Raw genomic sequence first — 56,286 nt, 5'->3', positions numbered from 1 at the left:
GACACACGGAACGCTTGAACGAAATCGAACGGCATCTCGCCGCCCCGGGCGCTTGGGACCGGCCGGACACCCTCACCCCCATCTTGCGGGAAAAGGCCCAACTGGAAAGCACCGTCGCCTCCTGGGAGGCGTTGCGGGACGCCCATACCGCCATGGGAGAGTGGCTGGACTTGGCCACTGAAGAAGAAACCCCGGAAGTACTCGAAGCCCTGAACGAGGCCATCGAGACCCTGGCAGAAGCCTTGGAAAGCGTCCAGATGCGCACCCTCCTCGGAGAGCCTGAAGACGGGGCCGACGCCATCCTCGAGATCCATCCCGGCGCAGGCGGCACCGAATCCCAGGACTGGGCGGAAATGCTCCTGCGCATGTACCGCCGTTTTGCCGAGCGCAAAGGATTCCGCACCGAAATCATGGATTTTCTCCCGGGCGACGAGGCTGGTGTCAAAAGCGTCACCATGCAGGTGAGCGGGCCCTACGCCTATGGCCTCCTCAAGGCGGAAAAAGGCACCCATCGCCTCATCCGCATCTCGCCCTTCGATGCCAGCGGCCGGCGGCATACTTCTTTCGCCTCGGTGGACGTATACCCAGCCGCCAGTGACGACATCGAGATCGAGATCCGCGAGGAAGACCTGCGCATCGATATCTTCCGCTCTTCCGGCCCTGGCGGACAGTCGGTGAATACCACGGACTCCGCGGTGCGCATCACCCATCTGCCCACAGGCATCGCGGTCCAATGTCAGAATGAAAAGTCCCAGCACAAAAACAAAGAAACCGCCCTCAAGGTCTTGAAGGCCCGACTTTTGGAGCTGGAACTGGAAAAACGGGCCGCGGAGCGCCAAGCCGAATACGCCGCCAAGGGGGCCATCGCCTTTGGCTCGCAGATCCGCACGTATACCCTCCAGCCCTACCGGCTGGTGAAAGACCACCGCACCGGGACGGAAACCAGCAACGTGGACGCCGTGCTCGACGGCGCCTTGGATAGCTTCATCCATGCCTATCTCCTCCACCTCCACGCCCAACGCGCCGCTTGACCCTGCCCGCACCGAGGCGCTGACGGCCGAACTGCGACGCATCGACACGCTTGTGCGCCAACACGCCGCGGGTACGGGCGGCGTGGTGCTCGCCCGTTTGGCGCCCGGGCTGGACCACGAAACCTGGCGGCAGATAGCCCAGGCCCACGGCCTTGGCCATTGGCTGCGCATCATCCCTGGAGCCGAGACCGAGTCCCTGGCGGAGCTCACCCGCCATCTGGAAACCTTGCAGGCCGAACGCCACCGCGACCCCCTCACGGGGCTTCCCAACCGCGGCGCTTTTACCTCCGCCTTGGCCTTGGAGCTGGAGCGCACCCGGCGTACCGGCGCGCCGGTGAGCCTCGCCATCCTCGACGTGGATGATTTCAAACGCTTCAACGATACCTACGGGCATCCCTGCGGCGACGCGGTGCTGCGCGCCGTGGCGCACACGCTGCAAACCTCGGTGCGCCGTCTGGACACCGCCGCCCGCCTAGGTGGTGAAGAATTCGCCCTCATCCTGCCGGCCACCAGCCGCGCCCGCGCCGTGGGCATGGTGGAGCGCATCCTGAAGGCCATCCGACAGACCTCGGTCCTGTGGGAGGGGACCTCCCTCAGCGTGACCTGCTCCGCCGGCGTGGCCACTGTCCGAGGCAAAGGCGATGACGTCAGCCCGGACGCCCTCTACGCAGAAGCCGACCGCGCCCTCTACGCGGCCAAGGCAGCGGGCAAGAACCGAGTGGAGGCAGGCAAAGAACTGGGACGCGAGAAGGAAGAGGCCGCCCTGGTGCACCACGATGAAAAACGCTTTCTCTTTCGCAAATAAGGAGCCCCTATGCAGCCCAACCGCACCATGAGCATCGCCATCGTCAGCGGCAAAGGAGGGGTGGGCAAGACCAACATCGCCCTCAACACGGCCTTGGCCCTGGGAGGCCTCGGACACCGTGTCCTGCTTCTGGACGCCGACCTGGGCCTGGCCAACGTGGACGTGCTCCTCGGCATTGCCCCAGAGTACACCATCCATGACCTCACCCGGGGCGTACCCGCCCAAGAGGTGCTCGTCTCCCTGGGCGACCAGGTGGATCTGCTGCCTTCGGCCTCCGGGGTGGCGGACCTCGACGACATGGACGAGGACGCCCAGACCGCGCTTATGGGGCGCTTGCAGGAGCTCTTTGCCGGCTACGACTTTCTTCTTCTCGACCTGGGTGCGGGCATCAGCCCCACGGTCATCAACCTCGCCGCCATGCCGCAAGAACGGGCCGTGGTCATTACCCCGGAGCCCACGTCGCTGACCGATGGCTACGCCCTCATCAAGGTGCTGCTCACCCAGCGGGGCATCAAAAACTTCCATGTCATCGTGAACATGGCGGAAAATCACCAAGAAGGCCAGGCGGCCTTCGAGCGCCTCCAGCTCGCCTGCCGGCGATTCCTCGATTTGGGCATCCGGCTCATGGGCATCATCCCCCGGGATCCCAAGATCGCCGACGCGGTGCGCGAACAAACCCCCTTTCTCCGCATGGCCCCGGACTGCCCGGCCGCCCGTGCCACCCACGCCATGGCCGAAGACCTGTCCCGCAGACGTGAACGCCTGCAGGAGCTCATTGCCCGCTCTCCCATCCTCAAACCCTTTCCGAGCCAGCCATGATCACCCGCATCCTGCTTCTGCTCTCGGCCCTTGTCTGTCTGGGCTCTGCCGCCCACGGGGAGACCACCCTCCTCTACACCGCCGAGACCCGCGGCCAGGCCCTGCCCTGCCCGGTTTGAGGGGGACATACCCTCGGCGGGCTGGCCCGGCGGGCCACCATCTTTCACGAGCGTCCCGATGCCGTGCGCATCGCTGGAGCGCATGAATTCTTGGGTGAAAGCGCCCCAGAGCCAGCGCACCTGCACCGTCTCGCTCAGGCGTTTGCGCGCCTGAGCTACGACCTCGTGGCCGTCACCCCCACCGAAGACGAGGCCCTCCGCACCGCCAAGGTAAATCTCTCCCGCCAGGTGTTTGGGGCAGCGCCTGCGCTTTTCTTGCGCAAAACTCCCGAAGGCACGCTCGCCATCATCCTTTTTCCGGCAATGCCGGGAACTGACCGCCACGACGACGCCACCTTCCGCATGGCCCAAAGGGCACGCCACAAGGCCGGCGTGGTCATCGGGGTTTCCCCCTGGGGGGCGGACGCGGAAGAGGCCTGGCTCACGGCCCACCCCGAGGCCCTGGACATCCTGCTGGGCGCGGGGCCTGGCCCTGGCTCCGGTGGACTTTTCGTCGGCAACGGCGCCACCGTGTGGATGCGCCCCTACGCTGACGGCAAGACCATGGGAGAAATCCGCATCCAAAAGTTTCCGCCTGCAGGGACCAAAGCCACCTGGAGGCCCGGAGACAACATTTCCGCCACGGCCATCCCCCTCACCCACTTCGTGGCAGACGACCCAGAGATCACCGCCATTGTCACCGCGCCGTAATCAATCAGGGCGTCCCGTGCCGTCCCTTGTTTTTCTTTCCTTTTTCCTCTAACCCCTCGTGCCAGAGGCACTCATGAAGACGATTCCATTTTATAAGATGCATGGCAGCGGCAACGACTTCATCCTCCTGGACAACCGCGAACTGGCATTGCCCCCCGAAGTCATGCCCCTCTGGGCCAAGGCCCTGTGTCGGCGCGCCTTTTCCGTGGGCGCCGACGGGCTCATCGTCCTGGAGCCGGCAGACGCGGGCGCCGACGTACGCTGGCATTTCTTCAATGCCGACGGCTCCCGGGCGGAGATGTGCGGCAACGGTTCCCGCTGCGCCGCGGCCTTGGCCTACCGGCTGGGCATGGCACCGGCCACGTTGACCTTGGCCACCGACGCCGGTCCGGTGCGCGCCCAGGTCTTTGCCGAAACCGACGAAGTGCAGGTGCAGCTCACCGAACTCAAAGACCGGAAACTGGACATGGCGCTTGACGTGGACGGCACGACCGTAACGGTCCACTTTGCCAACACCGGCGTTCCCCACGCCGTGGTTTTGGTCCCCGATGTGGCGGCGGTGGACGTGGCCCACATGGGCCGAGCCCTGCGTTTCCACCCGGCATTCGCCCCGGCGGGCACCAACGCCAACTTCGCCCAAGTGATCGACCGAGGACGGCTGCTCCTCCGCACGTACGAGCGCGGCGTGGAGGCCGAGACCTATGCCTGCGGCACCGGCGCGGCAGCCACGGCCGCGGTGGCCCATGCCTTGGGGCTGACCGACGATACCGTGCGCCTCACCACCTCCGGAGGCGAGGAACTGGGGGTCACGGTGCGCGGAAACCAACTCCAACTGCGGGGCAAGGCGGTCTTTGTCTTTCGCGGGGAGCTGCCCGCACCGCCCACGCCATAACCCCAACCCCACGTGCCAAAGGGAGGCAGGAACATGGAATTCAAAGGAGCGTTCACCGCCCTGGTCACGCCGTTTTCCCAGGGCCGCGTCGACGAAGAGGCCTACCGTAATCTCATCGAATGGCAGATCGAGCAGGGCATCCATGGCGTGGTCCCCTGCGGCACCACCGGCGAGTCCGCCACCTTGAGTCACGAGGAACACAAGCGGGTCATCCGCATCTGCGTAGAGCAGGTGCGCGGCCGGGTGCCGGTGCTCGCCGGGGCGGGCTCCAACAACACCTCCGAAGCCGTGGAGCTGGCCCGCTTCGCCAAGGAAGCCGGGGCCGACGGGGCGCTGCTCATCACCCCGTACTACAACAAGCCCACCCAAGAAGGCCTCTACCAACACTTCCGACGCATCGCCCAGGAAGTGCCCATGCCCTACGTACTCTACAACGTGCCCGGCCGCACCGCTACCAATCTGCTGCCCGCCACCGTGGCCCGTCTGGCGAGAGACATCCCGGAGGTCATCGGCATCAAGGAGGCCACCGGCGACCTCAATCAGGTCTCCCAGGTGCTGGAGCTATGCGGACCGGACTTTCAGGTGCTCTCCGGGGATGATTTCACTGTGCTGCCGCTTCTTTCCATCGGCGGATGCGGCGTCATCTCCGTGGTGTCCAACATCGTGCCCGCCAAGATGAGTGGTCTGTGCGCCGCCTGGCAGCGGGGCGACATCGCTCAGGCCCGCAGCTACCACTTTGAGCTGGCGGCGTACGCCCGTATGATGTTCCTGGAGACCAACCCCATCCCGGTGAAGACCGCCCTCTCCATGATGGGCAAGATCCAATTGGAATTGCGCCTGCCCTTGGTGCCCATGAACGAGGTCCACACAGGCCAGATGCGCGACTTTCTGACTGAAAAAGGACTGCTATGAAACGCGCAGGAGCAAGCCCGGCGGCACTCCGCCTACGAGGCTTGCTCCAACAGCACCATGTCTTCGCCGTCACGCTCGGCCGTGAGCACGTTCACCTGCTCCCGCCGGGCGGTGTCCAGACGCTTGCCCACCCAATCGGCGTGGATGGGGAGTTCCCGGTGCCCCCGGTCCACCAACACCGCCAGCTTCACCGCCCGGGGGCGGCCGAAATCCAGCAGGGCCTCCAGGGCGGCGCGGGTGGTGCGGCCGGTAAAGAGCACGTCGTCCACCAGCACGACGATCTTGTCTTCCAAGGGAAAGTCGATGTGGGTGGCGTTGATGGACGGCGCTGCCTCGGTGGTGGTCCAGTCGTCCCGGTAGAGGTTGATGTCGAGCTCCCCGCAGGGCACTGGGACACCGCTTTTGGCCGACAGGATCCGGGCCAAGCGCGCAGCCAAGTCCACGCCGCGCCGCTGCACGCCCACCAGGGCCAAATCCCCAGGATCCACATGTTCCAGGATTTGGTAGGCCAAGCGCTCCACGGTGCGGGCCATCTCTTGAGCTGTCATCAAAATTTTTCGCATACCGCCTCCTGGAAAGGGGCTTAGAGGCAAGGCTCTCCCCTGACAAGAGGCAAATGCCACGGAGGATGCCATGGGAACCAACAATGTGGTGTTTCTGGAACTCATCGAATGGATGGACGACACGGGCCAGGACATCGCTCGTCGCTTTCCCCAGGAAGGCTCGGGGGAGATCAAGTTCGGCGCTCAGCTCATCGTGCGCGAATCCCAACGCGGCGTCTTTTTCTACAACGGCAAGGCGGTGCACGTCTTCGATCCCGGCCGCCATACCCTGAAGACCGCCAACATCCCCATCCTCAACAAGATCATGGGCATCCCCTGGGGTCTGACGAGCCCCTTACGCGCCGAGGCCTACATCGTCTCCACCCGCATCTTTCCCAACCTGCGCTGGGGCACCCGCGAGCCCGTGGCCTTCAAGGACACCGAATTCGGCCTCATCCGCCTGCGCGCCTACGGGGTATTCAACATCCAGGTGGTGCAGCCGCTGCTCTTCATCAACTCTCTGGTAGGCACCATGCCTTCTTTCGGCGTCACCGACGTGGCCGACTATCTCGGGCGGGTCATCGTCTCCCGTTTCAACGACTTCATGGGTGAGGAGCTCAAGACCATTCTGGAACTCCCCGGCCGCTACGACGAGTGGTCCGAAGGGCTCACCCAGCGCCTGCGCCAAGACTTCGCCCGCTTCGGCCTGGCCCTCGATCAGCTCTACATCAATGCCGTCACTCCGCCGCCCGAAGTACAAAAGGCCATGGACGACCGCACCAAGCTCGGCATGTTCGGCGACATGAACCGCTACATGCAGCTCAAGGCCGCAGCCGCCCTGGAAAAAGCAGCGCAAAACCAAGGCAGTGCGGGCGAATCCATGGGTATGGGCGTAGGCTTCATGATGCCGTCTCTCATGGCCCAGTTCATGGGCGCAGCCATGCAGCAGCCCCAAGGCGCCCCGCAAGCCTCCCCAAACACCCCGGGCCTCAGCTGCCCCGACTGCCACGCCCCCATCCGCCCGGAAGACCGCTTCTGCCCGGCCTGCGGACACCAATTGGTGGTGTTTACCCAATGCGCCCACTGCGGCAAAAACCTCACCCCGGGGGCCCGGTTCTGCCCGCGCTGCGGGGAAAAGGTGGAAGCCCAGGTCCCACAAAGCCGCCACTGCGGCCATTGTGGCGGCGAGAACCTGCCGGATGCCCGTTTCTGCAACCATTGCGGCGAACGCCTGCAGCCTTGATGGGAGGATCCAATGCAATACGCCGTTGGACACGTGGGCCGCGTGCTGGTGGCCCGATTCGAAGACCACGACGACATCCTCGCCGGCCTCACGGACATCGCCCGGCGGGAAAACATCCGCGCCGCAGTGATCCATCTGGTGGGCGGCGTGCGCCAAGGAGGTGTTGTGGTGGGGCCTCAAGACGACGCCCAGATGCCACCGGAACCCATCTGGCGGCAGGTGACCGAAAGCCACGAATGCGTGGGCACGGGCACCATATTCTGGGATAATGGCGAGCCCAAGGTGCATCTCCACATGGCATTGGGCAAAAAAGACACCGTCACCGTGGGCTGCCTGCGCAAGGACTCGGCCACGTTCGTGGTGCTGGAGGCCATTCTTCTGGAAATCGTGGGGACCCCTGCCCGGCGTGAGCTCGACCCCGCCACCGGCCTCGCCCTTTTGCGCGTGGATGCCGTCTCATGAATCCAGGGGCACTGGAGCATGCCTGCCCCCAATGCGGGGCGCCCGTGGAGCTTGCGGACACCGCTGCCCTCTTCGACTGCCCGTTTTGCCGGGCGCGGCTCGCCATCGTCCATGGCGGCGCCCCTGCGCTGTATCTTCCTGCACACACAGAGGCCGAGACCGCAGTCTACCTCCCTTACTGGCGGCTGCGCGGCATCGTACTCTCCGCGGACATCCCCGGGGTGCGCGGCCGCCTCTTCGACGCATCCTTGGCCGCGCATCAAATTCCCAATGCCCCCGCCACGTTGGGACTGCGGCCCCAGGCCATGACGCTGCGTTTCGTGGAGCCCCACACCCCAGGAGTCTTCCTGGCCCCCACGGCCAGCGCCTCGGCCCTGCGCCGCGCCCAGACCGCAGGGGAGGGGCGCATCAGCGCCTGCCTGGCGGAATCCACCTCGCTGGTGTTCTTACCGGTCACCGCCCAAAGCGGCCGGCTGGTGGACGGAATCTCCGGCGACGACCTGGGGCCTGCCCCCGAAGTTCTTGCATCTCCCGAGCAAAGCTACACCCCAACCCTCTCCTTCCAAGCCGCCCTCTGCCCCCAATGCGCCTTTGAGCTGGCTGGAGACGCCGCAAGCCGCGTGCAGCTCTGCCACCATTGCCAAACAGTATGGGAAGTGACGCCCCAGGGTATTGCCCCATGCACCGCACGTTTCGCCCCCCGCGCCGAAGACGCCGTGGATGTCTGGCTCCCCTTCTGGTCCATGGAGGTGCGCACCACGGGGTTCTCGCTCCAAACCTGGGCCGATCTGGTGGAGCTTGCCGGCCTTCCCCGGGTGGTGCAGCCGTGGATGCGCTCCCGCGCCTTCCAGTTCCGTATCCCGGCCTTCAAAATCCGTCCGGAGCTTTTCGTCCAGCTTACCCAACAGACGAGCCTCAGCCCTCTTGCGGCAGAGCCACCAGAAAAACTCCCTCCCGAGCCCCTCTTTCCAGTCACTCTCGCGCCGCAGGAAGCGGCGCGCATCCTGGCCGTGGCCCTGGTGGCCTTATCTCCCGCCCGCAAACGCCTCTTCGAGCATATCCGCGGCGGCCGTATCCAGCCGGTCGCCTACGCCGTGGAATACCTGCCCTTTGTGCGCACGCCCACCGAGCTCCTCCAGCTGGACCTCAACTTCGCCCTGCCCGTCTCGGCCCTCACCTGGGCGCGGAGTCTCTAGCGCTCCTTTCCCCCTCTTTTGGCCACGTTGCCTTGGAAGCGCAGGGCAAACGCGTCTGCCTTGCCGACACTGCCTGCTCAATGCATGGAATCCCCAGAACCATGCGTGGCTGATCCCGGATGGGCTTAGGAGGGGCCCACATCCCCGCGCCCCCCACTGACGGACGATTGTGGACGCGCCCTCGGCGCAGCAACCTGCCTGCCACAGCGAGGACATCGTTGGGCCTCACGCGGCAGCAGGGCGTCACAGGCAGGACAGCTGGTCCCCTTTTTGAGAAAAAGCCGGCGCAGCATCTCAATGAGAAGCATCGTCTCCTCCTGGGGAGCGGAAAAGCGGCAGCGCTTCGCTCACGGCATCAAGACTCCCCACCAAATACACCACATCCCCGACGGCAAACCGCCAATCCGCCCCAGGCGCCAGAATGTCCTCCTGCCCCCGACGCACCGCCGCCACGGTCACGCCGTGGCGCTGCCGCAAGGCACTCTCCGCCAGGGTGCTCCCCTCCACAAACGATCCAGGCTCCACGCGCACGGCCGTGACGTCCAGGGTGGAACACGCGCCCCCCGCAGGACATGAGGTGGCAACACGCTGCGGGGCGCGCAAATCGGCGTAGCCCTGGGCCCGAAATCGGCGCTCCAATCGGGCGATGTCGTCGAGAGGCACCATATAGGCGGCGAGCACCCGCACCAGGACCTCGATGGCCGACTCGTATTCCTCCACCACAACATCCTGGGCCCCTGCCGCCAAGAGCGGCTCGATCTCCGCCACGTAGCGCGTACGCACCACCAGATGAATCCCAGGGTGGAGCTGTCGGGCCACCATCACGGCCCGCTGTACTGCCGCCGGATCGGACACGAGGATGGCCATGGCTCGCGCCTCTTCGATGTTCCAATGGGAAAGCACCGCCGGCTGCGTGATATCCCCAAAGGCGATGGGCACTCCCTTGGCGCGCTCCCGGCGCACGGTCTCGGGGTTCATCTCCAAGACCACGTAGGGGATGCCGGATTCTTGGGCCACCTGGGCCACATACCGACCGCCGATGCCGTATCCCGCGATGACGAGGTGGTCGCGGAGCTTGGATTTGGGCCCCGAAGAACTGGAGGCCGCTCCGGAACTGTCCGTCAAACGCGCCCCCAAGCGGGGAAGCCAGGCAATAAGCGTGGGGGTGATGGCCATGGATAAGATGGCCACAGAAAGAAAGATTTGAAATTCAGTGACCCCCAAAAGCCCGTGCTGCATGCCGACGCCCGCGAGCACGAAGGAAAACTCCCCGATTTGAAAAAGGGCGAGGCCTGCCAGCAGGGCGGTCCGTAGCGGATAGCGCAAACAAAGGCCCGCCACACACCCCGCCGCCACCTTGAGGACAAGCAACGCCCCCAAAAGTCCCAAGATCAACGCCCACGAGGAGACAAACACCCGAGTGTCGAAAAGCATGCCCACGGACATGAAAAAGACGCTGGTAAAGACGTCCCGGAAGGGCACGATGGCATCCACCACCGAGTGGCTCACCTCGGAGTCGCTCACCACCAAACCTGCCAAAAACGCTCCTAGGGAAAGCGAGAGCCCCAAATACCCCGTGGCCCAGGCAATGCCCAAGCACAGGGCAAGCACACTCAAGAGCAAAAGCTCACGACTGCGCGCCGCCGCCACCCGCACCAAGAGCCAACGCACCACAAAACGGCCACCCACCAGGACCAAGCCCCCCACCGCAAGCGTCTTGACGCCCACGCCCAGCAAGGCCTGTCCCGGATCGCCGACAATACCGGCGAGGATAGGGATGGCAATCATCATCGGGGCCACAGCGATATCTTGAAAAAGCAAAATCCCCACCACGATGCGGCCGTGGGGGGCGCTCATCTGGGCGCAATCCCCCAATCCCTTGAGGACGATGGCCGTACTGGAAAGCGCCACCAGAAAGCCCGCCAGCAAGGCCGTATTCCACGGCACCGAAGCCCCCCAAAGGGGCGTGAACACCCCCAGCACGCACAAAAGCACATATACCGTCCCCCCCACGAAAATCAGGCGGGCAAAACGGCGTACCTCATCCAGGGAGAGCTCCAACCCAATGACAAAAAGAAGAAGGATAATGCCGAGTTCCGCAAACAGCTCCACCTCGTGGGTGTCCGCGATCCAGCCTAGACCATGGGGGCCCGCCAGCATCCCGGCCGCAAGCATAGCCACCACGGGAGGCACCCGCAGCCGGTGCCCCACCAGCAAAAAGCCGCATGCAAGGCCGAAAAGCCCCGCTTCATGAGAAAGGAAGCGCAGATGTTCCACAAACTCTCTCCCACCCAAAGAAGCAGAGCAGCCCTAGAGTCCTTTTTTTTCAAACCATCGAAAGAGAAACGCAACCGCCACGAGAAAAACGCCGATCACCACCCACGACGAGGCGCCCAGCGTCCCTGGCAGGCCGATCTTTCCATAATCCGCCCAGGAGAGCACCGAGTCCTTCAGCAACGGGTACAACTCCGCATAGAGAGCAGCGCCCGTCAGCATGCCGGCGATGGCGAAAAGCGCGTGCCAGCGCCCTTCCCCCAGCGCGCCCACCGCCGTGCCTGGGCAATAGCCCATCACAGCCCAGCCCACGCCAAAGAGCGCGCCACCCACCACCACGCCCCCTACGTTCATGGCCTTGTGGCTCAAAGTAATGAGCCCGGCAGATGACAGAGCCGCGATCCCCACCATCCCCACGGCAATGGCGGAGAGCATGAACTTGAGGATCGTCATGTCTTGAAGCAGCATGGCACTCACCTGCTTCTCAAAGCGCAGCACCCGGCCTTTCTGCAGCAAAAATCCAAAGACGAAACCAGTACCCAGGCCCAATATCTGATCGATGTTCATGCTACTTCCTCCGGTAGATCAGCGACGCCACAACCACACCCACGCCAAAAAACATGGCCAAGGCCACAAAGGCGCTCATCGAGAGCTGCATCATGCCGCTCAATCCATGGCCACTGGGGCACCCGCTGGCCATGCGCGCCCCGAACATGGCCACCACGCCCCCTACGAAGGCTCCCACGGCACGCTTGGCCGCGGACGGACCAAAGCGGTCTCTCCAGATGGGCGGCACCCATTCGTGACGAAAACTCCCGTCCAAACGAGAGGCCACGAGCGCGCCGAAAAAGATCCCGACCACCATCATGAACTGCCAGTCCACGCGCACCTTGGTCTTGGCAAAGTAGGCGTTCTGCTCCACGTGGGTTTCGTCGATCTGCTTTTCCAGAATGCCCGCGGCACGAACAAACGTGGTGGACGCCCCGAGATAGTGGGTTTTCTCCATCCACGCCGTGGTCGCGTACGCGGAAATGATGGCCAAAACACCTACCAATGCCCCGGCCAGATACGGACTCCACCCTCCGTCGCCATGTCTTCGTGCCATGCCGCTCCTCCTCTGCTGCAGGAATCTGAAAAAAACTTCTCCTCTGGACGCCGTGTGCCTTTCCGCAGCGAGGGCGTCTTGAACGGCATACGCCAATTGGGACAATAAAAGCAATGCCAAGCTGCCGCCCCCTTGTGCCCATCCAGGCCCCCAAGCAGCGCTGTTCAGCCATTTCTCCTTAACAAAGTATCCCACCGCGACCATATCCTAAATAAACTAGAGCTAGAGAAAAAAACGTGTAGTATGTTGTGGGGAAAAGAAGAGGGCACCCAAGGATGCACATTGATCACCCAAAGCGAACCATCTCTTTGGCGTTCAGAACGATCTTGGCCACCGACGTACTCTTCCGTGTTCCTGTGCCTGGCCAACCCGGCTGGAGCGGGCCTAGAAAGCGCTCTTATCCGCAACCTCAAAAAAAATACCCGCAAGCAGATCACCACCGCTCCAATCCCAAACTCATGGCATCCTGAGATGGATATTTTTCAACCATACTGACCGGAGCTTCTGAGAAATTTTTTTCCGCTGTGGCCAATACTACCGCGCAAACCCGCATTCCACGCCGCATACGTGTTGGCACGTTCCTTGGATATAAGCAAAGTATCCTCTTCCTCTCAACCATTCAACTCAAGGAGATTACAACATGAAACGGACAAACAAGACTATCGCAACGATCGCCCTGTGAGCCCTCTTCGCAACTCCGGTATTGGCTGCCAACCAGGCAGCCCCCGGACAAGGTCCAGGGCACGATAACGCCAATATGGGCCAACGCATGGGACGCGGTGGCATGATGGGCATGATGGGACAAACACAGATCCCGCCGGAAAAGCAGGAGGCTTTTAACGCCCTGCTGGAAGCCCACCAAGCGGAAATGACCCCTTTGCAGGACGCCATGTGGGCCAAACACACCGAGCTGCGTGCTTTGGCCGCCAACCCCAACACCAAGCCTGAAACCATCCAGTCCCTGATCAAGGAACTCACCAATCTGCGGGCCCAGATGCGTAGCAAGCAAGAGGCCTTTCGCGCCAAGGTCAAAAGCGAACTTGGCATCACCCTGCTGCATGGCATGATGGGCGGCGGCATGATGGGCGGCGGCATGATGATGGACAAGGACGACGTCCCCACCAACTAAACCTTCTTCCTTCCCTCCTCCCCACAAAGTCCCGGAACTCCCTCCGGGACTTTGTCTTTGGCGGACCTTCATCTCCCGCTCCAACACACGCTGCCCCGCACATTTCTACGCCCTCGCCCCTCCTTGCAGCCCAGATTGTTCTGGCAAGTCACCTGCCCATAGCGCAACCCCAGATATTCGCCGCCTCCCATACCGGGATCGCTCCGGCAAGCGCCCGCACAATCTCCAAAAGCCGCCGCGCCTCCTTCCTCTTCGTCTTCATGAATACCTCTTCCATGTCTTCATGGGAGGCATTTCCATCGTCCCATCCAACGGTGACAAATCATTATCCGGCAACACCCAAAAAGCACTGTTCTTGACAGAAGCGGCGATCCCCCCGCAAACGTCCTTCATGCCATTTATGGACTATCTGCGCGCAGCGCCCCTGCCACATCTCACGGCCCTCAAGACCGTGGCCCTGGGTCTGGGGATCGATGTTTGGCTCAGTGAAGCCAGCGCCCTGCTGCGCCCCCTGCTCGCGGCCGCAGCAGGGTGGGTGGTGCTCCTGTGCCAGGCCGACGCCCTGTGCCGCTACCACGAATATCTGCGCCTGCGCCGGATGCTGGAACGCTACGGCTTTCACCCCCGCATCTTCACCCCCATGCTGGGTTCCCGCTGCCAACGCGACGCGGCCCTGCTCGCAGCAAGAAAAACCGGACACCTGGAGGCAGCCTGGGCCATGCTGCGCGCCCACGGATACCGGGCCTACCACCTCATCCCGGACAGCGTCCGCCGCGATCCGCACACCCTGCTGCGCCCCGCCTTTTGGCGCACGACCCTGCTCCCCCGGCGACGCAGCCGGGGACGAAACTCCACCGTTTTTGACCTGCGTCAAAGGCAAAATACGTAGAAGCACGCATCATCCCCCCATGCAGGCCAACGCATCGTCTCTCTCCTCCATGGGGCTGCGCGCCCTGAGTCTTGTGCTCGCCCTCCTGGCCGCCGCCCATTTCCTGCGCTGGAACGCCCCCGGGCAGGCAGCGGCATGCGCCACCCTGGGCCTTGCCGCGGCCCTCGCGCCGCGCCTGCTGCCGCGCCCCTTGGCGCTCCTGCTTTTTGCCGCGGGAGGCATCTTCTGGGCCCACTTGGGCATGGAGCTCGCCTTCATGCGCGCTGCCCAACATCTCCCGTGGCTGCGGCTTATCCTCATCATGGGCGGCGTGGGCCTTGCCTTTACTGCGGCGGCGGTCACCACTGCCCGCACCCGCGCCGGCGATATCTTCGGCCCCCTGGACGGCCCGGCATGGGCGAAAACCCTCGCCTTTGTCCTGGTGTGGGGAACCCTTCGCGTCGCACAGGCCAAGGCCCCCATGCCGCTCCTTCTGGGAGAGCGATTCCTGCCAGGGTCCGCCCCCTGGTGGGAGATCGCCTTCGGCCTCTACGCAGCTTGGGTCACCGGCGGCCTGCTCGGACCACGAGGGTCCACGCTTCGTGCCCGCATTTGGGCCCTTTTCAGCCTGGTGTTCTTTGGACAACTCTTCTTGGGACTTGCGGGATGGGGCATCTTCCTCATGACCGGCAATTTGCACCTGCCCATCCCTGCGCTCATCCTCGCCGGCCCGCTCTATCGGGGCCACGGGATTTTCATGCTGCTTCTTTTTGGCGCAAGCCTCCTGCTCGTGGGGCCGGCCTGGTGCAGCCATCTCTGCTACATCGGCGCCTGGGACCACACCATGGCGCGCCTGGGGCCCCAACGGCCACGCAAACTTCCGGCCTGGGCGTCCAAAGTGCGGACGGGAATCTTGGCGCTCACGATACTCGTCCCGGCAGTGCTGCGCGCCAGCGGCGCCTCCACGGGCACCGCGCTTCTTGGGGCAGGTCTCTTCGGCGTCGGCGGCGTAGCGGTCATGGTGCTGGCCTCCCGGCGTCTCGGCACCATGGTGCATTGCACCCTCTGGTGCCCCATGGGACTGGTAGCCAATCTGATGGGACGCCTCCTTCCCTGGCGCCTGCGCATCACCGCCGCCTGCACCCGTTGCGGCCGCTGCCTTCCCACCTGCCGCTACAGCGCGCTGAGCATTCAGGACCTCAAAAAAGGCCGACCCGCACTCACGTGCAGCCTGTGCGGCGACTGCGTGCGCGCCTGCCCTCACGGGGCCATGGAATACGCCTATCTTGGTCTCGCCCCCAAGACAGCTCGCCTGGCCTTCACCTGCCTGGCGGCGAGCCTGCACGCCGTGTTCCTGGCAGTCGCACGCATCTAGCATCTAAGGCGCCATCAGCCGCCTACTGCCTCGACGTCTGGGATCGGCCAGGGCAGCGAGGTGGCGCCGCACGCATTTCGGGCATCAGCCCCCTACTGCGGCGAAGATGCGCCAGCGCTTTCCTGGGCGGCAATCCAGGCCATGGCTTCCGCGAGGTCAAGAGTGCCCGTATAGATGGCCTTGCCGGTGACCGCGCCCTGAAGCCCCTGGGCGCACAAGGGATACAACCGCTGGATATCAACCAATGTCGTCACCCCGCCGGCAGCGATGACCGGCAGATGCGTCAGGGAAAGCAGCCGCGCATAGCACGACGGATCCACACCGCTTCCCGTGCCGTCGCGACTGATATCGGTGTACACCACGAAGGCCGCCCCCGCCGCCTCGAGGCGGGGGAGCACATCCTCCACCGTGAGCCCGGCGTCCGCCACCCAGCCCTTGGTCTTGAGCCGACCGTCGCGGGCGTCCAAGGAGACCCCGATACGGCCGGGAAATGCCGCGCAAAGCGCGGCGAAAAGCTCCGGGTCCTCCAGGGCGATGGTACCGATGATGAGCCGCGTGACCCCGGCATCGAAATAGGCCTGGGCCACTTCCCGGCTGCGGATGCCGCCGCCGAGTTGCACAGGGATGGATACCGCCGCACACAACCGGGCGATGAGGTCCCGATTCCGGGGTTCGCCGCTGAACGCCCCGTCCAAATCCACCACATGGAGCCAACGCGCCCCCTGGTCTTGCCAATGGAGCGCCATGGCCACCGGATCTTCGCCAAACACCGTCACCTGATGGGCCTCTCCCTGGCGCAGACGCACGCAGCGGCCGTCCTTGATATCCACCGCAGGAAAAACAATCATGCCAACCTCTTACAGCCCCAATTCCCGAAATCCTTGTGCCACGGCCTCCCGCGCCAACTCCACGGCAGAGAGCCACCGGCCCTGGCGGCGGGCAAACCTCCCCGCCAAGAAAAGATTTTCCACAAGCCCGCGCTGCTCTTCCTCATAATGAAAGCGCCGCACTGCGCCCGAGGCAGTCTCCACCACGTAGAGATCCAGAATCACGTGCGCAGGCCGGTCCACCCCCCACTCTCCACCGATGCGATCTTCCCACAAGAGCACGAAAGGGACGAGTACGAAATCCGCCTCGGCGCAGCGCCCCACCTCCTGCCAGTAACGCACGGCGCTGACGTGCCGCCCGTCCGTGCTCTGGGCCAGGACGCGCTCGCCACACCCCGCCACCGCCTGCGGCGTAACCACCGGGCGAGGACGTTTGGCCGCCTCTTCCAGCAGGATCCGGGTCAGCGCGGCCCGGTCCTCAGGGCGCATGACCACTTTTTCCTCAGGCAATACCCCGGCCAAGAGCTCCCAATCCGCCTGGGGCAGCACCGGAGCAGCCACCGCCATACGGGCGTTTTCCGGCATGGGCGGCATGGTGACTCGGGGCGCGCAAGCGGCAAGAAGGACAACGCCCAACAGCGCCATGATCTTTTTCATACGTCCAATCCTCCCTTGGTGCTGAGCACACCGGAGCGCTCCCGCCGCACGGCCTGACGCATGGCAAGACCCATGGCCTTGAACGCGGCTTCCAGCAGATGATGGGCATTGGCCCCGTAACAAAGCTCCACATGCAAATTGCAGCCCGCCCGAAAGGCGAGGCTCTTCCAAAACTCCCGCCACAAGTCGGCCTCTTCGCCCGCGACCATGGGCGGGAGAAGTTCCATTCCCCGCGCCACCAGATACGGCCGGCCGGAAAAATCCACCACCACCCGCGCTAGAGCCTCGTCCATGGGCACCAGGGCCGCCCCTACCCGGGCAATGCCGACCCGATCCCCCAAGGCCTCACGCATGGCGTCCCCCAGGCAGAGCCCCAGGTCTTCCACCGTATGGTGGGCATCGATGACGAGATCGCCCTCGGCACGCACCGAGAGATCAAACCCCGCCCAATGGGCCCACAAGGTGAGCATATGGTCGGCAAAAGCATAACCAGTGGCAACCGTCGCTTGGCCCTGACCATCGAGGCGAAGTTCCACCTCGATAGCGGTTTCCGTGGTGCGACGGCGGATATTGGCATGACGGGTCATGCGGCCTCCTCCTCAGGGATCGGTTTCTTCGTGCTAAAGAGATACGCTACCCAAATGCCGATCTCATAGAGCAGCATCAAAGGAGCAGCCATCAGGAGCTGCGAGACCACATCGGGCGGAGTGAGGATGGCGGCCACAATAAATGTGATCAACATCGCATACTTTTGTTTTTTACGCAGCCATTTGCCCGTCACGATGCCAAGGCGGGCCAGGAAAAAGATCACGAGAGGCAGTTCAAAGATCACCCCAAAGGCAATGAGCATCTGCACCGCAAAGCTGAAATACTCACTGAGGGAAGGCATGGGCTTGACGATATCCGTGGCGTAGCCCACAAAAAACTGAAACCCATAGGGAAAGACTACGAAATACCCAAAACACGCCCCCACAACAAAGAATATGGCGGACAACAAGGCAATGGGGATCAAATACTTGCGCTCTGATTCATAGAGTCCTGGCGCAACAAAGAGCCACATCTGATAAAACACGTACGGGCTCGCCACGAAAAATCCCGCTAATGCCGCGGTTTTGACGTAGGTAAAAAAGGCCTCTGGAAGGGCGGTATAGATGAGAGTCCCACCAGTAGGCAAAAGAACGTCCAAAAGCGGCCGCATGAGGAGATGAAAGAGATCTTCGGCAAAGGCGTAGCAGCCAAGAAATCCAATACCGATGGCAATGAAGCTCCGCACGAGCCGGTCGCGCAACTCCTCCAAATGCTGGGTGAAGGTCATCTCCGCATACCCAGCGGAGGCACCGTCCGCGCCGTCCTCCCCCGCGGAACGCTCTTCTTGGAGACTGGGAGACGGCTGGAGCTCCTCTTGGGGCAAGGCCGGTTCGCGGTCCTCTGCAGAGCGGTGGACCTCGCTCATGCCGTTTTCTCCTCCGTGATTGACGCCGCTGTGGCGGGCGCCGCTGCTTCGGGTGTCGCAGGGGCTGCGGTCGCGACAGGGGCTGAAGCCTCTGCCTCCGGGGCCCCTTGCTGCGGCGCCTTGCCATCCCCGAAAAGCTCTTTGCGGGCGGCCTCGGCCTTGGCCTTTTGCTCTGCGGCCTCGGCCTCCATCTCGATGGTGCGCTTGACGTCGGTGGTCACCCGCCGAAACTCACCCAAGGCCTTCCCGATGGACTTGGCCACATCCGGCAGTTTGGACGGCCCAAGGACAATGAGCGCCACCAACAGAATGACCAGAATCTCTGTGGAACCGATGCCAAACATACACGCTCCCCGTTATTCCCACTCAATGGTGCTCGGCGGTTTGGACGAGATGTCGTAGACTACACGATTGACGCCCTTGACCTCGTTGATGATGCGCGTGGACATACGTGCCAAAATTTCGCTGGGCAGCCGCGTCCAGTCCGCAGTCATGGCATCGAGAGAATCCACGATGCGCAAGGCCACCACATGCTCGTAGGTGCGTTCGTCCCCCATGACCCCGACGGTCTTCAAAGGCAGCAGCACGGCAAAGCCCTGCCATACCTTGGAATACCAACCGGATGCCGCAAGCTCGTGCTGCACGATACGATCCGCCTGACGCAGGATCTCCAAGCGTTCATGGGTGACTTCGCCGATGATGCGAATGGCCAGTCCAGGCCCCGGGAAGGGATGCCGCCAAATGATAAAATCCGGCAATCCCAGCTCCTGAGCCACCTTGCGCACCTCATCCTTGAAGAGCTCGCGCAGCGGCTCCACGAGCTCCAACGCCATGGTTTCCGGAAGTCCGCCCACGTTGTGATGACTCTTGATGACCGCCGAGGGGCCCTTGAAGCTCACGGACTCGATGACATCAGGATAGAGAGTGCCTTGTGCCAAGAAGCGCACGCCTTCGATCTTACGCGCCTCGGCCTCGAACACCTCGATAAAGGTATGGCCGATGATCTTGCGTTTGCGCTCCGGATCTTCCACGCCCGCCAGGCGGGAAAGAAACGTCTCCTGCGCCTGCACGTAGTGGAGATTCAAGTCGAAATGGCGCTGCAAATAGCCGATGACTTCATCCCCTTCCCCGGCACGCAAAAGCCCGTTGTCCACAAAGATGCAATGCAGGCGCTTGCCGATGGCGCGGGACAGCAGCACCGCCGCCACCGTGGAGTCGATGCCGCCGGACAGACCGCAGACCACCTGGGCGTCGCCAATGCGCTCTTTGGCCGCACGGATGGCCTCCTCCACGAACGAGGCCATGGTCCAGGAGGCGGAGAGTCCTGCCACCTCGAAGAGGAAGTTGCGCAGGATATCGCTCCCCCGCTCGGAGTGGGCCACCTCGGGATGGAACTGCAAGGCGTACAGACGGCGCTCCATGCACGCCATGGAGGCGACCGCCACCGCCGGCGTGCTGGCGGCCACGACAAACCCCGGCGGCACCTGAAGCACGGTATCGCCATGGGACATCCACACCGTAAGCGGCTGTTCTTCGATGCCGGCCCACAGCGGACACGAGGCCGCGAAAGAGAGCTCGCTGCGGCCGTACTCCCGGTCCGTGGCAGGGGTCACCTGTCCACCCAAGAGTTTGGCCATGAGCTGCATGCCGTAGCAGATGCCGAGCACCGGCACGCCCATCTCGAACACGTGCGGGTCGATGGTCGGCGCATCCGGCGCATGGACCGAGGCCGGCCCGCCGGAAAGGATGATGGCCGCGGGGTGCATGGCGGCGATCTCCGCCAAAGAAACCGTGCACGGATGAATCTCCGAATACACCCCGGCTTCACGCACCCGCCGGGCAATGAGCTGGGTATATTGGGAGCCAAAATCAATGATGACAACTTTCTGCATATCCATGCCACGCTCCCGTCAGTACGATTCCACCCGGTAATTGGGGGCCTCTTTGGTGATGATCACATCGTGCACGTGGCTTTCCCGCAGACCCGCAACGGAGATCTCCACGAAACGGGCCTTTTCTTGCAAGGAGGGGATGTCTGCGGCGCCCACATAGCCCATGCCCGAGCGCACGCCGCCCACCAGTTGATCGATGGTGTCCATGACCGAGCCCTTGTACGGCACGCGCCCCACGATGCCCTCGGGCACCAGCTTCTTGGATCCTTCCTGGAAGTAGCGGTCGCTGCTGCCTTCCTTCATGGCGTCAATAGAGCCCATGCCACGATAAATCTTGTAGGTGCGGCCTTGATAGAGAATGGTCTCGCCAGGGCTCTCGTCCGTACCGGCGAACATGGAACCCATCATCACCGTATCCGCCCCAGCCACCAAGGCCTTGACCACGTCGCCCGAAAACTTGATGCCGCCGTCGGCGATGCAGTGGCGGCCAAATTCCCGGCAGGCCCGTGAGCACTCCATGATGGCGGTGATCTGCGGGACTCCAACTCCGGCGACGATGCGGGTGGTGCAGATGGACCCCGGACCAATGCCGACTTTCACCGCGTCCGCACCGGCCTCGAGCAAGGCCCGAGCCCCGGCGTAGGTGGCGACATTGCCGGCGACGAGCTGCACCTGCGGCCAAGCGGCCTTGATGGCCCGCACTCCTTCGAGGATGTTGCGGGAGTGGCCGTGGGCGGAATCCAGCACCAGCACGTCCACTCCGGCCTTGATGAGCGCCTCGGCCCGCGCAAGCCCCGCCTGCCCCACGCCGATGGCCGCACCCACCCGCAGCCGACCATGGGAATCTTTGCAGGCATTGGGATATTTGCGAATCTTATCAATGTCCTTAATGGTCAGAAGGCCGCGTAGCTTGTTGGTCTCGTCCACCACCAGCAGCTTTTCGATACGATTTTCATGCAGGTGCCGCTTGGCTTCGTCCAGCGAGATACCCATGGGCACAGTGACCAGATTCTGGCTCGTCATCACCGCATGCACCGGGGTGGTCAAATCCGTGACAAAACGCACGTCACGGTTGGTGATGATGCCCACCAATCGGTCCTCCTCCACCACCGGCAGGCCGGAGATGCGATACTCGCGCATGAGCTCCAGCACATGCTCCACCGTATCGTTGGGAGCCACGGTGATGGGGTCGAGGATCATACCGGACTCCGACTTCTTGACCTTCAAGACCTCCAAGACCTGCCGCTCCACCGGCATGTTTTTGTGGATGATGCCAATGCCGCCAGCCCGCGCCAGGGAGATGGCCATGCGCGACTCCGTCACCGTATCCATGGCCGCGCTGAGAAACGGAATGTTCAAACGGATCTCCCGAGTCAGCCACGTGCCGATGTCCACGGCATCGGGCAGCACCTCGGAGTAATCCGGCACCAACAGTACATCATCAAAGGTGAGCGCCTTGCCCAATATTTTTTCCGACATAGATTTCGCTTCCATGGTTCAAATACCGAGATATGCCTTGCGCACCTCTTCGTTGGTGAGCAGGGCGTGCGCCGAATCTTCCATCGTGATCCGGCCGTTTTCCATCACATAGCCCCGATGCGCGATCTTCAGGGCCTGGTGGGCATTTTGCTCCACCAAAAATACCGTGGTTCCGCTTTCATTGACCTTGCGGATAATGGCAAAAATCTGCTGGATCACGATGGGGGCAAGTCCCAAAGACGGCTCATCGAGAAGCAGCAGCCGCGGCCGCGCCATAAGCGCGCGGGAGATGGCAAGCATCTGCTGCTCACCGCCGGACAGGGTGCCCCCGAGCTGCCGCCGCCGTTCGGCCAAGATGGGGAAGAGTTCAAAGACGTAATCGAGGTCTTGGGCAATGCCGGCCGTGTCGCTGCGCAAAAACGCCCCCAGCTCCAAATTCTCCATGACCGTCATCTCCGGGAAGATGAGCCGGCCTTCAGGCACCTGCGAAATCCCCAACGCTACGATGCGATCCGGCCGCAGGGTATGGATAGGACGGCCCTCGAAGAGCACTTCTCCGCGCCGCGGCGGGGTGGCGCCGCAAATGGACATCAGCGTCGTCGTCTTGCCCGCGCCATTGGCACCGATAAGCGTGACAATCTCCCCTTTGCGAATGGAAAGGGAAACGTCATGCAGGGCTTGGATATTGCCGTAAAACGTGCACACCCCTTTGAGTTCAAGCATGCTCCACCTCCCCAAGATAGGCCTTGATGACCCGGGGGTCGTGGCTCACTGCTTCCGGTGTGCCTTCGGCAATGAGGCAACCATATTCCATGACGTAAATACGTTCCGAAATGGACATCACCATACTCATGTCGTGCTCGATGAGCAAAATCGTCAGGCCAAATTGATCGCGGATCTGAAGCACCAAGTCCTTGAGGGCGGCGGTCTCCTGGGGATTCATGCCCGCCGCCGGCTCATCGAGCAAAAGCAGGCGGGGCTCCGTGGCCAGGGCGCGGGCGATTTCCAAACGGCGCTGCTGGCCATACGGGAGGTTGGCCGCCAGCTCGTTGTACCAACGGTGCAGCCCCAATGCCTTGAGAAGCGCATAGCTCTTCTCGACGATTTCCGCCTCCTCCCGGCGCACCCAACCCGGCCGAAACACCGCGCCAAAGATGCCGGCCTTGGTGCGGCAATGGCGGGCCACCATGACGTTTTCCAAAACACTCATGTTCTGGAACAGGCGGATATTCTGAAAGGTGCGGGCCATGCCCAGGGCGGTGACGGCGTTGGGTTTCATACCGCTGATGCGCACCGGCGCGCTTGCCCTGGGGGTGAAATACACCTCCCCTTCCGTGGGGGTGTAGATACTCGTCACACAATTGAAAAACGTGGTCTTCCCCGCGCCATTGGGACCGATGAGAGAAACGATCTCCCCGTCGCGCACCACGACGGTCACGTCGTTCAAGGCGCGCAGCCCTCCAAAGTTCATGGACACGGAACGGACATCCAAAACCGATTCCATCGACTATTCTCCACTAAGCTCAAGTTCCCGGTCCACGATGCGGTACTGCTTGCTTCGCGCAGGGATCATGCCTTGAGGACGAAAGACCATCATAAGGACCATGGCTGCCGCAAAGAGGATCATCCGATATTCCGAGAAGGCGCGCATATACTCAGGCAGCAGCACCAAGAACGCGGCGCCGAGAATGACGCCCCAATTGGATCCCATGCCTCCCAACACCACAATGGAGAGGATGATGGCGGATTCGAAAAACGTAAAACTGGCCGGGTTGATGAACGTGACCTTGGCGGCAAAGATGACGCCGGCAAACCCTGCCCAAGCCGTCCCCAATCCAAAGGCCATGAGCTTCACACCGACACGATCGATCCCCATTGCTTCACAGGCGATCTCGTCTTCACGCAGCGCCTGGAGCGCACGACCTACACGAGAGTCCTTCAAGCGCTCCGCCACCACGAAGGTCACCAACACCGCCACGAATACAATATAGTAAATGTAGATGTTGGTTCCAGCAACCGTCATTTCCTGACCGAAGAACCCGGGACGGTCGATATTGGAAATTCCCGAAGGTCCACCCGTCAGGTCGCTCCAATTTTCCAGCACCAATCGGACGATCTCCCCAAAGCCGAGGGTGACGATGGCGAGATAGTCGCCCCGCAGCCGCAATACCGGAAAGGCAAGCAACACCCCGGCCACAGCGGCGAGCACGCCCCCCATGGGCAGCACGGTCCAAAAACCCCATCCAAAGTAATGATTGAGCAACGCATAGGCATAGGCACCGATGGCATAGAAAGCGGCATACCCCAGAAAAAGCAGCCCAGCTACGCCCACCACGATGTTGAGCCCAATACCCAGCATCACATAAAGAAAGAAGGAAATGAGGATATTGGTCTGATAGGTGGAGACCAGCCAGGGGATGCCCATGAAGACCACCAGGAGCGCTGCACCCAACGTGCGCGTCACAACCGGGGAATCCCAGACGCGGACGGAGCGCTCCCCCGCGCCAGAGGCCGCATTGGCCAGCATGGTTTCCCGCCGGACAAGAGCCCAGCGCCACACTGCCGAAAGCACAAAAGCGCCGACACCCACGATCGCAAGATTCGCCCACCGCCACTGGATGGTGTTCTCAATGGTATTCACCCGCACCGCCACCAAAGGAAAGGTGAGGACCATGAACCACAGGCTGACGCCCAACGATTTGAAAAATTCGCGTGCCACCATGACTATACTTTTTCCACCTTGGCCTTGCCCATGATGCCGGAAGGCCGAAAAATGAGAAAGATCAACAGCAACGAAAAGGCAAAGACGTCTTCATAGTCGCTGGAAATATACCCTGCGCCGAAACTCTCGGAGAGCCCCAAAAACAAGCCTCCCAACATAGCGCCAGGAAGCGAACCGATCCCGCCCAACACAGCCGCAGTAAAGGCTTTGATCCCTGCGAGAAACCCTATGGCAAAGTTCACCATGCCCACATGGGAGGCAATGAGCACCCCGCCCACCGCGGCCAAGGCGGAGCCGATGATGAAGGTCACCGAAATCACCCGGTCTGCGTCGATACCGAGCAGCATCGCCATCTTGCGATTCTGAGCCGTGGCCCGCATGGCTTTCCCCATTTTGGTGTATTTGATGAACAGGGTAAGACCGGCCATGAGCACCGCGCTCACCACGACGATGAGAAAATCCGAAGAGGCGAAAATATGGGCGATGGGCTCAAGGAAGGCAAACTCCGGGATCAAGGACGGGAATGGGACAAAGTCCGAAGTCTGCACCAAGATGACATAGTTCTGCAAAAAGAGCGACATGCCAATGGCGGAGATCAAAGGAGAAAGCCTGCCTGCTTGACGCAAGGGCTTATAGGCGATCTTCTCAATAGTATAGCCGTACCCAGCACAGTAGATCATGGAAACCAGCACCGCCAACACCAAAATGGCCGGGAGAGGAAATCCCATGGTCCCTAAAATTCCCGCAACGATAAGACCCGTAAAGGCCCCGATCATATAAATTTCGCCATGTGCAAAATTGATGAGTTCAATAATACCGTACACCATGGTGTAGCCGATAGCGATCAGGGCGTAGATGGAGCCGCGGGTGAGTCCGCTCAAAAAGAGTTCAAAAAAATATTGTACATCCATGAATAGATTTCCTGAAAAACAGCGCTACATGAAGAAAAAACGCTCACCGTGAAATGATGAGCAGAATGCGGAGGGCGGGAGTATCTCCCGCCCTCAGGAAGCGACTACTTCATTTCCACGTACTTGCCGTTTTGCACTTGGTACATGGAGAAGCCGACCCCCTCGGCGTCGCCGCGGGTATCAAATTTGATCGTCCCCACCGGGGTCTCCACCAGGTCCGAGCGCATGACCTTGGCCATGGCGTCAAAATCCGTGGAACCTGCCTTGGCGACAGCGTTTACGGCAGCCAGCATGGCGGCATAAGCGGAATCGAAGAACGCACCCGGATCCGTGCCGAACATGGCCTTGTGGGCTTCGATGGCTTCTTTGTTCAGAGCCAGGCCGGAAACATCCTTGGGACCAGAGGCATAAACGCCCTCGGCATCCTTACCGGCCACCTTGATGAAGGTGTCATCCTTCACGCCGTCATCGGAGATGAAATGCACGTCGATGCGTTTCTTCTTGATCTGGGAGACAAGCTTGGAGGCCTCCGGATGGTAGCCGCCGAACATCACCGTGTCCGCACCGGACTGCCGGATCTTCTGCACCACGGCAGAGTAGTCCACCGCGCCAGGGGTAATCCCTTCAAAAAGCACGACCTGGGCCTTGCCGCCTTCTTCGATGAACTTCTTGGCAAACTCCGCGTAGCCCTTGCCGTAGTCCCCCTTGTCATGGAGCACGGCAATTTTCTTGGCCCCAAGTTTGCCCACCGCAAAGTCCACACCCAGTTTGGCCTGAGCATCGTCCGAAGCAATGGTGCGGAAGAACGTGGGATACTGGCCGCTCTGGGTGAGCTCGGGGTTGGTGGCGGAGGGCGAGATGACCATCACCTTGGCTTCGGTATAAATGGGCAGTGCCGCCTTGGTCGCTCCCGAACAGATATGGCCGATGACCACCTTGGCACCATCGGAGACCAACTTAGTGGCAACATTGGTGGCGAGCTCTGGTTTGCACTGATCGTCCTGCACCACGAGCTCGATCTGCTTCCCGTTGATCCCCCCTTTGTCATTGACCTGCTTGGCCACGATCTTGGCGGCATTCACCGTGGGCAGACCGTACGACGCCAAGTCTCCGGTGTGGGCCCCGGCCACGCCAATTTTGATGGTGTCGGCACTGGCTGCGCCGGCAAAGGCCAGGCACACGGCCACCACGAAACTGGAAATCTTTCCTTTCATCCGAACCTCCATGCACAGATTTAGGTTAGGGAGAAAACATACGTCGCATAGACGACGGAAAATCCGTGGGATTCACTCTGACTACCATCAGCGACTTTGCGGTGTCAAAGCGTTTTCCGCCCCCAAGGCCGCGAGATCTTCCTTGGCCTGCGCCGCCAAGCGGGGGTCCGGACCATGCACCACGGCCTCAAAATGCCTGCGGGCCGTGTCCGTGGCGTTGAGATAGTACGCATAGAGCACGCCAAGATTGTAGTGGGCGTGCGGATTTTGGGCATCCACCTCCACCATGCGGGAGAAGACTTCCGCAGCCTCCGGGTGACGTCCCAGCTGGAACAGGCACACGCCCTTTTGGTTGAGCGCTTCCAAGTCCTTCGGGGCCTTGGCCAAGACCATATCCCAAAAATTCATGGCCCGCACCCACGCGCCCATCTGCATAAAAAGCATACCCAGATGCCGCATGGCATCCTCGTCTTCGGGGTTGGCCTGCAGGCGCTCCATGAGAGCGGACACTTCGGCCATATTGCCCATACCCTCGTTCATGCTCCGCCGCTCTTCATGCACCACGATGGAGGGATGCTCCACCCGGTAAGCCAAAGCGGCCAAGCCAATGAGCACCACCGCTGCCAGGGCGAATCGCCCTCCCATGACTATAGCTTTCATGGTTGCCGCTCCAAGCGCGCAAGACGCCGCTCCAGACGCCGCAGCGCCACGACCAAGCCCGTGACGTAGGCCGCCAGGGCCAACCACACTGCCCCATGGGCCAACACGACATATTCCATAGCGCCTCCTCGTATCCCCCCAAAACTACGCTTCACGACGCGCCAACCGGGCAAGAGCGACCCGCGAGACGCGCGCCGTCAACACTGCCACCCGAAACCGCGCCAGGACCAAAGCCGCCACCAAAAGACCAAAGGCCAAGCCATGAACCACCAAGGCGACCCACATTTCCGGCTCCATCCCGCCGCCTTGGCCGAGCACCACCGGATGGATGGAACGCCACAGCCGTGCGGACACGAACACCAGCGGCACGTCCACAAAGGCCACGATGCCCAGCACCGCACAGATCACCGGCCCGCGGCTTCCGAGGTCCGAGGCGCGCAGGGCCAGATACCCTGCATACACGAACCACAACACCAGCGTCGTCGTGAGCCGAGGGTCCCACGTCCACCACGTGTTCCACGCCGCCCGGCCCCACAGCGATCCGGTCATCAAGGCCAAGCCCGCCAAAAGCACCCCCACTTCCGCCAGCACGCCGGCAAGCACGTGGCACCAATCACTCTTCTTCCACAGCACCCCAATGCTCGCCGCAAACACCCCAAAAAAACACACAAACGCCCACCAGGCCAACGGCACGTGCAGATAGAAGATTTTCTGCACCACCCCCATGACCGCTTCCAGAGGCGCATACACCCAGACCACCCATTGGGCCACCGCCAGTCCCAATCCGCCCGCCACGGCAGCCACGAGATTCCACCGGCCCATCTACCGACCTCGCAAGACAAAAGGAAAAAGGATCAAGGCCACACCAAAAAACACGGCGTCAAAGGCCAAAGCGAGCCCCAACCACTGCCCGACACCGGCATCCCCGGCCAACACCATGGCCCCTCCCCGAATGCCGGCAAGAATCAAAGGCATCTGCAAAGGAAACACGATCACCGTAAGCAGCGTGTCCCGTGCCCCTTGGCTGAGAGCCCCCAAAAGTGCGCCCACAAGACATAGCCCCACGTCCACGGCCAGGATCAAGGGCACCATACCCCAATGCCCCATGGCAACGCCCAAAAAGACCGCCGCCGCGGGGAAGAAAACGAGCTGGCACATCCCAAGAAGCGCCAGTCCCACCACGGCCTTGGCCAACCAAAAGCTTTGCGGCGCAATCGGCGCAAGGAGCAGGGCGGTCAGCACGCCGTTTTCCTCCTCCAAACGAAAGAGCGTGGAACTTTGCAAGATGCTCGCAAATACCGAAGCCAGCCAAAAGATGGCCATGGCGTCCTGCGGGCTGAAGCGCTCGCCAGGCGGCGCGGAAAGGCTGAACCCAAAGACCAAGAGCAGCCCCAGGAGGATCGGTTGGGCCACATGCGCCCCCCGAGCCAAGACGAGGCGGACGTCCTTGGCCATGACCGCTGCAGCGGACCTCAGCATACCGACTCCCACACAAAGTCCCTGGCCGGACCAAGATAGTGGACGCGGCCCCCGCGCAAGTGGAGCACCGACGTCGCCAAGGGAAGATCCCGCGCCACGTCGTGCGACACCCACACCACGGCCGCGCCGTTTTGGCTGAGGGACTGAATCTCCCGGTGGAGGATCGCGACCGAAGCCATGTCCAGTCCAGTGGCGGGTTCATCCAAAAACACCAGACGCGGGGCGAGCAGCATGACCCGCGCCAACGACAACCGCTGGGCCATACCCCGAGAAAACGTCCCTGCGGGCTCCATGGCCCACTGCGCAAGTCCGACCCGCCCCAGCACTGCCTCCACGGTGGATTCGTCCGCCGGAAGTCCATACAGCCGAGCCCAAAAGCGCAGATTTTCCAGGGCAGTCAAGGAGCCGTACACGTACGTGCCATGGCCCATCATGGCCATGGCCGCTGAGGGGACCGTAGTCTGCACCACGCCGTGGCGCGGCTCCATGAGGCCAGCCAGAAGCGCCAGCAAGGTAGATTTGCCGGCCCCGTTGGGACCAACCACGAGAAGGACCTCGCCGGAGCGCACCGCGAGCCCAACCCCCTGAAACACCCAGCGGTCCCCATAGCCGTGGGCGAGATCTTCTGCCCAAAGCAGTGGATTCATGACCGCCGCGTGCGGCGCATGGCCAAGAGTGCGGCCACACACGCCAAGGTAGAGCCGATCCAAATCCAATTCACCAACGGCTGGATGCTGAACTTGAAGCTTGCCTTCTCGGCCTCGTCAAAGCCCAGAAGGCTCGCGTACACCTCCGCGCCCAAAGAAGGGATCACCGACACTTCCGCAAAACTCTGGCGGAAGTTGGGATACAAGCGCTTTTCTGGCACCACCACGCCAAGCTCGCGTCCGTCTCGCCACACGCGCACCTGGGCGGTATGGCGCTCCACCGGGCCTTCGTGATCGTGAAGCAGCTCTTCGTACACGAAACGGTATTCACCCAGAACGGCTTCACCGCCACGGGCGAGCTCCACTTCCACTTCGGTCTTATACGCCGCAGAAAAGGCAACCCCCACGGCGATGAGCCCCATGCCCAGGTGTACGCCGTACGCACCGAGGAGCGTTCGGGAGCGCAACCACTGGGGTCGGCGCACGAAGACCATGACCACACAAGCAAGCGTCATGAACCCGCCAAGGGCGCCAATCACGGCCAAAGGATGGCGGTAGCCGGCGACAAACATTCCGACCGCGCCCAGCACCCCCACGCAGAGCACCACGCCAAGGCCTACCCGGTCCGCAACGCCGCTCTTCTGGGCAAACCAAGGACAGACGGCCATGAGCACCATGAGGCCCGCCCCCAGGGGAAGGCATGCCCGATTATAGAAGTCCGCCCCCAAGCCTTGGGTGGAGGCGCTCCACGCGCGACTCAAAAGCGGCCAATTGACCCCCACGAGTACGACCACCGCCATGCCCACCAAAAGCCAGGCCGCCACAAAGAGCATCCCCGGCCGATTCCAGATGGTCTCATCCGTGGACGCGCCGGATGCGGTACGCATGGTCACATATACGGTCCACCCGAGTCCCAAGAGCAGCAAAGCCAAAAGCGGCACCCCCATGCGACTGCCACCAAAGGCATGCAGCGACTCGATCATGCCGCTGCGCACCACGAAGGTGGCAAAAAAGCACAACAGCAGGGTAATCCATGCGAGAAAGACATTGGTGCGGGCCAAAGCCCCGCTACGCCCCGCCACCGCGGTATGGAGAAAGGCAGTGCCCGCAAGCCAGGGGATGAGCGAGGCGTTTTCCACCGGGTCCCAGGCCCAGTATCCTCCCCACCCCAGTTCCATATACGACCACCAGGCGCCCAAAGCGATGCCTGCGGAAAGAAAGCTCCAGGCCATCAGGTTCCAATTGCGCATGGCCGAAAGCCAGCCCCGGTCCCCGGCCAAGGCACCGGCCACGGCCATGCACGCCGGCACCGTGTAGGCCGCGTACCCCAAGAAAAGCAGCGGCGGATGGAAGATCATGCCGGGGTTCTGGAGCAGGGGGTTGAGACCATTGCCCTGCTTGGGCACGGGATCCAGGCGGAGAAACGGATTGCTCGGCCCAGTCAAGGCGTAGAGGAAAAAGAGCTCCACCGCGAGGTAGAACAGCCAGAAGAGGACCTTGCCCGGTTCACTCAAGCTCCGGTAGCCCTCCGTGCGGGCGACCACCATGCCCATCACGGCCACCGCCGCATACCAGAACAAAAATGAGCCGTCCTGGCCCGCCCAAAACGCGGTCACGGCATAGAAGAGCGGCAAAAAGGTGTCCGTGTAGTCGCGCACGTACACAAAAGAAAAGTCCCGAATAGCCAAGGCGTACACGAGCACCAACGACACCAAGAGCGCCACCGCGGCCAACACCGTCTGCGAACGCTCGAGCACGACGAGAGAGACTCCATCCCCCGCGGCAAGGCGCAGGGCCGAAGTCACCGCCACATAAATTCCGCCCACCAGGCAGGCGAAGAGGAGCACAAAACATACGGCGTGCATGAAACCTCCACTAGGAACCGGTGTATCCCGGCGGCCGCATGCGGCCCTGTTCGTCTTTCTGATACTTGGATGGGCATTTGGTCATGAGCACCGTGGCGTCGAAGGTCGTGCCCGAAAGTGTGCCCTCCACAATGACTTCCACGCCGGGCTTGAAAGTGTCCGGCACGGCGCCGGAATAGCGCACCGTGATCTGCTGGCTGGAATCATCTTTGTCCTGGAGCACGAAGTTCGCCCCAAGGCCGCTCGCCGGACGCTCCAGGCCTTCCGCCAGCACCACGCCAAAGAGCCGTGCCGGATGGCTCTGGCCGGCAGGCATGGCCAGCGCTTCGCGGACATTGAGAAAATACATTTTTTCCTGGGAAATTCCGCTCACCACCAAATAACCCACCCCCGCCGCCACCAGGGCGAAGGCCACTGCATACATCCATCCTTGTTTCGCCTTGGGCATTGTTCTCCTCATGCGGGCGGGACCTTGCGCCGGCGCCGAGCCAGCTCCTGCATGTCCGCCACCTGATCGGTTTCGTCCACGATTTCCTTGCCGAGGATCTCTTCCAACACGTCTTCCAGGCTCACCACACCGGACACCCCGCCGTATTCGTCGAGCACCACCATGAGATGGGTGCGGCTTTCCAGGAAGCGGATGAGCAGACGGTCCAGATGCATCCCTTCCGGCACGAACTCCACCGGCCGGACGAGGTTGACGAGCGGCATGTGGTGCCGGTCCTCGGCCAGGGCCTGCAGCACTTCCCGGCGGTATACCAGCCCCACGATGTCTTCGGGGTCATCGCCCGCGTATACCGGCACCCGACTATGCGGCCACGGGGCGCCCTTACGCCAAGCCTCATCCACGGTCAAATCCACCGGGAGCGAGAAGATCACCAGGCGCGGGGTCATGATGTCGGCCACGGTCTTGCGGTCCAAGGCCAAAATATTCCGCAAGGAAGATTCTTCGTATGGACGAATAACCCCAGCCTGCCGAGAGAGGTGAATCATGGCCAAAAGGTCTTCTTCTGTAGCCAGCGGCCCCTGAGTGCTGCCACCCTTGATCCAGCGCACGACCCCCTGCACGAGAAAGATCCACGGCCGCAGCAGGAGAGTGAGCCCGGCCACCAACGGCGCCAGCATCGTGGCCGTGGTGCGACAATGGGTCACGCCAATGGTCTTGGGCACCACCTCGGAAAGCAGCAGGATAAGGAGGGTAAATCCTGTGGAAAAAGCCCAGAGCCACTGCTCCCCGAGCACTTCTCCCGCCAAGGCTCCAGCCACGGCAGCCCCCGCGGTGTTGGCCACGGTATTGAGGGTCAAGATGGCGGTAATGGGACGATCGATCTGCGTGCGCAGACGGTACAGCGTCTCCCCCCCGGGGCGCTTCTGATGCCGAAGTCCTTCGATATGACTCCACGGGACCGCATACAGAGCAGCTTCCGCAAGCGAACACAACGCGGATACGCCAACCACCAGGGCCACCGTTATCACCAATGCCACCACGCCCGCCTCCTTGACGCCATCTTGCCCCGCCGCCGCCTTTGCGGCACAAGGCCCGCCAGCACCTCGACTTCTTCTTTAAGGATACTTGCCATGACTTTTGTCGTCACCACGTGGAGCCTCTTTCTCATCCCGGTCGTCGTCCTCGGTGCGTCCCTCTTCTGGGGCGCCCCCATCATCGCCCTCGTGAGCGAACTCGCCGCTGCCGTGAGCAAACGGCCGCTGCCGCTCCGGCTCGCCCAGCAGCAAAGCCGTCTCGCCCTCGTGATCCACCCCGCTCTTTGGGCCGCCGTCGGGGCGATTTTCTGGGTCGCTCTCCCCGAGATCCGACCCCGATTCGAAGCGGGCGTCCTGCCCTGGACCACCGTCATCCTCGCTGCCGCCGGCTCCTGCCTCACCATGGCCTGGGCGCTCACCTGGAACCTCGCTCGGCAACGCCGAGGATTCCATATCGTCTTAGGATGCGCTGCCAACATGTGCCTCAAGTACGGATATTGGGGCATCGTCCTCTTGGTGAGCAATGCCAGCCCAGAGACCATCCCCTGGGCCCTGGCCAGCCTCTGGCCCGTGGCGGCCCTCTTCGGCGCCAGCTGCTGCGGCCCCGTCTACCTCGTTCTGCGTCGCAACGCCGATGACTGGGGGCGGGATTACTACCGCTATAGCGCCCGGGTGCTGGGAAGATGGGTCGCCGGCACCGCCGTGCTCCTCGCCGCAGGGATGTCCTGGGCCTTTATGGCCTATCATAAGACTGCCAACCTGTTTCTGCCTCCGCTCTTCTTCCCGGCGATGGCAGCGGCAGGGCTCCTGGCCTGCTGCGCCCTCATGGGGCTCGTCCTTGCCCGCGCCGAGCATCCCATGCGCCACAAAATCGTCATGGCCGGGATCTGGGCTGCAGGGCTCGGGGCCATTGCCCTCCTGGTCTTGGCTGTTGCCGAAGGCGTGAGCCACTACGTCCCGGGCTGGAACATCCTCACCCCACTGCCAGACCTGCTGCAGCATCTCGGCTGGTAGACGTCCGTCCCAAGCTACGGGGTGGAGAATACGGCATCTCCACAAACCTCCGGGTTCGATGCCCTGCCCAGCCGACACTTCCAGAGCTCCAAGAAGACCAGCCGCACCAACTCCTCGTGCGGGAGGGTGCGGCGGTATTCTCCATTTTCCAAAGACGCAGCAAAAGAACGGTTACGCACCTGAGACTGCATGGGGGCAAGCACGCCCTGCACCAAGCCCTGCAAACGGTCTTCGGGCAATGCACGCACCTTCTTGGCCAAAGTGATGGTCTCTGCAAGGGGCGGAAGCCTTGGGGACTCCAGAACCGCGCGAAAATCCACGGCAAACCGCCGCATGCCGGCGAGAATGTGCTCCGGCTTCACCATGTTGATCTCCGCCCACCCTGCCCGCAGCCACTTGAAGGACGCCACGCGGGTAGCGTCGCCCTCCGGCACGAATACCGTCATGGAGCAACCTTCGTACATGTACGACTTGACCCACCCCAAAAAGCCCCCCAGGCCCACGGTGTTGGAAAAAAGGTAATTCCAATCGCGATCTTCACCCACCACCAGGCCGAGCTTGCCCACGGACGACGGCTGGTCCTGGCAGGCCACGGAGATGAGCACCGGCGTCCCGGAAACCAAGCTCAACGACACGGTCCGGTGCTGCAGATATTCATAATATCCGCCGGTATCCAAATTGGGAGAGATGATCTCCCGCTCCACGCCGCGCACCACCCGCGGCGCCGCAAGATCGCCGACCAACCGGCGCATCTCCTCCTTGGCTTCCTCCGAAGTCCACTCCTGAAATCGGATGGACGAGGGCATAGTGGCGTAGGACGGCACATCCGGATGATAGGCATACGATACCACTCGAGGAAACGGGGCCTTGACGGTGAACACGGACACGGCGCCGGAGATGCCGCCACGCTTGGGCAGCGCCCAGGCGCTCCCATCGGGAAGCGTGCGGACCACACGCGCGATCTCCGCTACGGCCTCCGGGGCCGGCGAGCCTCCTGTTTCGGGCAGGGCCAAAAGCTGCTCCAGGGCCCGAGCAGCCGGCATAGACACGGAGAGCTCCTGCGGCGCGCCCCAGGCAACCCCTGCCCAACAGCACACTATGATACCAATCCACCAACGCATTGGAAGTTACTCCTGTACACAAAGGTTGTCCCTACGCATGGCAGGGAGCAGCCCTCCTTCCACAGCCCGCGGGCGAACTCAAGGGGCAGAAGGAGATGCAAAAGTGGACGACAACCCGGCTTTCGAGTAGGCCCCGCCCCATGACCACCGCCTATCGTCTGAAGTCCACGAGCGACGGTCTCGCCGTGATCCTGCCCCCCACCATCCCCGTGGAGAGGCTCTCCGCGATGCTCCAGGAGATCCTCTCCCATTGCGACTCGACGATGCCCCTGCGCATTCTGCTCGAGGAAACGGCGGCCGCCTCCCATACAACCGAACCCTCTACAGCGGCCTCCCCGCCAGGAGACACCACCGTGGCCCTGGCCCGTGCCCTGGGCCGCGCCGCACAGGCCCGAGGGATGTCCGTCACCTACGCCCCTCGCCTCGAGGCAGCCATGGCGGTGCTCTCCCAACCGCGTACCGACCCAAAGGCCGCGACACAGGAAGGCTTCTTCGCCCGCTTTGGCTGCAAAACCCTGAAAATCGCCCACACCGCCCTGGACCACGCCGCATTTCTAGGAGAGGTATGCGTCTGTCTCATCGGTGTGCTTCGGCATCCCACGAGACTACGCGCCAGCGACACCGCCGCGGCCATGCGCTCCGTGGGTGTGGACGCCGTGCCCATCGTGGGGCTCATCGGCTTTCTTTTGGGCCTCATCATGGCCTTCATGTCCGCAGTGCAACTCGCCCAATTCGGGGCCAACATCTATGTGGCCTCCCTGGTGGCCCTGGCCATGGTGCGGGAACTGGGCCCCATCATGACCGCCATCGTGGTGGCAGGCCGATCCGGCTCGGCCTTCGCCGCGGAGATCGGTACCATGCGCGTCTCCGAAGAAGTGGACGCCCTTATCACCATGGGCTTTGATCCGGTGCGTTTTTTGGTGCTGCCCAAGCTGGTGGCCTCGGCCTTGGTGGTGCCCCTCCTGGCACTCTACGCCAACGCCTTTGCCATCGCCGGGGGCCTGGTGGTGGGCGTATTCATGCTGGATCTCACCCCAACGGCCTACATGCAGCAGACCTTCCGCACCCTCGCCCTATTCGACGTGATCTGGGGATTTTTCAAAAGCGGACTCTTTGCCATCCTCATCGCCCTGGTGGGCTGCCACCGCGGCTTTGCCGTGCGCGGCGGGGCGGAGAGCGTGGGCCGCGCCACCACCTCCGCTGTGGTGACGAGCATCTTCCTGATCATCTTCGTGGATTCGGTGCTCGCCGTGATCCTGCGGTACTGGAGATAAGATGGAGCCCATCATCGAAGTCCGCAATCTCACCATGGGCTTTGGCGCCCGCATCCTGCTGCAGGACGCCTCCTTTACCGTGCGCCGCGGAGAGGTCTTCGCCATCCTTGGGGGGAGCGGCTGCGGCAAGTCCACCCTCATGCGCGTCCTCATGGGCCTAGTGCGCCCTCTTGCCGGGAGCATCACCATCGCCGGCGACGCCCTCGACCCGGACGATGCGGCGAGCTACGGGCGGATCCTTGCCCGCATGGGCGTCATGTACCAGGGCGGCGCGCTGCTCTCTTCCCTCACGCTGGCGGAGAACATCCTGCTGCCGCTCACCGAAGGGGCGGGTTTGCCTGAAGACCTGGCCTGGGATCTGGCCCGTCTCAAGCTTGCCCATGTAGGGCTCTGCGGATTTGAACACTTTCTCCCCGAAGAGATCTCCGGCGGCATGCGCAAACGCGCGGCCATTGCCCGGGCCCTGGCGTTGGATCCAGACATCCTCTTTCTCGATGAGCCTTCCGCCGGGCTCGACCCCATCACCTCGGCGGAGTTGGACGCCCTTATCACGCGCCTCAACCAGAGCCTCGGCACCACCGTGGTGCTGGTGAGCCACGAGCTCCCCTCCATCCTCACGGTGGCGCACCGCGCCATCGTCCTGCACAAGGACTCCCAATCCATCGTGGCCCAAGGGGACCCACGCATGCTGCGCGACCATCCTCCCCACCCCTTTGTGGGCCACTTTTTCCACCGCACCCCCCTGGAGGATGCGTCATGAAAACCCATTCCGTCCACGTCGCCGTGGGCCTCTTTATGACCATCGGCATCGCGCTGGCCACCGCGGTCATCATTTGGCTTGGCGCAAGCTCCATCCTGGACCGCGGCACCGTGTTCGTCACCTACTTCGACGAATCGGTCCAAGGGCTCTCCGTAGACTCTCCGGTCAAGTACCGCGGCGTACCCGTGGGTCGGGTGAGCTCCATCCGCATCGCTCCGGACGGCCGCCTTATCGCCGTGGAGCTCACCATTTCCAAAGAACACGCCCAAGCCATGGAAGCACAACGCAAAAACGCCGTGGCCACGCTTTCCAATGTGGGCATCACCGGCGCCATGTTCGTGGAACTCGACACACGTCTCCCTCACGAGCCTGACCTCTCTCCCAAACTCTCTTTCACCCCGCCCCTGCCGCTGGTGGCCTCTCGGCCGTCGGACATCAAAAAACTCTTCCAGGAAATCGACACCATCACCAAACAGATCCAATCGGTGGATTTCGCCGGCATCTCCCGCCAAACCCTCGATGTCCTGCAGACCATGGACAGCACCCTCAAGGCAGCACGCATCGGGGACATCGCCAACGAAACCCTGACCCTGGTGACCGACGTCCGCCGCGCATTGTCCCGCGAAAAACTCGGCCGCCTCACGGATGACGTGAGCCACGCCGCCCGGGCCATGCGCGGGGCGGCAGAGGCCGCGCAAACCCAAGTCGCCGAGCTTGGCGCGCTGACCCGAGATCTCCGCGCCCTGGTGGCCGCCAACCGCCCGCATGTGGACACCAGCCTTGCGGCCATGGCCGAAAGCGCGCGCACCCTCTCTGCCATCTTGGACCACACCCAAGGGACCATCGCCGGCATGGGGGCCGGCGCCCGACAAGGGACCGAACGGCTCCTCTCCACGCTGGACGCCCTGGAGCGCACCGCCGCCAACCTGGAGCTCCTCTCCGCGCACATCAAAGACCAGCCCTCGTTGCTCTTCTTTTCCGCCCCGCCCAAGCCCGCCCGCGCCACGGAGGAACCATGATCCGCTCTCTGCTCGCCCTGTGCTTCGCACTCTCTCTGGGCGCCTGCGCCAGCACGCCGGTGCCGCAGTTTCGCCTCCACACCCTGGAATACGCGCCCCCCTGCCAGGACCTGCCGCGCGTCCCTGCCATCATCCGCGTGGCCCACTTCGGCATCGTCCCGGAACTGCGCACGCCCGCCTTGGTGGCGAGCCGGCCTTTCTCCCGCAGCGACATCCCGTTGGAACGCTGGCGCGCCCTGCCTTCCGATCTGGCGGCGGACTTTTTACGTCGGGATCTTGCTGCAAGCGCAGTCTACACCGCAGTGGTCGATGCCGGGGCCTATCTGCCCACGGACTTTCGCATCGAAGGCATGGTGGAAGAATGGAGTGCGCGCCAATACGCGCACGGAAGCGAGGCGCGCCTCGGCATCACCATCACCCTGGTGGATGCCCGGGCCCCCTTGGCCCAGGCAGTGGTCTTCCAGCGCCGCTACGACGAGGCCGAACCATGCCCGAGTCCAGGAGGAGCAGGACTGGCCCAAGCCATGAGCGCGGCCATGGCCCGCCTCTCCGCCCGCGTGCAGGCTGATGTGCAGGCCGCCATCACGAAGCGACGGGGGCTTCCAGGGACGCAGCAATGACCTCCCAGGCCTCCTCGGCGCTACTCACATACTGAAAAAGCCGCAGATCTTCGGGATTAATGGTGCCAGCCTCCACCAGGGCATCGAAATGGATGACCTTGGTCCAAAAACGCCGGCCGAAAAGGAGTACCGGCATGGGCCGCACCTTGCGGGTCTGGATCAACGTCAACGCCTCGAAGAGTTCGTCCAAGGTGCCAAATCCGCCGGGAAAGGCCACCAAGGCCTTGGCCCGCATGAGCAGGTGCATCTTGCGGATGGCAAAATAGTGGAATTGGAAACACAGCTCTGGGGTGATGTAGGGGTTGGGATGTTGCTCGAAAGGGAGCACGATATTCATACCGATGCTCTTGGCGCCCACGTCATGAGCCCCCTGGTTGGCCGCCGCCATGATGCCGCCGCCACCGCCGGTGATGACCACCAGACCATGATCTCTCCCTTTTTCCGACACCAACCGGCCAAGCTTGCGGGCTTCTTCGTAAAAGTGCGCATACGTGACCGCAGTGCGCGCCCGGACGAGTTCCTGACGTAACACCAGATCGTCGGGATTCTTCTTGAGCGCCTCGAGCACCTTTTCCAGGCGCAGGGCCGCAGCATCCGGATCCTGGAGGCGGGCGCTGCCATACACCACCACCGTGGCCTCGATCCCCTGCTCCTGCAGGATGAGTTCCGGCTTGAGGAGCTCGAGCTGCAACCGCACCGGCCGCAGCTCTTCGCGGAGCAAAAACTCCTGATCTTGGAAAGCAAGACGATAGGACGGCGATGCCGTCTGTGGACAATCGGCGTGCAGGGTGGCGGAATGGGCGTCTTCGTGGGCGGATGGGAACACTCCGAACCGCCGCGAAAGCTTAGGCATGCAGGCCTCCTTCACCGGCGTCCATGACGGCTACGGCGCGGATTTCCACCAATGCCCCCAAAGGCAGGGCGGCCACCCCGATCACGGCCCGGGCTGGACGATGCGCTCCAAAAAACTGGGCGTACACGGTGTTGAACTCGGCAAACCATTCAAGGTTGGTCACGAAGACGTCCACGCTTGCCACCTGCTCAAGGTTCGCCCCGGCAGCGCTCAGAACGGCCGCCATATTGGCGAGGGCCTGCCGGGCCTGGGCGGCAAATCCCTCGGCAAGACGGCCACTGGCAGGATCGATCCCCAATTGCCCACTGAGGAAAAGCAGCGCTCCGGCCCGGATGGCCTGGCTGTACGGTCCCACCGCCGCAGGGGCTGCATCAGTACTGATGGTTGCAAGCATATCTCCTCCTTCTTCTCAATCACGAAAAACTCCGTGCAAGCACCAGGCGCCGCTCCTGTCTAGCGCACGCGATACACCCGCACCCAGGGATAGCGGTCCTCCACCAATTCCAAATACGGCGCCGCCGCCGCTGGGTCTCCAATCAAGAGCTGCACCATCATGGAGCCAAAGGCGCGGTTGTCTGCGATATGGATGGAATTGGCCGCTTCATTGACAATGGCGTTGAGCCCAGAGCCCGCATTCCACGCCAGTTGCCGTGGCGGCGGTCCCACGAAAAAGAGTCTCTCCAAGGCAAAGGTTCGACCGCTATTCATGAGGAGCCCGGCCTTGGTATCAATGTCCGTCTTTCCAACCATAGCTTGAAGTATAGCGGGATCGCTGAGGCCGGTCTCCACGTCCCAATGGCCGAAAAAGGAGATCCAGCCTGCAATGCGCATGTTTTCCCACGTGACCACCAGGTACTGCTCGGGAAGCGGCCCCCAGGAAAGGTCTTCGCGGGCCAGACGATGCAAAAACTCCCTGGTGCCTTGGGGGCCGAGCCTGCGAAAACCGATAACCGGGTCGGTCACGTAGCTGCCGTTGGTGGCTGCAAGCTGGCTTTGGGTGACGAACTTCATGATTTGCGCGGCCTCGCGCGGGGAGTTCGTCATATGCACCCGAGCCAAGGGAAAAAGCCACGGCCCATCGTGCAAGCCGCCGTCGCCAAAGCTCATGCGCTCCGCGAAATACTGTGCGGCATAGCCGTAGTCCCACCATTGCCAGAGACGAGCGTTGGGAGGAGTGACCTGCTGCAGGCGGAGATACGTTTCGGCAAAGATCTTGGGGATCACCGGAATGGGCACCACCTGCCGCATGAGGTCTGCAGCGGGCCACAAGGCAAAACAACTCAAAACGAGCTGGGCAATCCAGCGTCGCCCCTGGCGAGAGGTCAGCCGCCGCACCCCCCAGGCCACGCCAAAGGCCAGACCGATGCCGGCAGGTACGCCGCCATACATGGCAAATCGGTTGCCGAGCCAGACACTGGCCATGCCAAGCCCCCAAAACGGCGCAAACACGAAAAGCACGGGCCAGCGCCACAAAGCGGCCACAAAGCCCACTGAGGAAACCACAAAAAGCCACGGCCGCCCCGCCACACGTTCCATCATGCCCAGCCAATCCAAATTTTGGGCCTCGCGGATACTCTGGGCCACGGCGGGGAGCTTCAAGGTGTCCGAAGAGGCGCTGTCCACGGAAGAATTCTTGGTGAACATGAGTGCGCGCAGGGCGTAGTCATGCAGCACGGCGGCAAAGTCGGAAAAATACGCCGCCACAACCGCAGCCACCACTGCCGCCCACAAAAGTTGCGGGCGGCGAGGGCCGGTCTGGGCCATGGCCGCCACGGCCAAAGCCGCAGGCACCACCCCCCAAGGACTCAAATAGATGAGACAAAACATGGCCAAAAGCGCCAAAAAAGCCTGAGGCCAAAGCTCCCTGCGCCCGCATACGGCCACAAGAAGTGCCGCCGCCCCCAGTACGGCCAGAATAATCGTGCCGCTTTGGGGATAAAACCCGCGGCTGAGCATCCCCGCAACGCCCACCACCACCGGCCAGACCATCTCGTGCCGCAGCTCGCGCAAGCGCCCGCCCCAACGCTCGCCAAGAGCCCCCTGCAGCCACACGGCGCACAGGGCCGCCACCACGGTGGGAAAGAACAAGGAAAGAATATCCGTGTCGCAAAAGCCGATACGGGTGCGGACCAAAAATCCAAGGCTGGTGCCTGCCATCACCCCGGCCAAGGCCCCGGCCTCGGGTACGCCCAAGCGGAAGGCGAGCCAGCACACCGGCACGCAGGTGAGGGGAGTCACCACCACCGGCAGCCAAAACCCGATGACCCCCAAGGGCGCTCCGGTGAGGGCGTGGAGCGCTGCAAGGCCACGCGCCATCCACGTATCCACATACCCGCCGATGCCTTTGGCCCCGGCGAGCCAGGCGTACGCATCGTGGGTGGCCATGAGCGGCTCATCCCCCACCCATAAGTGCGGCGTCATCCACAAGGGAAACTCCGTCACCCGAATAACGACGCCGATGGCCAGGGAAAGGATGAGGGCAAACCACAGCTCTCCACGGGCAGACAACTCCACCACGGACCGAGGGACAGCCCGGTCCGCGGCCGCCGAGGAAGATCGAATTTTCGCGAGAATGCAAGAAAACGGCATCACACCAACTCCACGCTCCGAGAATGCACAAACGTCCCGTTCCCTACCCGCAGATGCTTCAAGCTTCAACCGTGTCCTTGCTACTTGGAAATATATTTTTTTTGGCGTATGAAAGTTGTGTTTCCCGAGTCCCTGCTCCACACGGGAGGTTACATGTCCCCCACCCGCCGTGCCGCTGTCCGGCTTCTCGTCATCTTCATCGGGTACGCCGCCATCGTCGCCGCGCTCTCCTGGGCGTGGTATTCCATGGAAAAAGAAAATTTTACCAGACAGTTGGACCAAAAACTCCTGGCTGCCACCGGCACTCTCAAAGACCTCTTGGCCCCGGACTTCCACGACCGCGCCCGCACCCCGACCAGCATCTCTTTGGAAGAAGAACTGGAGAACCGACGCAAATTCAATGCCCTCAAGGAGGCCTTGGGCCTGACTTGGGTGTACACGGTGATCCGCACGGAGAGCGGCGAATATGTCTTCACCGCCCCGAGCGTGTCCGAAGAAGAGGCCAAAGAACGTCTGTCCTGGTATTTCTATCCCTACCAGGAAATTCCCGAGGCATTCACCCAAGCCTTGGCCCAGCGCGGGAACGCAACCCTGGAATACCGCGATGAGTGGGGGCGATTTCGTTCCTTTTGCCGCACGGAAGTAAGCCCCGGCGGCCACCCTACTTGGCCTGCGCCGATATTGATATCACTCAGATCGAGGCCTTCACCTCCCAACACCTGCTGCTCACCTTAGGCATCGCCACGGTATTCCTCGCCTTGACCGTGCCGGTAGGCCTCACGGTGCGCGGCATGTACCGCGAACACCTCAAGGCCCTCCAAGAGGCGCACACCATCGTAACCGAGCAGGAAGCCTCCCTGCGCACCATTCTCGAAAACCTTCCCGTGGGTGTCGCCGTTGTGGACGCCGCGGAACGCACCGTACTCTCCGCCAACCCCAAGCTGCTGGAAATGCTCGAAGCCACAGCCGATCAGATCATCGGCAAGGAGTGCAAGAAAACTGTCTGCACGCTCTGCACAAATCCCCTCTGCCCGATCCTTGATGGTGTTTCCCTCAAAAACCCCGACCCTGCGCTCACCACTTTCACAGGGCGCAGCGTCCCGGTATTCAAAGCCGCGGTTCCCACCACCTTGGGGGGCAAACACGTGCTCGTCGAAGCGCTCATCGACATCTCGGCCCAAAAACGCCTGGAGGCAGACCTCATCCACGCCAAAGAGGCTGCAGAGGCTGCGGCCCGGTCCAAGGCGCGCTTTCTTGCCGTCATGAGCCACGAACTGCGCACGCCCCTGGGGAACATCCTTGGCACGCTCCAAATTTTGCCCCACCTGGATACCCCAGACAAACAAAAGCCCATGACCGAAGCAGCCCAAAGAGCGGCCCGGGCACTGCTCACCCTACTCAACGATATCCTCGACCTGGCGGCGCTGGAGGGCACAGTCCTCCAGCCGTCCCCAGCCGTCCATCCGGTCCCGGCCATTCTTTCGCCCATCATCCAAATCGCCGAGCCTCAAGCCCGAAGCAAGGGGCTCTCCTGGGAAGCCCCGCCCCACGCCGGGGCAACCCATGTGGAGTGCGACGCCACCCTGGTGCGCAAAGCCCTCCTCCACGTCGTCAACAACGCCATCAAATTCACCGCACGAGGTACCGTCCGCCTCGAATCCTGGACCCACGGCACCGGCTGGTACATCGCCGTGCACGACACCGGCACAGGCATTGATCCGCATCTACTCGACACCATCTTTGCCCCCTTCACCCAAGCAGACATGGAACTCAACCGCGAGTACGGCGGCAGCGGGGTAGGGCTCGGAGTCGCCTCCGGAATCACGCGGCTTCTCGGCGGCAGCATTTGCGTGGACAGCGAGCCCGGCGCGGGATCGACCTTTGTCCTGGCCTTCCCCCGGGCCGTTGCCAACCGGGAGACCACGGTTTAGGAGACGGCTACTCCAGTCACCATAACCATGGAGGTCACCATGCAGAAGACATTTGGCATACTCCTCATGGCCGCCGTGCTCGCCCTACCGTCCGGCTGCGCCACCAAAGGCCAGACCGGCGCGATCATCGGCGGCCTAGGAGGCGCTGCCGTAGGCGGCCAATTGGGCCCCAAGAGCAAACGCGGCCAAAACGCCCTCATCGGCGCTGCCGTAGGCACGCTCCTCGGCTACATCGTGGGCAATGAGCTGGATAAGTACGACCGGCAGCAGATTTCCACCGCCCTGGAGCACTCACCTTCCGGCCAGCCGACGTCCTGGGTCAATCCGGACACCGGCCGCGCCTACCAAGTGACACCAGCGCCGGCCTACACCGCTCCCAACAACGACATCTGCCGCGATTTCACCCTCACCGGCCGTGACGCCTCCGGCCAGCCGGAAACCATCCATACCAAGGCGTGCCGCAACGCCTACGGGCAGTGGGTGCTCATGAACTAAACGCCTGTGCCGACCCCTTCCGGGGTCGGCACGACTTCTCAAAAATAAAACGATAATCGACTTTTTTCCTCCCCTTCCCACCCGCACTCTTTTTTTCAAAAAACCCCTTTACATCCGCTTCCTTCTTAGATAGATGACCTGCAACCTTCTTTCGAAGGTTTGTATCTTTTATGGAAAATGTAAATTTCGGAAGGCAAAAGTCCATTTTTTTGTCAAACCGGAACACAAGGACACTGCTTTGAACAAGCGCTATCTCCCCATCGGCATCGTGTGTGGCGTTTTCGTCCTCGTTCTTGTGGGCAATTTTGCCCGTCAGGTACCATCCAACGAAATCCCGGTCCGTTTACGACTGGAGAATAAAGGTGGATCTGTTGTCTTTACCCATGCACGCCATATCGATTACGTCAAAAACATGGGCAAAGATTGCGCAGCATGCCACCACGACATGCCTGCCACTCAAAAAGAACCTTTGCCCTGCGGGGCATGCCACGCCACGGAGTTCAACACCACCTTCTCGGCAGCTCACCAGCGCACCCTGCCCAAAGAGAGCTGCACCAAATGCCATCATGCGGAAATGGGCACCATCAAGTACGACCATGATGCTCATGCCAATAACTATGCCTCTGCATGCACCGACTGCCATCATAGCCCGGATATTGAGGACGAGCCGCAAGCCTGCAAAAACTGTCATGGCCCGGCGGCCGACGGAGCGGCGCCTGCCCTGCGGGATGCCGTGCATGCCCGCTGTCAGTCCTGCCATGAAGATATGTACGATCAAAAAATAGCAGGATGTACCTCGTGCCATGACTTCATGCCAGGAACGAACGCGGCAAAACAACCGCCGTGCGCCTCGTGCCATTACGAGTCCGACACCATCCCCTTGCCGGCCCGCATGGACTCCTTCCATGGCCAGTGCATGCAATGCCATGAGCAGGCAGGTAAAGGCCCCTTTGGTGATAAGTCCTGCAAACGTTGTCACACCAGGTAGGACGGCATGAAAAAACTCAGTACTGCAACTCCCCTTTCGGACAGCATCCGGAGCATCCCCGCTCCCCAACGGGTGCGTATCGCCCTAGGCAGAGGGCACACGCCCGCGGTGAAAAAGAAGCAAGTGGTGGGCAAAGGCCAGGTTCTCGCCGAGACCACATCTTCTGGTCCATTCGGTGTGGGCTTCGTCCATGCCACCATTGACGGCATCGTCGAAGATATTCTGCCGGAGGCCATCATCATCGGCCCCATCCCCTCCCCCGGAGAAGGCAAAGAGGCGCCGGTACCCGAACGGCCAGGACGTGCGGAACACAAGAACCTCGCCGACGAAGCGCTCGTCCGCTGGCTGCGAGAGATGGGCATCGACACCTCCCGATTCCACCCCTCGCGGACCGTGGTGGTCAACGGCCTCAACCCCGAGCCCGGAGCCTTCCTTAGCGAGCAGCTTTTACGCGACGAACGCGCCACCTTGGATGCAGGCATCAACCTCCTGGAGCGGGCCGTCCGTCCGGGCAATGTCCATCTCGTGGTCGCCCGCGGCTCGGGATACGGCCTGCACGGCGCCCATGTCGTCGAGGCCGACCCGCAGTACCCCTCTACCCTGGACGCCCTCGTGGCCGTAACCGCCACGGGATCGGAAAACCCCGAGGCCACGGACGTCATCTCCGTGGCGGATCTGTATCGGGTGGGACGCGTGGCCACCACGGGCCTTCCGCTCACTGAAGCGGTGCTCACCGTGGAAGGCCACGCAGTGCGCGTCCCCACGGGCACGCCCATCGTCGAGGTCCTCGACGCCCTCGGTGTGCAGGTCCCTGCCGGGGCCACGGTGGCCCTGGGCGGTCCCATGACCGGCGAAGCCATCAGTTCGCTGGATATTGGCGTGCCGGAAAATTGCACGGCCATCACCATCGTTCCCCCGGGACGCTACCCCCAGGTGGGCCCCAATCCGTGCATCAATTGTGGAGAGTGCGTCCTGGTATGCCCCGCACGCATTCAGCCGGGCATGCTTTCCCGCTATGCCGAATTCGCCCTGTTCGAAGAAACCCGGCCTCGACACATTGCGGCGTGCGTGGAGTGCGGCATGTGCACCTATGTGTGCCCGGCCAACCGGCCAGTGCTCCAGTATATCCGTCTGGCCAAACACAAATTGGAAGAGCAGGACGCCTTCGTAGCCACCTGCCGGTTGCAGGACGAATAGCAACACAGCGAGGAACAACGCATGGTCAGCCAGCAATCCCCTTCTCTGCACACCGTCACGGCGCCGCCCTTCTGGCACTGCGGCAGAACCGTGACCGGCGACATGTACCGGCTGCTTGTGGCCTTGGTGCCCGCAGCCCTCTTGGGCGTGTACCGCTTCGGCTACGACGCCTTGACGGTCCTGGCTGTGGCCGGACTGACCGCAGTCATCACCGAAGCCCTCATCCAGCGCCTCATGGAGCAGTCTCCGTCGGCCCATGATTTCACCGCCCTGGCCGACGGCATCCTCCTGGCCTTTCTGCTGCCCGCCACCGCCCCATGGTGGCTGGTGGTGGTGGGCAGCGCGGTAACCATCATCCTCGGCCGTATGGTCTTCGGCGGGTTTGGCGGCAGCCCGGTATGCGCCCCGGCGGTGGGGTGGTGCGTGCTCACCGTCTCCTGGCCTGCGTACATGGATCTCAACGGCATGCTGCTGCGCTGGGACTTGGTGGAACCGCTCAGTGAGCTGAAATATTTCGGGGTGGAGGCCATCTCGGGCATCTCTCTCTCCAGCCTCGTTTTCGGCCAAAATCTCGGCGCCCTCGGCGCCTCCCAGGCGGGCTTGGTACTGGCGGCAGGCGTGGCACTCCTCTGCATGGGGCAGATCCGCTGGTACATCCCTGTCTCGTACCTTGCCGGGGTGTTCGGCACCGCTCTTATCTATTGGCTCATCGATCCCCAGCTCTACGCCTCGCCCCTCTTCCATCTCCTTGCCGGCACCACAATGTTCACGGCGTTTTTTCTCCTGCCTTACCCCTCGGCATCGCCTGTATTCCGCATCCCCATGATACTTTTCGGCCTCATGGCGGGCGCGCTCACCATCCTCATTCGGGTGTACGGCATCTACCCCGATGGAGCGCCCTTTGCCGTACTTCTGGCCAACCTCTGTACCCCGCTTCTTGACCTCATCCAACCCAAGCCTTTTGGCGGGAGGTAGGCGCCATGATGGAAATCGTCCGCATGATCGTCGTACTGTCGGCAATCACCGGCTTGGCGGGCTTTGTCCTCTCGGGCCTCAAGGTATGGACCACGCCCATCATCGAAGAGCAGGTCCTGACCTACGTGCAAAAACCCGCCATCCAGCAGGTCTTCTTCGATGCCGACAACGACCCTATCGCTGACCGGAAAAAATTTACCAAGCCCGGCGGCGGCCCCAATGAAGAAATTTTGGTCTTTCCGGTCATGAAAAACGGGAAACTGCAGGCCATCGCCATGGAAGGCGCGGGCAAGGGGTATGGTGGTGACGTCAATGTCATCGTCGGTATCGATACCACTACCGACAAAGTCGTGGGCATCAGCATCACCACCCACAAGGAAACCCCGGGCATCGGCTCCCGAGTGGCTGAGCCCGGCTTTACCAAGCAGTTCAAAGGGCGGATCCTTGAAAAGGCCAAACTCAAGAAAGAAGGTGGCGACATCGACGCCATTTCTGGCGCCACCTACTCATCCATCGGCGCCACGGAAGCCGTCAAACAGGTCGCCGGCTGGTACGCTACACTCAAAGATTCCATCAAAACCACCTGGCAATAGGAGTACACTATGGGCTCCATAACCTCCGAATTCACCAAAGGACTTTGGAAGGAAATTCCGCCCTTTCGCCTGGTGCTCGGCCTATGCCCCGTTCTGGCGGTGACCACCAGCGCGGAAAACGGCCTGGGCATGGGTGCGGCGGTGATTTTCGTACTCACCCTCTCCAATGTGATTATTTCTTTAGTGCGAAAAATTATTCCCAAAAAGGTACGCATCGCCTGCTTCATCGCCATCGCCGCGTCCCTGGTGGTGGCCGTGGAGATGCTCATGCAGGCCTTTGCCTATCCGCTCTACCAGCAGCTCGGCATCTTCGTCCCGCTCATCGTGGTCAACTGCGTCATCCTCGGACGGGCCGAGGCCTTTGCCGCCAAAAACCCACCCCATCTGGCCATGGCCGACGGCTTGGGCATGGGCATCGGCTTCACCCTGTCGCTCACCTTTCTCGGCAGCCTGCGGGAAGTCTTCGGCGCAGGCACCTGGTTTGGCCATCACGTGTTCGGACCGAGTTTCCACCCCTTCACCTTCATGGTGCAGGCGCCTGGCGCCTTTGTCTGTCTCGGGCTCATCCTGGCGGGCATGAATTTCCTCACCATCTGGCAGGCCAAACGCAAGGGGCTTGATGTGGACCCCAACCTGGATGCTGGATGCAAAGGCTGCATGGCGTGTAAGAAAATGGACGAGATCGCCGCCCAAAAACGCTTGGAACGCTTGGGCGCCAAGGCCTAAGGCAAGGAGCTCCCCATGGAAATCTTTCTGCTCTTCATCTCCGCCATCTTCGTCAACAACATCCTCTTGGCGCAGTATTTGGGCAATTGCCCGTATCTTGGATGCTCCAAGGAAAAGAGCGTCGCCATCGGCATGGGCGCTGCCGTTGTCTTCGTGACAGTACTAGCAACGGTGTTCACCTTTCTCATCCAAAAATACATCATGAACCCATTTCATTTGGGATACCTTCAGACAATCGTATTTATCATCGTCATCGCATCTCTCGTGCAATTCGTCGAGATGTTTCTCAAAAAAATGGTTCCTCCGCTCTACAAAAGCTTGGGCATCTTTCTTCCCCTCATCACCACCAACTGCGCAGTTTTGGGCGTCGCCATCCTAGTACAGCGCAAAGAGTTCGACCTCTGGACGTCCTTTCTCTACTCCATCGCCGCGTCTCTGGGCTTTCTTTTGGCCATCGTGCTCATGGCCGGCATCCGGGAGCGCTTCGTGGTGACGCGCCTGCCGCGCTCCATGCAGGGCGTGCCCAGTGGTCTGGTCATGGCGGGGATCATGTCCCTCGCCTTCTTGGCCTTCAAAGGTATGATCGCCTAACCCCGGGAGCGTCCCATGATTGCTGAATCCGTTGTCACCTTGTTCGGCCTGGGCATTGTTTCCGCCAGCATCCTGTCCGTGGCCTCGCGACTTTTGGCCGTGGAAGAAGATCCGCGCATTGAGGTGGTCACCGAGGCCCTGCCTGGGGCCAATTGCGGCGGATGCGGCTTCGCCGGGTGCGAAGCCTACGCTGCGGCAGTACTCAACGATCCGGACGTCCCTCCCAACCGCTGCTGCGCCGGGGGGCCGGATGTAGCCAAGCATGTGGCCGAGCTCACCGGCAAGGCCGCCGGGGACGTGGAGCCGATGGTGGCCTTCCGCCGCTGCGTCAAAGTGGAAGGCAAGGTGGCCCGCAAATACGATTACGCCGGAGCCACCACCTGCGCTGGGGCCAAACTTTTAGATGGTGGCCCGGACGCATGTCGCTATTCCTGCATCGGCTTTGGGGACTGCGTGCGCGCCTGCCCCTTCGACGCCATGTGGATCGAAGACCACATGGTCCACATTTCTCCGGCCAAATGCACCAGCTGCGGCACCTGTGTGCGCACCTGCCCCAACGGTATTTTGGAACTCATCCCCCGCCGGGCGCGAGTCATGATCTTTTGCTCCTCCAAGGACAAAGGCAAGGCCGTCAAAGAAGTCTGCGAGGCAGGGTGCATCAGTTGCGGGGCCTGCGTGAAAAAGTGTCCGGCCAAGGCCGTCACCATCGAGGACAACCGCATCGTCATCGACCATAAAGCCTGCCTGGCTTACGGCCCCTCCTGTGCAGAGATCTGCGTGACCACGTGTCCACGCTCCATCTTGCGCTGCCTCCAGCCCGAGACCGTCTCCGCCGCCCCGGAGACCGAACCCGCGCACATTCCGGAAGAAACCCACGTGGTGGACCTCAACGCGTAGGAGAAGCACCATGCGCACCATGAATCGTCGTCAAGCCCTCCACCTCCTTGCGGCCTGCACCGCAGCCACGGCTGGAGCGCCAATACTGCGCGCGCTGCCTTGTGCTGCGGCAGACCTGCCCTCGGTCCAGGAGGAGCGCCTCCTGCTCGGAACCATCGTGGGCATCACTGCGGTCGCCCCTTCGGCCCACCAGGCCCAGGAAGCGATTGACGCGGCATTCGCCACCATCAACCGTCTCGATGGAGTACTGAGCCGCTACAATCCCGCGACCCCCCTTTCGGCGCTCAACGCCCACGGACAGCTGCGGGACATTCCCACGGAACTCCAGACCGTCATGGAATATGGCCTCGAACTCCATAAGGCCACGGCCGGGCGCTTTGACATGACCATCGCCCCGGTTCTCGACCTCTTGGAGCGCGCCCAGGGAAATCCCGACCCCGCAGACCTCCGAGAGGCCTTGGCCCTCGTGGATAGCGGGCGAATCCGCATGGCAAGCGGCCATATTGCACTCGCTCACGACATGGCCATTACCCTGGACGGAGTGGCCAAAGGCTATATCGCCGACGCAGCTGCGCAAACTCTGCGCGCGCACGGCATCGCCCACTTCCTCGTGGACGCCGGCGGCGACATCCGTGTCCAAGGATCCCCAGAAGGGCGCGTGTCTGGCCGGCCGTGGATCATCGCCATCGAGGATCCGGACAAGGGGGGGCACTATCCCACCACCATCGCCATGCGCGACGGTGCGGTAGCTACCTCCGGAGGGTATGAACACCCTGTAAGCTCCAAGATCCACCACCTGCTGGACCCGCGTTCCGGCCGCTCCCCCCAGCATGTGCGCAGTGTCTCGGTGGTCGCCCCCACCGTCATGCAGGCCGACGGCTTGGCCACGGCCCTCTCCCTCATGCCGCCACGCGAAGCTCTGCGTCTGGCCGCGAGCCTGCCTGGATGCGCCTGTTTTTTGGTGACCGCCAGTGGAGGGCACCTCGCATCCCCTGGCTGGCCGGCCTAAAAAACCCTTCCTTGCCGCCTCCGGGCGGCGTTTTCATGTCATGAACGCGTCCACCGAAATCCAGACCCCCCAAAAGGAACTTGCCGCCGCCAAGACCGACTTGGAGCGCGTCCTCAACGCCATCCCCGACGCCATCTTCGAGACCGACGCCGAAGGCCGGGTGCGTTGGGCCAATGTGGCCATGACCCGCCTTGTGCGCCTGCCATTACAGGACATCCTCGGCAGGCCATGCGCCGAGCTCTTGGGGTGTTCGTTGTGTTCGCCGCCTCTCCCCAACCATCCCCAAACCGCACCCACCTCTTTTCCGGCTATCCCTGGATGCTTCATCGTCACCCGCACGCCGGTCACTGCCCCGGACGGCGAGTGGCGCGGACATCTCTGCGTGCTGCGGGACGTCACCCAACTGGAACGTTTCAAAGCCACCATGGAAATGGTGGAACACAAGTATGCTTCCATGGTGCATAACGCCTTTGAGGGGATCTTCCAAATCACCCCCGACGGCCGACTGCTCACGGCCAATCCCAGCACGGCCCGAATCTTCGGGTACCCTTCCGTGGAAGTCATGCTTGCCGAGGTGCGCGACATCACGAACCAAATTTACGCTCGCCCCGAGGACCGGGCAGCTGTCCTGAACGAACTCCGCACCACCGGGGCGGTGCAGCAAAAAGAAATCCTTTTCCGACGCCGTGACGGCAGCCACTTCCACGGGCTAGTGAGCGCCCGGCTGCTCCGCAAACCAAACGGGGAGGAAGACCGTATCGAGGGAATCGTCGCCGATATCAGCGAGCGCAAAATCCTCGAGACCCAGATGCTCCAAAACCAAAAACTGGAGGCCATCGGACAGTTGGCTGCAGGCATCGCCCACGAAATCAACTCGCCCATCCAGTACGTTCAAGGCAATCTATGGTATCTCCGAGATGCCTGTACCGCCATCGATGAATGGGCCCGCACGCTCCCGCAACCTCCAGAGGATGTTCTTGGCTTTCTCGAAGAAATCCCCACGGTCCTTACGCAGATGGAAGACGGCATCAACCGCATCGCCCATATCGTGGATTCCATGCGCCGCTTCTCGCATCCAGGGGGAGAGCATCAGCCCACGGATATCAACGCACTGATCGAGCACGCCACGACGCTCACCCGCAATAGCTGGAAATACGCGGCCGAGCTCACCACCGACCTGGATCCATCGCTCCCCCGCGTACCCTGCGCCCCACAAGAAATCACGCAAGTCCTTGTCAACATCATCGTCAACGCCGCGCAGGCCATCGCGGCCTCGCCCAAAAAAGAGACTCCAGGACACATCCACGTCATGACCCGCGCTGTATCCAACGGCGTGGAAATCCTCATCGAAGACAACGGCCCCGGCATGGACGAAGCCGTGCGGCAGCGCATTTTCGAACCCTTTTTCACCACCAAGCCTGTGGGGGAGGGTACCGGCCAGGGACTCTTCATCGCTCAGCGCATCATCGCCCAAGGCCACAACGGCGAGCTCCGCTGCACCAGCTCCCCAGGCAAAGGGGCCCGATTTACCATCTTCCTGCCGCGGCCCCCAGAGCCGGAAGAAGATGCCGCCCCTTGAAGGGCCCGCACGCCATAATCGGCGGCCCCTCGAGGGACTGTCCGCCGGCCTCACGCAGGACCTCTTTCAAGCGAACGGAGTATCCCCATGCCCGAACGGATTTTATTTGTGGACGACGAAAAGTTCGTTCTCGACACCTTCCGGCGCAACTTGCGCGGCAAATTTGATGTGGAGACCGCCGAAGGGCCAAAGTCCGCCCTCAAAAAACTCGAAGCCGCAGAGTTTGCCGTCGTCGTGGCGGACATGCGCATGCCCAATATGAGCGGCGCCGAACTCCTGAAGGTAGTCAAGAACCGCTGGCCACAAACGGTACGCATCATGCTCACCGGCTACGCGGACATCGACAATGCCATGAAGGCCGTGAACCACGGGGCCGTGTTCCGCTTTCTCCTCAAGCCCTGTCCTCCGGACACCCTCATGCGCGCCCTCACCGACGCCCTGGAACAGCACCGGCTCCTGATTGCAGAAAAACAGCTCCTCCATGGCACGCTGCGCGGCTGCGTGCAGGTCATGTCCGAGCTCTTGGAACTGGCCAATCCCACGGCCTACGGCCGGGGAGAACGCGCCAAGGCGCTGATCGTGGCCATGGCCAAATTCCTCGGCGTGGAGGCGATCTGGAAGTACGAGCTCGCAGCCATGCTCAGCCAAATCGGCTGTCTTTCCCTGCCTCAAGATATCTTGGAGCGCCGCTTGGCCGGCGAGGCCTTGTCTCCGGAGGAAGAGCAGATTTTCCTCATGCATCCGGCCATTGCCGCCAATTTACTCCGCAACCTTCCCCGGTTGGAAGAGATCGCCGAAATGGTGGCGGACCAAGAAGCGCCGCTGGAAAAAAATCCCTGTTTGGGCGCACGCATCCTCAAGGTAGCCTTGGACTACACTGACGCCGCAAGCCGAGGAGAAGACGCCCACATCGTAGCACACATGGAACAGCATCCCGAGATCTACGATCCTCGAGTGCTCGGCGCCCTGCAGTGGTACCTCGCGGCCCAACAAGGTCAGCACGTGGAGCGGCTTCCCATCGCCGAGCTTCGCGAAGGCATGGTGCTCGCCGAGCCGGTGGTCACCGCCAACGGCAAAACCCTCATGCGCAAAGGTCAAACCATCTCGCAAGCAGCCATCGAGCGCTTCAAATTTGCCGAAGTACTGGGCGTCCGCGAGCCCATCGCGGTTTTGCGGCCCAAAGACGCTCCGCGCACGCAGGAGGACTCCAAGCCCTAGGCAGCGCCAGACGCATCTACTATGGGGTTGCGGCCAAGCGGCCCTTCGGAGGGCTGGGGCCAAAACGCTGCCACGGGAGAGCACGATGGACGCCACCGACCTGCGCTATCAAACCTACTGCGCCATTTTGCGCGAAGAGCTCATCACCGCCACCGGCTGCACCGAGCCAGTGGCCATCGCCTACGCCGCCGCGCGTGCTCGTGAGGTACTCGGGACCGAGCCTTCACGGGTGATTGTCGAGGCCAGCCCCAACATCATCAAAAACGCCAAAAGCGTCATCGTCCCCAACACAGGAGGACTCAAAGGCCTCGAAGCCGCCGCTGCCGCAGGCATCGTCGCGGGAGATGCGGCGAAAGTGCTCGATGTGCTCGCTGCGGTGGACGACACTGATCGGCAAAAAATCCGGGACTTTCTCCGCCAGCAAGAAATCCAGGTAACCGAAAGCGCCAGCGGGCTCGTTTTTGACCTGGTGATAACGGTTTTTGCCGGCGAAAAGCACGCCAGCGTACGCATCGCCCACTACCACACCAACATTGTCCGAGTGACCAAAGACAACATCGTACTCGCTGACAACCACGACTGCATGGATGCCGCCGCCAGTCCGCAAGCAGACCGCTCTCTGCTCAATATTCACGACATCCTCGATTTTGCCCAATCCGTGGACCTTGCCCTCGTGGAACCTGTGCTGCAGGCCCAAATCGACTGCAATACAGCCATTGCCATGGAAGGATTGCGGGGAGACTGGGGTGCCAATATCGGGTCTGTACTCCTTGCATGCTGGGGAGATGACATCAAAGTCCGCGCCAAGGCATTGGCCGCCGCAGGCTCCGACGCCCGCATGAGCGGCTGCCACCTACCGGTGGTGATCGTTTCCGGCAGCGGCAACCAAGGAATCACCGCGTCCGTGCCTGTGGTGGAGTACGCCAAAGAACTGGGGGCCGACCGGGAAGCGCTGCTGCGGGCCTTGGTGGTCTCCAACCTGGTCACCATCCACCAGAAGACCGGCATCGGCCGGCTGTCCGCCTACTGCGGGGCCGTAAGCGCCGGTTGCGGCGCTGGGGCAGGCATCGCCTGGCTGCATGGCGGCCGGTTTGAAGAGATCGCCCATACCATCGTCAACGCCTTGGCCATGACTTCCGGAATCGTCTGCGACGGCGCCAAGCCGTCCTGCGCCGCCAAGATCGCCCTGGCGGTGGAAGCCGGCATCCTTGGCTTCCTCATGTTCCAGCACGGGCAGCAATTCTACGGCGGTGACGGCATCGTCTCCAAAGGCGTGGAAAACACCATCCACAACATCAGCCGCTTGGGGCGGGATGGCATGCGCGAGACGGACAAAGAAATCATCCGCATCATGCTTGGGAAATAACCAAAGCACGCCAGAAAAAAATCGGCGGGGACTCTATCAGGTCCGAGTTCCCGCTCTCTTAGCCCCATCAGCATGGGGGCCGATGGGGATCATCACCCAAGCGCCTTCCATCCCCCCAGCCGTCCGCTTCTCCAGTTTTCCGCGAGAAGAGACCATTGCGCGCCTCCCGGCCCCTCGCTCCATCTTGGGGCGTCACCTGCGCGGCAGCACAAAAGAAAAACGGTCCAGAGAACCTCTGGACCGTTATCTTCTCGTGGCGGGGCCGATGGGACTCGAACCCACGGCCTCCGGCGTGACAGGCCGGCGTTATAACCGTCTTAACTACGACCCCGCTGTGGCTTTGGAGCAGTGCCCCGCAGCGCGAAGACGGTCTTTAGAGATATGCCCCCCAGCTGTCAACAACTTTTTTTGCGATGTTACCGGACAATGATATTGTCACCCCTGTCTGGGACAATAGAAATGTCATCCCATGAAGACACGTGGTGACGTACTCATGAAGGCAGAGGAAGCGCGGCGAGCGTTTGTGATCAAGCAGGCAGTGGCCGGAGCGTTCACGGTTCGGGAGGCGGGAGAAGTCCTTGGTTTGAGCTACCGGCAGGTGATTCGACTGAAAAATCGGTATCGTAAGGAGGGAGCCGTGGGCCTTGTCCACAAAGGACGGGGCAAAGCGTCGAATCGGAGAATTGCCCAGGAAATCCGTAAGTTCGTTGCCGAGAAGGCG

The 56,286-nt window shown here is 62.2% G+C and carries 60 protein-coding genes, 1 tRNA gene and 1 pseudogene (1 of these 62 only partly in view); 33 read left to right on the top strand and 29 right to left on the bottom strand.

Annotated features, from left to right (window positions below):
* The 7 genes and pseudogenes from prfB to dapA form a co-directional block, all read left to right on the top strand.
* The gene (prfB, locus tag BR00_RS00310; protein ID WP_496475632.1) for a peptide chain release factor 2 occupies positions 1-1,031 on the top strand; it begins 86 nt to the left of the window's first position. Within the gene, positions 1-1,031 belong to an annotated coding region that runs on past the window's edge; the region does not span the whole gene.
* Complete coding sequence (locus tag BR00_RS00305) at positions 991-1,836, top strand: GGDEF domain-containing protein (protein WP_496475631.1); 846 nt, start codon at positions 991-993, stop codon at positions 1,834-1,836. The genes prfB and BR00_RS00305 overlap by 41 nt, the downstream gene beginning before the upstream one ends.
* A gap of 9 nt (positions 1,837-1,845) precedes the next feature.
* On the top strand, positions 1,846-2,655 hold the full coding sequence (locus BR00_RS00300) for a MinD/ParA family protein (RefSeq protein ID WP_496475630.1): 810 nt from the start codon (positions 1,846-1,848) through the stop codon (positions 2,653-2,655).
* A complete protein-coding gene (locus BR00_RS00295; protein ID WP_281749767.1) occupies positions 2,652-2,774 on the top strand; it encodes a hypothetical protein in 123 nt (40 codons plus the stop codon). The genes BR00_RS00300 and BR00_RS00295 overlap by 4 nt, the downstream gene beginning before the upstream one ends.
* 12 nt (positions 2,775-2,786) lie before the next feature.
* Positions 2,787-3,464 (top strand): annotated as a pseudogene (locus BR00_RS00290) (UshA-like (seleno)protein family 2); the annotation flags it as partial.
* Between the two features lie 73 nt (positions 3,465-3,537).
* The gene (gene dapF / locus BR00_RS00285; protein WP_496475629.1) at positions 3,538-4,356 is read left to right on the top strand and encodes a diaminopimelate epimerase; all 819 of its coding nucleotides are present in this window, start codon (positions 3,538-3,540) and stop codon (positions 4,354-4,356) included.
* A 33-nt stretch (positions 4,357-4,389) separates the two neighbouring features.
* The gene (dapA, locus tag BR00_RS00280; RefSeq protein ID WP_496475628.1) at positions 4,390-5,268 is read left to right on the top strand and encodes a 4-hydroxy-tetrahydrodipicolinate synthase; all 879 of its coding nucleotides are present in this window, start codon (positions 4,390-4,392) and stop codon (positions 5,266-5,268) included.
* A 32-nt stretch (positions 5,269-5,300) separates the two neighbouring features.
* On the opposite strand, the gene pyrR is transcribed toward dapA, so the two are convergent.
* Positions 5,301-5,831, bottom strand: a complete 531-nt coding sequence (gene pyrR, locus BR00_RS00275) for a bifunctional pyr operon transcriptional regulator/uracil phosphoribosyltransferase PyrR (RefSeq protein ID WP_496475627.1) — start codon at positions 5,829-5,831, stop codon at positions 5,301-5,303.
* A gap of 70 nt (positions 5,832-5,901) precedes the next feature.
* Here pyrR and BR00_RS00270 point away from each other — a divergent pair, with 70 nt between their 5' ends.
* The 3 genes from BR00_RS00270 to BR00_RS00260 are packed head-to-tail and all read left to right on the top strand — an operon-like array spanning position 5,902 to position 8,711.
* Positions 5,902-7,053, top strand: coding sequence for an SPFH domain-containing protein (locus tag BR00_RS00270; RefSeq protein ID WP_496475626.1), 1,152 nt, complete (start codon positions 5,902-5,904; stop codon positions 7,051-7,053).
* 12 nt (positions 7,054-7,065) lie between these two features.
* Positions 7,066-7,515, top strand: coding sequence for a PPC domain-containing DNA-binding protein (locus tag BR00_RS00265; RefSeq protein ID WP_496475625.1), 450 nt, complete (start codon positions 7,066-7,068; stop codon positions 7,513-7,515).
* Entirely contained in the window at positions 7,512-8,711 is a 1,200-nt protein-coding gene (locus tag BR00_RS00260; protein ID WP_496475624.1) for a hypothetical protein, read from the top strand. Before BR00_RS00265 ends, BR00_RS00260 begins: the two co-directional genes overlap by 4 nt.
* Before the next feature lie 294 nt (positions 8,712-9,005).
* On the opposite strand, the gene BR00_RS00255 is transcribed toward BR00_RS00260, so the two are convergent.
* Genes BR00_RS00255 through BR00_RS00245 form a run of 3 tightly spaced genes read right to left on the bottom strand, consistent with a single transcriptional unit; the run spans position 9,006 to position 12,294 of the window.
* Positions 9,006-10,988, bottom strand: a complete 1,983-nt coding sequence (locus BR00_RS00255) for a monovalent cation:proton antiporter family protein (protein ID WP_496475623.1) — start codon at positions 10,986-10,988, stop codon at positions 9,006-9,008.
* A gap of 33 nt (positions 10,989-11,021) precedes the next feature.
* Complete coding sequence (locus BR00_RS00250; RefSeq protein WP_496475622.1) at positions 11,022-11,552, bottom strand: DUF6691 family protein; 531 nt, start codon at positions 11,550-11,552, stop codon at positions 11,022-11,024.
* Between the two features lies 1 nt (position 11,553).
* Positions 11,554-12,294, bottom strand: a complete 741-nt coding sequence (locus BR00_RS00245) for a YeeE/YedE thiosulfate transporter family protein (RefSeq protein ID WP_496475621.1) — start codon at positions 12,292-12,294, stop codon at positions 11,554-11,556.
* Positions 12,295-12,793: 499 nt separating this feature from the next.
* Between BR00_RS00245 and BR00_RS00240 the strand changes: the two genes are divergently transcribed.
* The 3 genes from BR00_RS00240 (at position 12,794) to BR00_RS00230 (ending at position 15,462) form a co-directional block, all read left to right on the top strand.
* The gene (locus BR00_RS00240) at positions 12,794-13,219 is read left to right on the top strand and encodes a periplasmic heavy metal sensor (RefSeq protein WP_496475620.1); all 426 of its coding nucleotides are present in this window, start codon (positions 12,794-12,796) and stop codon (positions 13,217-13,219) included.
* Positions 13,220-13,610: 391 nt separating this feature from the next.
* The gene (locus BR00_RS00235; RefSeq protein WP_496475619.1) at positions 13,611-14,108 is read left to right on the top strand and encodes a hypothetical protein; all 498 of its coding nucleotides are present in this window, start codon (positions 13,611-13,613) and stop codon (positions 14,106-14,108) included.
* A 19-nt stretch (positions 14,109-14,127) separates the two neighbouring features.
* The gene (locus BR00_RS00230; protein ID WP_496475618.1) at positions 14,128-15,462 is read left to right on the top strand and encodes a 4Fe-4S binding protein; all 1,335 of its coding nucleotides are present in this window, start codon (positions 14,128-14,130) and stop codon (positions 15,460-15,462) included.
* Between the two features lie 92 nt (positions 15,463-15,554).
* Here the strand turns inward: BR00_RS00230 and hisA are convergent, their stop codons facing one another.
* From hisA to BR00_RS00130, 20 genes are all read right to left on the bottom strand, one after another.
* Entirely contained in the window at positions 15,555-16,310 is a 756-nt protein-coding gene (hisA, locus tag BR00_RS00225; protein ID WP_496475617.1) for a 1-(5-phosphoribosyl)-5-[(5-phosphoribosylamino)methylideneamino]imidazole-4-carboxamide isomerase, read from the bottom strand.
* Between the two features lie 9 nt (positions 16,311-16,319).
* The gene (locus BR00_RS00220) at positions 16,320-16,946 is read right to left on the bottom strand and encodes a hypothetical protein (RefSeq protein WP_496475616.1); all 627 of its coding nucleotides are present in this window, start codon (positions 16,944-16,946) and stop codon (positions 16,320-16,322) included.
* Positions 16,943-17,533 (bottom strand): imidazoleglycerol-phosphate dehydratase HisB, encoded by a 591-nt coding sequence (gene hisB / locus BR00_RS00215; protein WP_496475615.1) that lies wholly within the window; start codon positions 17,531-17,533, stop codon positions 16,943-16,945. Before hisB ends, BR00_RS00220 begins: the two co-directional genes overlap by 4 nt.
* Positions 17,530-18,261, bottom strand: a complete 732-nt coding sequence (tatC, locus tag BR00_RS00210; RefSeq protein WP_496475656.1) for a twin-arginine translocase subunit TatC — start codon at positions 18,259-18,261, stop codon at positions 17,530-17,532. The genes hisB and tatC overlap by 4 nt, the downstream gene beginning before the upstream one ends.
* Before the next feature lie 134 nt (positions 18,262-18,395).
* A complete protein-coding gene (tatB, locus tag BR00_RS00205) occupies positions 18,396-18,743 on the bottom strand; it encodes a Sec-independent protein translocase protein TatB (RefSeq protein WP_496475614.1) in 348 nt (115 codons plus the stop codon).
* Between the two features lie 12 nt (positions 18,744-18,755).
* Positions 18,756-20,297, bottom strand: a complete 1,542-nt coding sequence (gene guaA / locus BR00_RS00200; RefSeq protein WP_496475613.1) for a glutamine-hydrolyzing GMP synthase — start codon at positions 20,295-20,297, stop codon at positions 18,756-18,758.
* Between the two features lie 12 nt (positions 20,298-20,309).
* A complete protein-coding gene (guaB, locus tag BR00_RS00195; protein WP_496475612.1) occupies positions 20,310-21,770 on the bottom strand; it encodes an IMP dehydrogenase in 1,461 nt (486 codons plus the stop codon).
* 18 nt (positions 21,771-21,788) lie between these two features.
* On the bottom strand, positions 21,789-22,493 hold the full coding sequence (locus tag BR00_RS00190) for an ABC transporter ATP-binding protein (protein WP_496475611.1): 705 nt from the start codon (positions 22,491-22,493) through the stop codon (positions 21,789-21,791).
* Positions 22,486-23,274 carry an ABC transporter ATP-binding protein gene (locus tag BR00_RS00185; protein ID WP_496475610.1) on the bottom strand — a complete coding sequence of 263 codons (789 nt, stop codon included), beginning with the start codon at positions 23,272-23,274 and terminating at the stop codon, positions 22,486-22,488. Before BR00_RS00185 ends, BR00_RS00190 begins: the two co-directional genes overlap by 8 nt.
* Before the next feature lie 3 nt (positions 23,275-23,277).
* The gene (locus tag BR00_RS00180; protein WP_496475609.1) at positions 23,278-24,492 is read right to left on the bottom strand and encodes an ABC transporter permease subunit; all 1,215 of its coding nucleotides are present in this window, start codon (positions 24,490-24,492) and stop codon (positions 23,278-23,280) included.
* Between the two features lie 2 nt (positions 24,493-24,494).
* Entirely contained in the window at positions 24,495-25,403 is a 909-nt protein-coding gene (locus BR00_RS00175) for a branched-chain amino acid ABC transporter permease (RefSeq protein ID WP_496475608.1), read from the bottom strand.
* 104 nt (positions 25,404-25,507) lie between these two features.
* The gene (locus BR00_RS00170; RefSeq protein WP_496475607.1) at positions 25,508-26,617 is read right to left on the bottom strand and encodes a branched-chain amino acid ABC transporter substrate-binding protein; all 1,110 of its coding nucleotides are present in this window, start codon (positions 26,615-26,617) and stop codon (positions 25,508-25,510) included.
* Between the two features lie 87 nt (positions 26,618-26,704).
* On the bottom strand, positions 26,705-27,277 hold the full coding sequence (locus BR00_RS00165) for a tetratricopeptide repeat protein (protein ID WP_496475606.1): 573 nt from the start codon (positions 27,275-27,277) through the stop codon (positions 26,705-26,707).
* Entirely contained in the window at positions 27,274-27,396 is a 123-nt protein-coding gene (locus BR00_RS00160) for a CcmD family protein (protein WP_496475605.1), read from the bottom strand. The genes BR00_RS00165 and BR00_RS00160 overlap by 4 nt, the downstream gene beginning before the upstream one ends.
* Before the next feature lie 25 nt (positions 27,397-27,421).
* The gene (gene ccsA / locus BR00_RS00155; RefSeq protein WP_496475604.1) at positions 27,422-28,099 is read right to left on the bottom strand and encodes a cytochrome c biogenesis protein CcsA; all 678 of its coding nucleotides are present in this window, start codon (positions 28,097-28,099) and stop codon (positions 27,422-27,424) included.
* Entirely contained in the window at positions 28,100-28,756 is a 657-nt protein-coding gene (locus tag BR00_RS00150) for a heme exporter protein CcmB (RefSeq protein WP_496475603.1), read from the bottom strand.
* Positions 28,750-29,403 carry an ABC transporter ATP-binding protein gene (locus tag BR00_RS00145; protein WP_496475602.1) on the bottom strand — a complete coding sequence of 218 codons (654 nt, stop codon included), beginning with the start codon at positions 29,401-29,403 and terminating at the stop codon, positions 28,750-28,752. Before BR00_RS00145 ends, BR00_RS00150 begins: the two co-directional genes overlap by 7 nt.
* Positions 29,400-31,268, bottom strand: a complete 1,869-nt coding sequence (locus BR00_RS00140) for a heme lyase CcmF/NrfE family subunit (RefSeq protein ID WP_496475601.1) — start codon at positions 31,266-31,268, stop codon at positions 29,400-29,402. The genes BR00_RS00145 and BR00_RS00140 overlap by 4 nt, the downstream gene beginning before the upstream one ends.
* A 10-nt stretch (positions 31,269-31,278) precedes the next feature.
* Complete coding sequence (locus BR00_RS00135) at positions 31,279-31,716, bottom strand: cytochrome c maturation protein CcmE (RefSeq protein ID WP_496475600.1); 438 nt, start codon at positions 31,714-31,716, stop codon at positions 31,279-31,281.
* Positions 31,717-31,724: 8 nt separating this feature from the next.
* Positions 31,725-32,756, bottom strand: a complete 1,032-nt coding sequence (locus BR00_RS00130; RefSeq protein ID WP_496475599.1) for a hemolysin family protein — start codon at positions 32,754-32,756, stop codon at positions 31,725-31,727.
* A 90-nt stretch (positions 32,757-32,846) separates the two neighbouring features.
* Here BR00_RS00130 and BR00_RS00125 point away from each other — a divergent pair, with 90 nt between their 5' ends.
* Entirely contained in the window at positions 32,847-33,764 is a 918-nt protein-coding gene (locus BR00_RS00125; protein ID WP_496475598.1) for a hypothetical protein, read from the top strand.
* Between the two features lie 14 nt (positions 33,765-33,778).
* Here BR00_RS00125 and BR00_RS00120 read toward each other — a convergent pair whose 3' ends face one another.
* Positions 33,779-34,885: a hypothetical protein gene (locus BR00_RS00120; protein ID WP_496475597.1), complete on the bottom strand. Its 1,107-nt coding sequence runs from the start codon at positions 34,883-34,885 to the stop codon at positions 33,779-33,781.
* 140 nt (positions 34,886-35,025) lie between these two features.
* Between BR00_RS00120 and BR00_RS00115 the strand changes: the two genes are divergently transcribed.
* From BR00_RS00115 to BR00_RS00100, 4 genes are read left to right on the top strand one after another with little or no spacing between them, the layout of a single operon-like run.
* A complete protein-coding gene (locus BR00_RS00115) occupies positions 35,026-36,159 on the top strand; it encodes an MlaE family ABC transporter permease (protein WP_496475596.1) in 1,134 nt (377 codons plus the stop codon).
* 1 nt (position 36,160) lies between these two features.
* Positions 36,161-36,919 (top strand): ABC transporter ATP-binding protein, encoded by a 759-nt coding sequence (locus tag BR00_RS00110; protein WP_496475595.1) that lies wholly within the window; start codon positions 36,161-36,163, stop codon positions 36,917-36,919.
* Positions 36,916-37,938: an MlaD family protein gene (locus BR00_RS00105; RefSeq protein WP_496475594.1), complete on the top strand. Its 1,023-nt coding sequence runs from the start codon at positions 36,916-36,918 to the stop codon at positions 37,936-37,938. Before BR00_RS00110 ends, BR00_RS00105 begins: the two co-directional genes overlap by 4 nt.
* Positions 37,935-38,558: an ABC-type transport auxiliary lipoprotein family protein gene (locus BR00_RS00100; RefSeq protein ID WP_496475593.1), complete on the top strand. Its 624-nt coding sequence runs from the start codon at positions 37,935-37,937 to the stop codon at positions 38,556-38,558. The genes BR00_RS00105 and BR00_RS00100 overlap by 4 nt, the downstream gene beginning before the upstream one ends.
* On the opposite strand, the gene BR00_RS00095 is transcribed toward BR00_RS00100, so the two are convergent.
* The 3 genes from BR00_RS00095 to BR00_RS00085 are packed head-to-tail and all read right to left on the bottom strand — an operon-like array spanning position 38,521 to position 42,000.
* Entirely contained in the window at positions 38,521-39,411 is an 891-nt protein-coding gene (locus BR00_RS00095) for an LOG family protein (RefSeq protein WP_496475592.1), read from the bottom strand. The genes BR00_RS00100 and BR00_RS00095 overlap by 38 nt on opposite strands.
* Positions 39,404-39,805 carry a Rid family detoxifying hydrolase gene (locus BR00_RS00090; protein ID WP_496475591.1) on the bottom strand — a complete coding sequence of 134 codons (402 nt, stop codon included), beginning with the start codon at positions 39,803-39,805 and terminating at the stop codon, positions 39,404-39,406. Before BR00_RS00090 ends, BR00_RS00095 begins: the two co-directional genes overlap by 8 nt.
* 59 nt (positions 39,806-39,864) lie before the next feature.
* Complete coding sequence (locus BR00_RS00085; protein ID WP_496475655.1) at positions 39,865-42,000, bottom strand: STT3 domain-containing protein; 2,136 nt, start codon at positions 41,998-42,000, stop codon at positions 39,865-39,867.
* 153 nt (positions 42,001-42,153) lie between these two features.
* On the opposite strand from BR00_RS00085, the gene BR00_RS00080 reads away from it, so the two are divergent.
* From BR00_RS00080 to BR00_RS00015, 14 genes are all read left to right on the top strand, one after another.
* Positions 42,154-42,735 (top strand): hypothetical protein, encoded by a 582-nt coding sequence (locus BR00_RS00080; protein WP_496475590.1) that lies wholly within the window; start codon positions 42,154-42,156, stop codon positions 42,733-42,735.
* Entirely contained in the window at positions 42,666-43,931 is a 1,266-nt protein-coding gene (locus tag BR00_RS00075; protein ID WP_496475589.1) for a PAS domain-containing sensor histidine kinase, read from the top strand. Before BR00_RS00080 ends, BR00_RS00075 begins: the two co-directional genes overlap by 70 nt.
* 39 nt (positions 43,932-43,970) lie before the next feature.
* Positions 43,971-44,426, top strand: a complete 456-nt coding sequence (locus BR00_RS00070) for an RT0821/Lpp0805 family surface protein (RefSeq protein WP_496475588.1) — start codon at positions 43,971-43,973, stop codon at positions 44,424-44,426.
* 238 nt (positions 44,427-44,664) lie between these two features.
* Positions 44,665-45,414 (top strand): cytochrome c3 family protein, encoded by a 750-nt coding sequence (locus tag BR00_RS00065; RefSeq protein ID WP_496475587.1) that lies wholly within the window; start codon positions 44,665-44,667, stop codon positions 45,412-45,414.
* A gap of 6 nt (positions 45,415-45,420) precedes the next feature.
* Entirely contained in the window at positions 45,421-46,611 is a 1,191-nt protein-coding gene (locus BR00_RS00060; RefSeq protein ID WP_496475586.1) for a 4Fe-4S dicluster domain-containing protein, read from the top strand.
* Positions 46,612-46,632: 21 nt separating this feature from the next.
* Complete coding sequence (locus BR00_RS00055; RefSeq protein WP_496475585.1) at positions 46,633-47,586, top strand: RnfABCDGE type electron transport complex subunit D; 954 nt, start codon at positions 46,633-46,635, stop codon at positions 47,584-47,586.
* Positions 47,587-47,591: 5 nt separating this feature from the next.
* Positions 47,592-48,179: an RnfABCDGE type electron transport complex subunit G gene (gene rnfG, locus BR00_RS00050; protein ID WP_496475584.1), complete on the top strand. Its 588-nt coding sequence runs from the start codon at positions 47,592-47,594 to the stop codon at positions 48,177-48,179.
* 9 nt (positions 48,180-48,188) lie between these two features.
* Positions 48,189-48,905, top strand: coding sequence for an electron transport complex subunit RsxE (gene rsxE, locus BR00_RS00045; RefSeq protein ID WP_496475583.1), 717 nt, complete (start codon positions 48,189-48,191; stop codon positions 48,903-48,905).
* A 15-nt stretch (positions 48,906-48,920) separates the two neighbouring features.
* A complete protein-coding gene (locus BR00_RS00040; RefSeq protein ID WP_496475582.1) occupies positions 48,921-49,496 on the top strand; it encodes an electron transport complex protein RnfA in 576 nt (191 codons plus the stop codon).
* Between the two features lie 15 nt (positions 49,497-49,511).
* Entirely contained in the window at positions 49,512-50,393 is an 882-nt protein-coding gene (rnfB, locus tag BR00_RS00035) for an RnfABCDGE type electron transport complex subunit B (protein ID WP_496475581.1), read from the top strand.
* Between the two features lie 10 nt (positions 50,394-50,403).
* Positions 50,404-51,402 (top strand): FAD:protein FMN transferase, encoded by a 999-nt coding sequence (locus BR00_RS00030; RefSeq protein WP_496475580.1) that lies wholly within the window; start codon positions 50,404-50,406, stop codon positions 51,400-51,402.
* Positions 51,403-51,442: 40 nt separating this feature from the next.
* Positions 51,443-52,981, top strand: coding sequence for a two-component system sensor histidine kinase NtrB (locus BR00_RS00025; RefSeq protein WP_496475579.1), 1,539 nt, complete (start codon positions 51,443-51,445; stop codon positions 52,979-52,981).
* An 87-nt stretch (positions 52,982-53,068) separates the two neighbouring features.
* Positions 53,069-54,199: a response regulator gene (locus BR00_RS00020; RefSeq protein WP_496475578.1), complete on the top strand. Its 1,131-nt coding sequence runs from the start codon at positions 53,069-53,071 to the stop codon at positions 54,197-54,199.
* A gap of 85 nt (positions 54,200-54,284) precedes the next feature.
* Positions 54,285-55,565 (top strand): L-cysteine desulfidase family protein, encoded by a 1,281-nt coding sequence (locus BR00_RS00015; protein ID WP_496475577.1) that lies wholly within the window; start codon positions 54,285-54,287, stop codon positions 55,563-55,565.
* 254 nt (positions 55,566-55,819) lie between these two features.
* Here the strand turns inward: BR00_RS00015 and BR00_RS00010 are convergent.
* Positions 55,820-55,896, bottom strand: a tRNA-Asp gene (locus BR00_RS00010).
* A 138-nt stretch (positions 55,897-56,034) separates the two neighbouring features.
* Here BR00_RS00010 and BR00_RS00005 point away from each other — a divergent pair.
* The coding region (locus tag BR00_RS00005) for a helix-turn-helix domain-containing protein (protein WP_496475576.1) at positions 56,035-56,286 on the top strand (252 nt) is incomplete at its 3' end.

It is taken from the genome of Thermodesulfomicrobium thermophilum DSM 16697 (assembly GCF_059568695.1).
Note: the sequence above shows the minus strand (reverse complement) of the source record. Positions and strands in the feature narration are given on the sequence as shown.

Coding starts and splice junctions, on each gene's coding strand:
- BR00_RS00305 (WP_496475631.1), top strand. CDS start 991: ATGCCTATCTCCTCCACCTCCACGCCCAACGCGCCGCTTGACCCTGCC.
- BR00_RS00300 (WP_496475630.1), top strand. CDS start 1,846: ATGCAGCCCAACCGCACCATGAGCATCGCCATCGTCAGCGGCAAAGGA.
- BR00_RS00295 (WP_281749767.1), top strand. CDS start 2,652: ATGATCACCCGCATCCTGCTTCTGCTCTCGGCCCTTGTCTGTCTGGGC.
- dapF (WP_496475629.1), top strand. CDS start 3,538: ATGAAGACGATTCCATTTTATAAGATGCATGGCAGCGGCAACGACTTC.
- dapA (WP_496475628.1), top strand. CDS start 4,390: ATGGAATTCAAAGGAGCGTTCACCGCCCTGGTCACGCCGTTTTCCCAG.
- pyrR (WP_496475627.1), bottom strand. CDS start 5,831: ATGCGAAAAATTTTGATGACAGCTCAAGAGATGGCCCGCACCGTGGAG.
- BR00_RS00270 (WP_496475626.1), top strand. CDS start 5,902: ATGGGAACCAACAATGTGGTGTTTCTGGAACTCATCGAATGGATGGAC.
- BR00_RS00265 (WP_496475625.1), top strand. CDS start 7,066: ATGCAATACGCCGTTGGACACGTGGGCCGCGTGCTGGTGGCCCGATTC.
- BR00_RS00260 (WP_496475624.1), top strand. CDS start 7,512: ATGAATCCAGGGGCACTGGAGCATGCCTGCCCCCAATGCGGGGCGCCC.
- BR00_RS00250 (WP_496475622.1), bottom strand. CDS start 11,552: ATGAACATCGATCAGATATTGGGCCTGGGTACTGGTTTCGTCTTTGGA.
- BR00_RS00245 (WP_496475621.1), bottom strand. CDS start 12,294: ATGGTCGCGGTGGGATACTTTGTTAAGGAGAAATGGCTGAACAGCGCT.
- BR00_RS00235 (WP_496475619.1), top strand. CDS start 13,611: ATGCCATTTATGGACTATCTGCGCGCAGCGCCCCTGCCACATCTCACG.
- BR00_RS00230 (WP_496475618.1), top strand. CDS start 14,128: ATGCAGGCCAACGCATCGTCTCTCTCCTCCATGGGGCTGCGCGCCCTG.
- hisA (WP_496475617.1), bottom strand. CDS start 16,310: ATGATTGTTTTTCCTGCGGTGGATATCAAGGACGGCCGCTGCGTGCGT.
- BR00_RS00220 (WP_496475616.1), bottom strand. CDS start 16,946: ATGAAAAAGATCATGGCGCTGTTGGGCGTTGTCCTTCTTGCCGCTTGC.
- hisB (WP_496475615.1), bottom strand. CDS start 17,533: ATGACCCGTCATGCCAATATCCGCCGTCGCACCACGGAAACCGCTATC.
- tatC (WP_496475656.1), bottom strand. CDS start 18,261: ATGACCTTCACCCAGCATTTGGAGGAGTTGCGCGACCGGCTCGTGCGG.
- tatB (WP_496475614.1), bottom strand. CDS start 18,743: ATGTTTGGCATCGGTTCCACAGAGATTCTGGTCATTCTGTTGGTGGCG.
- guaA (WP_496475613.1), bottom strand. CDS start 20,297: ATGGATATGCAGAAAGTTGTCATCATTGATTTTGGCTCCCAATATACC.
- guaB (WP_496475612.1), bottom strand. CDS start 21,770: ATGTCGGAAAAAATATTGGGCAAGGCGCTCACCTTTGATGATGTACTG.
- BR00_RS00190 (WP_496475611.1), bottom strand. CDS start 22,493: ATGCTTGAACTCAAAGGGGTGTGCACGTTTTACGGCAATATCCAAGCC.
- BR00_RS00185 (WP_496475610.1), bottom strand. CDS start 23,274: ATGGAATCGGTTTTGGATGTCCGTTCCGTGTCCATGAACTTTGGAGGG.
- BR00_RS00180 (WP_496475609.1), bottom strand. CDS start 24,492: ATGGTGGCACGCGAATTTTTCAAATCGTTGGGCGTCAGCCTGTGGTTC.
- BR00_RS00175 (WP_496475608.1), bottom strand. CDS start 25,403: ATGGATGTACAATATTTTTTTGAACTCTTTTTGAGCGGACTCACCCGC.
- BR00_RS00170 (WP_496475607.1), bottom strand. CDS start 26,617: ATGAAAGGAAAGATTTCCAGTTTCGTGGTGGCCGTGTGCCTGGCCTTT.
- BR00_RS00165 (WP_496475606.1), bottom strand. CDS start 27,277: ATGAAAGCTATAGTCATGGGAGGGCGATTCGCCCTGGCAGCGGTGGTG.
- BR00_RS00160 (WP_496475605.1), bottom strand. CDS start 27,396: ATGGAATATGTCGTGTTGGCCCATGGGGCAGTGTGGTTGGCCCTGGCG.
- ccsA (WP_496475604.1), bottom strand. CDS start 28,099: ATGGGCCGGTGGAATCTCGTGGCTGCCGTGGCGGGCGGATTGGGACTG.
- BR00_RS00150 (WP_496475603.1), bottom strand. CDS start 28,756: ATGCTGAGGTCCGCTGCAGCGGTCATGGCCAAGGACGTCCGCCTCGTC.
- BR00_RS00145 (WP_496475602.1), bottom strand. CDS start 29,403: ATGAATCCACTGCTTTGGGCAGAAGATCTCGCCCACGGCTATGGGGAC.
- BR00_RS00140 (WP_496475601.1), bottom strand. CDS start 31,268: ATGCACGCCGTATGTTTTGTGCTCCTCTTCGCCTGCCTGGTGGGCGGA.
- BR00_RS00135 (WP_496475600.1), bottom strand. CDS start 31,716: ATGCCCAAGGCGAAACAAGGATGGATGTATGCAGTGGCCTTCGCCCTG.
- BR00_RS00125 (WP_496475598.1), top strand. CDS start 32,847: ATGACTTTTGTCGTCACCACGTGGAGCCTCTTTCTCATCCCGGTCGTC.
- BR00_RS00120 (WP_496475597.1), bottom strand. CDS start 34,885: ATGCGTTGGTGGATTGGTATCATAGTGTGCTGTTGGGCAGGGGTTGCC.
- BR00_RS00115 (WP_496475596.1), top strand. CDS start 35,026: ATGACCACCGCCTATCGTCTGAAGTCCACGAGCGACGGTCTCGCCGTG.
- BR00_RS00110 (WP_496475595.1), top strand. CDS start 36,161: ATGGAGCCCATCATCGAAGTCCGCAATCTCACCATGGGCTTTGGCGCC.
- BR00_RS00105 (WP_496475594.1), top strand. CDS start 36,916: ATGAAAACCCATTCCGTCCACGTCGCCGTGGGCCTCTTTATGACCATC.
- BR00_RS00100 (WP_496475593.1), top strand. CDS start 37,935: ATGATCCGCTCTCTGCTCGCCCTGTGCTTCGCACTCTCTCTGGGCGCC.
- BR00_RS00095 (WP_496475592.1), bottom strand. CDS start 39,411: ATGCCTAAGCTTTCGCGGCGGTTCGGAGTGTTCCCATCCGCCCACGAA.
- BR00_RS00090 (WP_496475591.1), bottom strand. CDS start 39,805: ATGCTTGCAACCATCAGTACTGATGCAGCCCCTGCGGCGGTGGGACCG.
- BR00_RS00085 (WP_496475655.1), bottom strand. CDS start 42,000: ATGCCGTTTTCTTGCATTCTCGCGAAAATTCGATCTTCCTCGGCGGCC.
- BR00_RS00080 (WP_496475590.1), top strand. CDS start 42,154: ATGTCCCCCACCCGCCGTGCCGCTGTCCGGCTTCTCGTCATCTTCATC.
- BR00_RS00070 (WP_496475588.1), top strand. CDS start 43,971: ATGCAGAAGACATTTGGCATACTCCTCATGGCCGCCGTGCTCGCCCTA.
- BR00_RS00060 (WP_496475586.1), top strand. CDS start 45,421: ATGAAAAAACTCAGTACTGCAACTCCCCTTTCGGACAGCATCCGGAGC.
- BR00_RS00055 (WP_496475585.1), top strand. CDS start 46,633: ATGGTCAGCCAGCAATCCCCTTCTCTGCACACCGTCACGGCGCCGCCC.
- rnfG (WP_496475584.1), top strand. CDS start 47,592: ATGATGGAAATCGTCCGCATGATCGTCGTACTGTCGGCAATCACCGGC.
- rsxE (WP_496475583.1), top strand. CDS start 48,189: ATGGGCTCCATAACCTCCGAATTCACCAAAGGACTTTGGAAGGAAATT.
- BR00_RS00040 (WP_496475582.1), top strand. CDS start 48,921: ATGGAAATCTTTCTGCTCTTCATCTCCGCCATCTTCGTCAACAACATC.
- rnfB (WP_496475581.1), top strand. CDS start 49,512: ATGATTGCTGAATCCGTTGTCACCTTGTTCGGCCTGGGCATTGTTTCC.
- BR00_RS00030 (WP_496475580.1), top strand. CDS start 50,404: ATGCGCACCATGAATCGTCGTCAAGCCCTCCACCTCCTTGCGGCCTGC.
- BR00_RS00025 (WP_496475579.1), top strand. CDS start 51,443: ATGAACGCGTCCACCGAAATCCAGACCCCCCAAAAGGAACTTGCCGCC.
- BR00_RS00020 (WP_496475578.1), top strand. CDS start 53,069: ATGCCCGAACGGATTTTATTTGTGGACGACGAAAAGTTCGTTCTCGAC.
- BR00_RS00015 (WP_496475577.1), top strand. CDS start 54,285: ATGGACGCCACCGACCTGCGCTATCAAACCTACTGCGCCATTTTGCGC.